Genomic DNA, 57,671 nt, shown 5'->3' with positions numbered 1-57,671 from the left:
CCTCATGGACAGCTGGAGCGCCTCCGAGCAGAGCGCCCACCAGGGCCAGGACTACACCAAGATCCGGCTGGCCGGGACGACCTTCCGCGGCCACCCGGCTGTGGTCTGGGAGTACACCTTCACCCTCAGGGGCACCCCCTGGCACGCACGGCTGCTGGGCTTCGACGCCGGCGGCAAGTCGTACCAGATCAACACCTGGTACCGGCCGGCGGTCGAAGCCCAGGCCGTACGGATCTACGAGAGGGTGAAGGAGAGCTTCACCCTGCTGTGAGGCGGCCGTGAGGATCGGCTCAGCCGACGGACACCTGGTCGGCGCTCTCGGCGGCCGTCCGGTCCGCCGGGCCCGCACGGCGGCCGGTCACCTTCTCCTTCACTACGGCGACGGCGACCACCGCCGCCGCGACCAGCAGCGAGAGCAGCACGGTGGTACGGCCGCTGCTCTCGCCCTCCGTGTCGGTCAGCATGTAGCCCAGCACGAACACGATCAGACCGGCCGTCGCCCAGGTCAGGTACGGGTACAGCCACATCTTCACGACGAGCTTCTCCGGCGCCTCGGCCTGGATGATCCTCCGCATGCGCAGCTGCGAGAAGCAGATGACGAGCCAGACGAACAGGGCCACCGCGCCGCTGGAGTTGACGAGGAAGAGGAAGACGGAGTCCGGGAACTTGTAGTTGAAGAAGACGGCGACGAACCCGAACAGCACGGACGCGAGGATCGCGGCCATCGGCACCCCGCGGGCGGTGGTCCGCGCGAACGCCTTCGGGGCGTCGCCCCGCTGCCCGAGCGAGAAGGCCATCCGGGAGGCCGTGTACAGGCCGGAGTTGAGACAGGACAACACGGACGTCAGCACGATGACGTTCATGATCTGGCCGGCGTGCGCGATGCCGAGGGAGTCGAGGGCGGCGACGTACGAGCCCTTCTCCTTGATGGTCGGGTCGTTCCACGGCAGCAGGGAGACGACGATGAGGATCGAGCCGAGGTAGAAGACGCCGATCCGCCAGATGATGCTGTTCGTGGACTTGGTGACCGCGCGCTGCGGGTCCTCCGACTCACCGGCGGCCAGGGTGGCGATCTCGCTGCCCATGAAGGAGAACACGACGAGCAGGACGCCGGTGAGGATGGCGCCGGGCCCGTGCGGCAGGAAACCGCCGTGGCCGGTGAGGTTGGAGAAGCCCGCCTTGTCGGTGTCCGCGCCGGGCAGCACACCCAGCACCGCCAGCAGGCCGACCACGATGAACGCGCCGATCGCGACGACCTTGATGCCGGCGAACCAGAACTCGAACTCGCCGTAGGAGCCGACGGAGACCAGGTTGGTGGCGGTGAGCACCGCCATCACGATGAGCGCCCAGCCCCACTGCGGTACGGCCGGGATCCAGCCTTCCAGGATCGTGGCGCCGGCGGTGGCCTCGACCGCCAGCACCACCACCCAGAAGAACCAGTACAGCCAGCCGATGGAGAACCCGGCCCAGCGGCCGAGCGCGCGGTCGGCGTGCGCGGAGAACGATCCGGAGGTGGGGTTCGCCGCGGACATCTCGCCGAGCATCCGCATCACCAGCACCACGAGCGTGCCGACGAGCGCGTACGAGAGCAGGATGCCGGGGCCTGCGGTGGCGATGCCGGTACTGGAGCCGACGAAGAGGCCGGCGCCGATGACACCGCCGATGGCGATCATCGACAGATGCCGGTTCTTGAGTCCTGCCTGAAGGCCGTCTCGGCGGCCGTCCTGGGGACCGTTGCCATTCATGGGGGGAATTCCTTTGCGCCGGGTGAGCGGGCTCTCGCACGAGCGGCGTACGAGTCGGTCCAGTGAAACGGAGGTGGACTGATTCCTGAACCTTTGAATCCGGATCGTTACTTGAGGTTTTCCTGAGGTTCTGTAGTGTTACTCACCATTCCCGGGATGCTTTCGGGTATGCCGCCCCGCCCCTGCCGTGCGGTCACGCCCATGTCACACTCGTCCCATGCGCGTGTATCTCGGCTCCGACCATGCGGGCTTCGAACTCAAGAACCACCTCGTCGAGTGGCTGAAGGCGGCGGGCCACGACCCCGTGGACTGCGGCCCCCACATCTACGACGCCGACGACGACTACCCGCCCTTCTGCCTCCGCGCGGCCGAGCGGACGGCCGCCGACCCCGCCTCCCTCGGCATCGTGATCGGCGGCTCCGGCAACGGTGAGCAGATCGCCGCGAACAAGGTGAAGGGTGTGCGGGCGGCGCTCGCCTGGAGCGAGGAGACGGCGTCGCTGGGCCGACAGCACAACAACGCGAACGTCGTCGCGGTGGGTGCGCGCATGCACACGCAGGACGAGGCGACGAAGTTCGTCGAGACCTTCCTGAACACGCCGTTCTCCGAGGGCGAGCGCCACATCCGCCGCATCGAGATGCTGTCCGCGTACGAGACGACGGGCGACCTCCCCCCGGTCCCGGCGCACCACCCCCAGCCGTAGCCTTCGCTCCCCCACCCACCCGACTCGGTTGCCCGAGAAACGAGGCGGGAGCCGACCGGCAGCCGGCAGTCGCCCGTCCGCGGGCACGCGGGGGCTGATCGCGCAGTTCCCCGCGCCCCTGACAGGGCACAGCCGCCCGCGAAGCCGACAGGGTCCCGCTTCCTGACGGGGCACTGCCGCCCGCGAAGCCGACAGGGTCCCGCTTCCTGACGGGGCACTGCCGCCGGTCGACCCGGTACGGTCCCGGTCGCTGACGGGGTGCTGCCGCCGGCGAAGCCGGTACGCTCCCGCGCTTCCTGGTCGGGTGTTGCTGCCGGTGGAGTTGGCACGGTCCCGGTCCTAGACGGGGTGTTGCTGCTGGTGGAGCTGGCACGGTCCCGCTTCCTGGTGGGGTGTTGCTGCTGGTGGAGCTGGCACGGTCCCGCTTCCTGGTGGGGTGTTGCTGCCGGCGAAGCCGGTACGCTCCCGCGCTTCCTGGTCGGGTGTTGCTGCTGGTGGAGCGGGTACGGTCCCTGGTGGGGTGTTGCTGCTGGTGGAGTCGGCGCGGTCCTGTGCGGCTTGCGGGGGGCTGGGGTGCGGGGCGGGGGTTTTCGGTTCTTCGACGTTCATCTCTCCACCGAGCGAGTCGGGTGGGTGGGTGGGAAAGGAATCACGTCAGTGCCAGAGGGGCACACGATTCATCGGCTCGCGCTGGACTACCGCCGGCTCGCCGGGCCCGTGCGGGTGAGCAGCCCGCAGGGCAAGTTCTCCGACGCCGCGGAGCTGATCGACGGCGCCCCCCTCACCCGCACCGAGGCCCACGGCAAGCACCTCTTCCTCGGCTTCCGCGACAGCGACTGGGTCCACATCCACCTCGGCCTCTTCGGCAAGGTCGCCTTCGGTGACGCCCCCGCGCCCCCGGCCACCGACACCGTCCGCCTCCGCCTGGCGAACCCCACCGCCTACGTCGACCTGCGCGGTCCCACCACCTGCGCCCTGATCACCGACGCCGAGAAGGCCGCCGTACACGCCCGCCTCGGCCCGGACCCGCTCCGCGCCGACGCCGACCCGGACGCGGCGTACCGCAGGATCTCCCGCAGCCGCACGACCGTCGCCGCCCTGCTGATGGACCAGAAGGTCATCGCCGGGGTCGGGAACGTCTACCGCGCCGAGGTCCTGTTCCGGCACGGGATCGACCCGTACCGCGCGGGCAGGGACATCACCCCCGCCGAGTGGGACGCCGTCTGGGCCGACCTCGTCGGGCTCATGCACGAGGGCGTCCGCAACAACCGCATCGACACCGTCCGCCCCGAGCACACCCCGGAGGCGATGGGCCGCCCGCCGCGCGTCGACGACCACGGCGGCGAGGTGTACGTCTACCGCCGGGCCACCCTGCCCTGCCACCTGTGCGGCACCGGGATCCGCACCGCCGGCCTCGCCGCCCGCAACCTCTTCTGGTGCCCCACCTGCCAGAAACGCTGAGCGCGCGCTAGAAGCCGTGCGGCAGCCACGGCACCACCGGTGACCCGAACGCCGCCGACGCCTCCGCCAGCGCCCCCGGCCGCAGTTCGCCCACCCGCCCGGCCCGCGCCAGCGACAGCAGGGACACGCCGCCGAGGTACGCCGCCCCCAACTCCCGTACCGACAGTGCCAGCTCGGCCGTGTCCGTCGTACGCTCGCAGGACGCCCCCTTGGCGTCCCCGGTCAGCCGCCAACGCCCCGCGTTCCAGGGGCAGAAGGCGTCCGCCACCTCCAGCACCACGTCCACCGGCGCCTGGTAGGTCCGCGCCGCGAGCGCCGCACCGACGTCGACGAGACGCACGTACCCCATGTCCCGCACCCGCGTCAGACAGCGCCGGATGTCGGAGACCTGGTACTGCCAGGCGTCGTCGACCGGCCGCCCCCGCACCGTCAGCGTCGTCATCAGGTCGATGCCGAACAGGAACCGCCACAGCGCCGCGTCGCTCGCCGGGTCGAGCGCGGCGAGGTCCTCCAGCGTCACCGTGCCGTCGTGCCCGCTCGGCGACCAGCCCATCTTCGTACGGAACCGGGCGTACCCGGTGACCTTCCCGTCCCGCTCGGCGACCACGCACTGCAGCGCCGACGCCCCGCCCCGCTCGCTCTCCGGGTCCAGCAGCCCTGCCCGCTCCCAGCCGGGCTGCCGGGCCAGCATCCCGGGCCGCAGCGGCACCAGCTCCGCGTAGACGGCCTCGCACGCGCCGAGCACCTCGGCCGGGTCGGCGTACCGCAGCCGTACGTCACCGGTGCCGGCCGGGACGTCCAGCGTCACCCGGCTCGTGTCGATCTCGGCGTGCAGATGGGAGGTCGCGGCGCCGTACCCGAAGCGGCCGTAGATCGCCGGCTCGGAGGCGGTCAGCGCGGCCAGCGGCTCGCCCCACTCCCGTACGTCGTCGAGCTGACGGCGCATCATCGACGTCAGCACCCCGCGCCGCCGGTGCGTGGCGGCCACGCTCACCATGGTGATCCCCGCGGTGGGCAGCAGCGCGCCGCCCGGCACGGTCATCCGGAACCGGAACGCCCCCGCCGTCCCGACCAGTTCGGACCCGTCCCAGACGGCCAGCGAGCGCTCGTACTCGGTGAGGGACCGGTCCAGGTCGCGCTCCTCGGCCGGCGCCGGACCCGCGCCGAAGGCCCGCACCAGGTGGTCCCACCAGCCGTCGAACCCCTCGGGACGCAGCACCTTCAACTCGGTCGCCATACGCCATGACTACCAGGGCATTGCAGGACGAGCCAGCGAATTTCTCCCGGACGGCGACGCGGGGCCTTCCGGTGAAGTTCACTGTGAAGTCGCACCCGAAGGTGAGCCTCGGACGGGGGACAAGTGGGACCTCCCGTGCCAAGCAGCTGGTCCGATGGATAGGGTCCCGAACTAATGGCAGTAGACCGAGAGCGGCGCGCGAAGGCCGACACCCTCCCGGCCCGGTGGAAAGTGCAGTGGCACCGGGTCCGCGTCGGCGTGCGCAGAAGCGCCGTGGACTACTTCCGTGGCGACGGCTCCGACTGGATCGCCCTGATCGGACTGTTCCTGACCGTCCCGGTCCTCGCGGCCATGACCCTCGCCAACTCGGTCTGGTTCTCCCCGGCCGCGCTGGTCCTGCCGATCATCGCGGGCGGCCTGCTGCTGCGGCCGGCGAGCCTGCTCGGCCTGTACGCGGCGGCTGCCACCGCCCTGATCGTGGAATCGGTACGGCTCGGCCCCTACACCGAGGGCCCCTCCCGGGTCACGCCGGGCGTGGTCCTGGTCGTCGCCGCCTGTGGTTTCTTCGGTCTGCTCACCGCCCAGTTCCGCAGCCGGGTCGGCGTGCCCTGGCGGCGCGGCGGCACCATGCTCTTCGACCTGCGCGAACGCATCCGGGTCCAGAGCAAGCTGCCGAAGCTGCCGCCGGGCTGGCACCGCGAGATGGCCCTGCGGCCGGCCGGCGGGCAGTCCTTCTCCGGCGACTTCGTGGTCGCGGCCCGTACGAACAACGGCCGCACGATGGAGGTCGTCCTCACGGACGTCTCCGGCAAGGGCATGGACGCGGCGTCCAGGGCGCTGCTGCTCTCCGGTGCCTTCGGGGGCCTGCTCGGCTCCCTGCCGCCGCACGCGTTCCTCCCCGCCGCCAACGGCTACCTGCTCCGCCAGGACTGGGACGAGGGCTTCGCGACCTCCATACACCTGGTCCTGGACCTCGACTCCGGCGACTACGAGCTGTACTCCGCGGGCCACCCGCCCGGCCTCCAGCTCAGCGCCGGCAGCGGCCGCTGGGAGGAGAAGGCCGCCGAGGGCCCTCTCCTCGGGGTGTACGACGGTGCCCAGTTCGACTCCGTCAAGGGGTCCCTGCGCCCCGGCGACGTCCTCATGATCTTCACGGACGGCCTGGTGGAGACGGCCGACCGTGACATCGTCGAAGGCATGGACCGTCTCACGGGGGAGGCCGACCGCTACGTCGCCGGCGGCTTCCACGGTGCCGCCTGGCACCTGATCGAGGCGGTGGCGAAGGACGTCAACGACGACAGGGCACTGCTGCTGATCTGCCGGGAGGCGGCGAGGTGACGCGGACCGGGCCGCGCCCGCGGACCGTCGGCGGCTGCCGGCGCGCGGGGGCCGGCCGCGCAGTTCCTCCCCCAGCCTTCGGCCGGGGGAGGGCACCCTGGAAGCGCCGGTAAGCGTCCCCACCTCACCCCGGCCACGAGATACTCGCACCGTGACCCCGACCCCGCTCTCCCTCGCCGACGTCGAGAGACTCGCCCGAGACGCCCACGCGGCGCAGACCGACAAGGCCGGGCGGCCCTACGCCGAGCACCTCGCCGCCGTGGCCGACGGCGTCCGCGCTCGCGGCGGCGACCCGGACCAGATCGCCGCCGCCTGGCTGCACGACGCCGTCGAGGACCACGCCCTCAGCGAGGAGTGGCTGGACACGGCCGCCCTGAGCCCACGCACGAAGGCGGTCGTGCGCGCCCTCACCAAGCACCCCGGCGAGTCCCCGGAGTCGTACGCCCGGCGCGTCCTTGCCACCCCCGGCGCCCTCCTCGTCAAGGAGGCCGACCTCGCGCACAACGCCGACCCCGGCCGGCTCGCCGTACTGGACGAGGCCACCAGGAAACGGCTCACCGAGAAGTACGCCCGGATGCGCGCCCTCCTCGGCCTCCCCGCCTAGGAGCCCTCACGCGCCGGCCATCTCCCGGCTGCGCGGCTCCCGCTCCCGGGCCGTCTCCGCCGCGTCCCGCCGGAACGCCCAGTCCATCCGCGGCTCCATGGAGAACCGGAACGCCCGCCGCACCGGCGAGGTGCACAGCAGCGTCACGCACCCGCCCGCGAGCGCCGTGACGAGGATCTCGCCGGCCGGTCCGTGCAGCCACCGCGGGTCGAACCAGCCCGCGTGGACGCCGTACTTCACGACGAAGCCGTGCAGGAGGTAGCCGTACAGCGTGCCCGCGCCCAGCGCCGTGAACCACGTGCGCCGGCCCGGCACCCAGGAGAAGAAGCCCGCTGTCAGCACCATCGAGCAGCCGAACATGGCGAGCACCATCACCGGCCCGCACCACCACGGCGCGCCGAGCTCCTGCGCGGAGTCCCGGTGGTAGAACCACGCGGTGTTCATCCGCGGTACCGACCACCAGGCGAACGCCAGCGCGAGGGCGAAGACCGGCACCGCGGCGATCCGCACCGGCCACCGGCGCACCAGCCGGAAGTGCTCGGGCCGCAGGCACAGGCCGAGCACGAAGTACGGCAGGAACTGCAGCACCCGCTGGAGGTCGAGGTCGTCACCGATGCTCGGGGACACGGACGCCAGCATCGCGATGCCGAAGGCGACCGGAACGGGATGCCGGACCGCCCTCCACAGGGGCGTGGTCAGGCGCCAGACGAACAGCGCGCACAGGAACCAGGTCAGGTACCAGGGGTCGAGCAGGCTGATGTCCTGGCCGGAGTCGCCGACCACGAAGCGCTGGAAGAGCGAGTAGGCCGTCTCGAACAGGACATAGGGGACGACGACTCCGGTGACCAGCCGCTTCAGCCGGTCCGGGCGCATGTCGAAGTTCCGGGAGAAGTAGCCGGAGACGATGATGAACGCCGGCATGTGGAAGGCGTACACGACGCAGTACGCCGCCTCCAGGACGCGGCTGTCGCCCTTCAGCGGCTCCCATGAGTGACCCATCGCGACGAGCACGATCGCCAGGTACTTGGCGTTGTCGAAGAACGCGTCGCGCTGTCTGCCCGCCGGTGGCCGGGCGGGGGGACGTGGTGTTCGGTTCTGGCCGGGGGACGTGGCGGCGGCAAACATCTGAGGCACCCTAGCGTCGCCTGTGGGATTCCGTAAAACCGCCGATGCGTTTCCTGGTAATCGGCGGGAACCGATTCTTGATCGCCTCGGGATTCGCCGGGGCCGATGCCTGTACCTATGCAGTTCCATGCGGCACTTACACCTGAGATGTCCGTATTCATCCATACTAATTGGTGCATAACGAACGCGGGTCGCCGCATCTTGCCGTGCCTGTGTCAATAATTCGAATTGGCTGCGCGCGAGTTGTGTGGACACGGAAACCATGTCTGTCAATTGCCGTGGATCCGTGGGCGGGTGGGGCCTCGAATTGCCGAGCGGGCAGTTGTCGGTGCGCGGTGAGTTGTCGACGTTGTGTCACGAACCGCATAGTGCGGCCGGGTTGGTGGCACGATGGATCTGGCGGGGTGCGGGGCCGTACCCCAGGCCGGAGAGCGGACCGACCGAGGGTGTGATCAGTTGTGGCCATTTCACTGTCTGTGGTGTTGCTGTTGGCGATCATCCTTGTGGTGCTGATGAGAGGGGGGAACATCAAGGCGGGCCCCGCGATCGTCGCCGTCCTGTTCGGCTTCTTCCTCGCGTCGACCGGGATGGCCCCCTCCATCCAGCGCTTCCTCGACTCGCTGGCGCAGACCATAAACTCGATCAACTTCTGACCGCGGGAGCCGGCGTTCCTCCCCGCCGATCCGGCCCCGACAACGACTCAGGCCCGGGGCACCGGGCAAAACCACCGGTGACCTGGGCCTGAGCCATGCGGAGCGGGCGACGGGAATCGAACCCGCGTAGTCAGTTTGGAAGACTGAAGCTCTACCATTGAGCTACGCCCGCACAACACGCGCCGCAGGTCGGGGACCGCGGCACAGAAGGCATCGTAGCGGGTCGCCCGGCGCGTAGGCGAACGCGACGGGGCCGCGCGGACACGGCGGTGGCGCGACGGCGGCGCGGCGGTGGCCCGATGCCCGCGCGGGTGAACAAAGCGGCCGTCGCAGGCGGCCCGGGCATGTACCCTACGTGTCGCACCGAAACGGGGTGTGGCGCAGCTTGGTAGCGCGTCCGCTTTGGGAGCGGAAGGCCGTGGGTTCAAATCCCGCCACCCCGACCACCACCTGACGGCGTCCGTCTTGATCGCCTTTTGGGCCGCTGAGCCGCTGCGGTTACTATGCAAGCTGCGTGCCCGTGTGTCCTGGCCCCCTGTACGGCGGCCTGCGAACTCCTCCGGGCGGCGAAACTCCGCCGGGCCCCTCTGGCACCGGCAGAACCCGAGAAGTCAGCCACAAGGAGACCGAACCGTGAAGAGCGCCGTGGAGACCCTGAACCCGACCCGGGTTCGGCTCACTGTCGAGGTGCCCTTCGAGGAGCTCAAGGACAGCCTCGACGCGGCGTACAAGAAGATCAACCAGCAGGTCACGGTGAAGGGCTTCCGCAAGGGCAAGATCCCGGCCCGCGTCATCGACCAGCGGTTCGGCCGCGGAGCGGTGCTTGAGGAGGCCGTCAACGACGCGCTTCCGAAGTTCTACACCGAAGCGGTCAACGAGGCCGAGCTGAACCCGCTGGGCCAGCCCGAGGTCGACATCACCGAGCTGAAGGACGGCGAGACGCTGAACTTCACCGCCGAGGTCGACGTCCGCCCGGCCCTGGAGATCCCGGACTACTCCGGCATCGAGGTCGAGGTCGACGCCGTCGAGGTGACGGACGAGGACGTGGAGAAGTCCGTGGAGCAGCTCCGCGAGCGCTTCGCCTCCACCTCCCCGGTCGAGCGGGCCGCCGAGGACGGCGACGTCGTCACCATCGACCTGGAGGCCAAGGTCGACGGCGAGGTCCTGGAGGACGGCATCGCCAGCGGTGTCTCCTACACCATCGGCTCCGGCGAGCTGCTCGACGGCATCGACGACGCCGTGAAGGGCCTGGAGGCCGGTGGCGAGGCCACCTTCACCTCCGAGCTCAAGGGCGGCTCCGCGGCCGGCCGCGAGGCCGAGGTCACCGTCAAGGTGAGCCAGGTCGCCGCCCGCGAACTGCCCGAGCTGGACGACGAGTTCGCGCAGCTCGCCTCCGAGTTCGACACCCTCGACGAGCTCAAGGCCGACAGCCGCAAGCGCCTCGCCGACATGAAGACGTACGACCAGGCCACGCAGGCCCAGGAGCGCGTCCTGGAGAAGCTCCTGGAGCTCGTCGAGGTGCCCGTCCCCGAGAAGCTGCTCGAGGACGAGATCAACACCCGCAAGCACAACCTGGAGCACCACCAGCTCGGCCAGATGGGTCTCGACCTCGAGAAGTACCTCGAGATCCAGGGCAAGACCGCCGAGGAGTTCGAGGCCGAGACCAAGGAAGCCGCGGTCAAGGGCATCAAGACCCAGTTCGTCCTCGACGAGCTGGTCAAGGTCGAGAAGCTGAACGTCAACCAGGAGGAGCTCACCGAGCACCTCATGCGGCGCGCGGCCTCCTCCGGCATGTCCCCCGACCAGTTCGCCCAGGCCGTCGTCGAGGGCGGCCAGGTCCCGCTCCTGGTCGGCGAGGTCGCCCGCGGCAAGGCCCTGGCCGTCGTGGTCGAGGCCGCCACGGTGAAGGACACCAACGGCGAGATCGTCGACCTCGACGACGAGGACGAGGACGAGGCCGCGACGGAGGCCCCTGAGGCCGCCGCCGAGGCCGCCGACGCCCCCGCCGAGGAGAAGACCGAGGGCTGAGCCCCACGGCGCCCGTAACGGCACACAGGGGCCCCTGGGACCATCCCGGGGGCCCCTGTGGCATCTCCCTGGACTGCAGCGCGCCCCAAAGGTGCGCTGGGGGCACCCCCGGCCGAAGGCCGGGGGAGGAACTGCGCGAGCAACCACGACGCACCCGTACGCGCCCACGCACCCGTACGCGCCCACGCACCCGTACGCGCCCACGCACCCGTACGCGCCCACGCACCCCTACGCGCCCACACCCGCACCGCCACGGCGCGTTGCCGTCGGCCCACCGGCGCAGCCGCTACGCCCCCGGCGAACAGCCCTGTTACCGGGATTCCCCGAAGGGACCATCGCGTTAGGGTCCATGAGTACGAGGGCAAGGGGACCGGAGTCCGGCAGGACTGCAGCCCCCGGCCAAGCCCCCGGCCAGGGAAACGTGAGACGGCCCAACGCCGTCGTACATGACGAGCAGGTGGATACGTGACGAATCTGATGCCCTCCGCCGCCGGCGAGCCTTCCATCGGTGGTGGCCTCGGTGACCAGGTCTACAACCGGCTGCTCGGCGAGCGGATCATCTTCCTGGGTCAGCAGGTGGACGACGACATCGCGAACAAGATCACCGCGCAGCTGTTGCTGCTCGCGGCCGATCCCGGCAAGGACATCTACCTCTACATCAACAGCCCCGGTGGCTCGGTGACCGCCGGCATGGCGATCTACGACACCATGCAGTACATCCCGAACGACGTGGTGACCATCGCGATGGGCATGGCGGCCTCGATGGGCCAGTTCCTGCTCACCGGCGGCGCCGCCGGCAAGCGCTTCGCGCTGCCGCACGCCGACATCATGATGCACCAGGGCTCCGCGGGCCTCGGCGGTACGGTCTCGGACATCAAGATCCAGGCCGAGTACCTGCTGCGCACCAAGAAGCGCATGTCCGAGCTGACCGCGCAGCACTCCGGCCAGACCGTCGAGGCGATCATCCGCGACGGCGACCGCGACCGCTGGTTCACCCCGGAAGAGGCCAAGGAGTACGGTCTCATTGACGAGATCATCACGCATGCCTCCGGTGTTCCGGGAGGCGGTGGCACCGGCGCCTGAGACCAGGCCCGGCCACGCCACGCTCCGCCGAGACTCCAGCCCCCCGAACGCCACCAGGACGGTGAACACCCTCATGAGCAACATCCCCGGCACGGCTGACGCCCGCTACGACGGGCCCCGGCCCGACGCCCGCTACGTCATCCCGCGCTTCGTCGAGCGCACCTCCCAGGGCATCCGCGAGTACGACCCGTACGCGAAGCTCTTCGAGGAGCGCGTGATCTTCCTCGGCGTCCAGATCGACGACGCCTCCGCCAACGACGTCATGGCGCAGCTGCTGTGCCTGGAGTCGATGGACCCGGACCGGGACATCTCGATCTACATCAACAGCCCCGGCGGCGACATGACCGCCCTCACGGCGATCTACGACACGATGCAGTTCGTGAAGCCCGACATCCAGACGGTCTGCATGGGCCAGGCGGCCTCCGCCGCGGCCATCCTGCTGGCCGCAGGCACGCCCGGCAAGCGCATGGCGCTGCCGAACTCCCGCGTGCTGATCCACCAGCCGGCCGGTTCCACCGGCCGTGGCCAGCTCTCCGACCTGGAGATCATCGCCAAGGAGTTCACGCGCATGCGTGACCAGCTGGAGACCATGCTGGCCAAGCACTCCAACCGGCCGATCGAGCAGGTCCGCGAGGACATCGAGCGCGACAAGATCCTCACGGCCGAGGAAGCGCTCGACTACGGCATCGTGGACCAGATCATCTCCACCCGGAAGATGAACAACACCGACGTCCGCTGACGCAGGCCGTCGGCAGAGAATGTGTTCTCTGCCGCTCTTGGCACGGTTCGACCGCGCGCACCGCACGGTGCACGTCAAAGTGAACCGTGCCAAGGGGGGCCCGTACGAGGGGCCCGGCAAGGTACCGTCGACATAAGGCAGCACCAGGAGCCGCTGGATTCGAGAGAGTCCAGGCGTCTCCCAGGCGAAGGGGAAGCACACCGTGGCACGCATCGGTGACGGCGGCGATCTGCTCAAGTGCTCGTTCTGCGGCAAGAGCCAGAAGCAGGTCAAGAAGCTCATCGCAGGGCCCGGTGTGTACATCTGCGACGAGTGCATCGATCTCTGCAACGAGATCATCGAGGAGGAGCTCGCCGAGACGAGCGAGGTGCGTTGGGAGGAACTCCCCAAGCCCCGTGAGATCTACGAGTTCCTGGAGGGCTACGTGGTGGGCCAGGAGCCCGCCAAGAAGGCCCTCTCGGTCGCGGTGTACAACCACTACAAGCGCGTTCAGGCGGGGGAGAACGGCGGCGCCCAGGGCCGCGACGACGCCATCGAGTTGGCGAAGTCCAACATCCTCCTGCTGGGCCCCACCGGCTCCGGCAAGACGCTCCTCGCGCAGACCCTGGCCCGCATGCTGAACGTCCCGTTCGCGATCGCCGACGCCACCGCGCTGACGGAGGCCGGCTACGTGGGCGAGGACGTGGAGAACATCCTCCTCAAGCTGATCCAGGCCGCCGACTACGACGTCAAGAAGGCCGAGACCGGGATCATCTACATCGACGAGATCGACAAGGTCGCGCGGAAGAGTGAAAATCCGTCGATCACGCGGGACGTCTCCGGCGAGGGCGTGCAGCAGGCCCTGCTGAAGATCCTGGAGGGCACCACGGCGTCGGTCCCGCCGCAGGGCGGCCGCAAGCACCCGCACCAGGAGTTCATCCAGATCGACACGACGAACGTACTGTTCATCGTGGGCGGTGCGTTCGCCGGCCTGGAGAAGATCATCGAGTCCCGGGCGGGCGCCAAGGGCATCGGCTTCGGCGCTACCATCCGCTCCAAGCGCGAACTGCAGTCCAAGGACCAGTTCGAGGACGTCATGCCCGAGGACCTGGTCAAGTTCGGCATGATCCCGGAGTTCATCGGCCGGCTCCCCGTCATCACGAGCGTGCACAACCTCGACCGGGAAGCCCTCCTCCAGATCCTGATCGAGCCGCGCAACGCGCTGGTCAAGCAGTACCAGCGCCTCTTCGAACTCGACGGCGTGGAGCTGGACTTCGAGCGCGAGGCCCTGGAGGCCATCGCCGACCAGGCGATCCTCCGCCAGACCGGCGCCCGCGGCCTGCGCGCCATCATGGAAGAGGTCCTCATGTCGGTGATGTACGAGGTCCCGTCCCGCAAGGACGTGGCCCGCGTCGTCATCACCGCCGACGTCGTCCACTCCAACGTCAACCCGACCCTGATCCCGCGCGACGCGCGCGGGCGGGGCGCGGGGGAGCAGAAGTCGGCGTAACCCCCGTACGGCGAACGACGGAAGGGGCCCCGGTCGAGTGTGACCGGGGCCCCTTCCGTCGTCGTACGCCGGGCCTGCGCCGCGCCTGCGCCGCGCCTGCGCCGGGCCTGCGCCGGAGCAGGCCCGGAGCCCGGCGTGGAGTCGCTAGAGCTTGACGCGGACGTCGTTCCGCAGTTTGGCCGTGGTCTCCGCGTTGCCCGAGATCAGGCTGTCGTCGCTCCCCGACAGATTCGCGTAGCTGAACGCCGTGACGAGGGCGACCGTGCTGTGGTCGCCCCAGATGCACATGGGCGTCTTGAGTGTCGTCGGCTCGCCGGCGGAGGCACCGGAACTGTTGTCGATCTGCACCAGCTGGCACTTCATGATGCCGTTGGCGAAGCCCGCGGGGCTGACCGTCTCGGGGCTCCCGACCAGCTTGCTCTTGTCCGTCGAACCGCTCTTCTCGGACTCGGACTTGACCTTGGCGAACATGGCGTCGACGACGGCCTCCGGGTCGTCGATCGTCCCGTACACCCCGGCGAAGGAGAGGCTCTTCGTCGTCAGACCCGAGCCGCTCCCGTATCCGGCGCTGACGGACTTCGGGTTCTTCACGCCCATCTTCTCGAAGTCCGAGACGTCCGAGTCGGTCAGCCCGCCCGAGCTGTCGGCGCTGTCCGACTTCTTGTACGTCCCGTCGACGACCGTCGCGGGCGTCGTCAGCTTGTGCGCGCCGTCGTCCTTGATGCCGTCGCCGGCGCGGCCCCCGGCGAGCACGAAGTACGCGCCCACCGCGACGGCGGCGACCACCGCCACCGCCCCGACGATCAGCCCCGTCCTCTTCTTCCCGCCCCCCGGAACCGGCGGCTGCGGAACGCCGTACGGGGGCTGGCCGTACGGGGGCTGCTGGCCGTACGGATTCGGCTGCGGGGGAACGCCCTGCTGCGGTTGGCCGTAGCCCGGCTGCGGCGGCTGCTGCCCGTAGGGCCCCGGCTGCGGCGGGGCCCCCGGGGGAGCCTGCTGCGGATAGCCGTAGCCGGGCTGCGGCGCCTGCGGCGGCCCGCCGTACGGACCCGGCTGCTGCCCGTACGGTCCCGGCTGCTGGGGCGGCGGCGCGCCGTACGGGCCCGGCTGGTTGTAGCTCATCTCTGGGTTCCCCTCCAGATGCTTATGTGTTCCTGACATCCTGGCGCAGGCACGGGGGACCCATGGCGCGGGGGTGCCCACCGTTACGGAACAAACGCGTTTCGGGACAGCCCTGAGACACCTCTAAACTGGGCCGCGTGACCGAGAATCCTCAGCAGCAGCCCACAGCGCCCAGCACCGAACTGCCGACCCAGTACGCGCCGGCCGACGTAGAGGGGCCGCTGTACGAGCGCTGGGTAGAGCGCGGTTACTTCGCGGCCGACGCCAAGAGCGACAAGCCCGCGTACACCATCGTCATCCCGCCGCCCAACGTCACCGGCTCCCTGCACCTTGGCCACGCCTTCCAGCACACGCTGATGGACGCGCTGACCCGCCGCAAGCGCATGCAGGGCTTCGAGTCGCTGTGGCTGCCCGGCATGGACCACGCCGGCATCGCCACCCAGAACAAGGTCGAGCAGCAGCTCGCCGAGGAGGGCAAGTCCCGCCACGACCTGGGCCGCGAGGAGTTCGTCGAGCGGGTCTGGCAGTGGAAGGAAGAGTACGGCGGCAAGATCCTCGGCCAGATGCGCCGCCTCGGCGACGGCGTCGACTGGGACCGCGAGCGCTTCACCATGGACGAGGGCCTGTCCAAGGCCGTCCAGACCATCTTCAAGAAGCTCTACGACGACGAGCTGATCTACCGCGCCGAGCGCATCATCAACTGGTGCCCGCGCTGCCTGACGGCCATCTCGGACATCGAGGTGGAGTACCAGGAGGACGACGGCGAGCTGGTCTCCATCAAGTACGGCGAGGGCGACGAGACGCTGGTCGTCGCCACCACCCGTGCGGAGACGATGCTCGGCGACACCGCGGTCGCCGTCCACCCGGAGGACGAGCGGTACAGGCACCTCGTCGGCAAGCGCATCAAGCTCCCGCTGACGGACCGTACGATCCCCGTCGTCGCCGACACGCACGTCGACCCCGAGTTCGGCACGGGTGCCGTCAAGGTCACCCCGGCCCACGACCCGAACGACTTCGCGATCGGCCAGCGGCACGGCCTGGAGTCCATCACCGTCATGGACGAGCGGGCGGTCATCACCGTCCACGGCCCGTTCCAGGGCCTGGACCGCTTCGAGGCGCGTTCCGCGATCGTCGCGGCGCTGCGCTCGCAGGGCCGGATCGTCGCCGAGAAGCGGCCCTACGTCCACAGCGTCGGCCACTGCTCGCGCTGCAAGACCACCATCGAGCCGCGGCTGTCCATGCAGTGGTGGGTCAAGGTCGGCCCGCTGGCGAAGGCCGCCGGTGACGCGGTCCGCGACGGCCGGGTGAAGATCCACCCCGAGGACATGTCGAAGCGGTACTTCGACTGGGTCGACAACATGCACGACTGGTGCATCTCGCGCCAGCTGTGGTGGGGCCACCGCATCCCGGTCTGGTACGGCCCCGCCGGCGAGGTCGTCTGCGTCGGCCCCGACGAGCAGCCGCCCGGCACCGAGGCGGAGGGCTGGAAGCAGGACACCGACGTCCTCGACACCTGGTTCTCGTCCGGCCTGTGGCCCTTCTCCACCCTCGGCTGGCCCGAACAGACCGCGGACCTGCGCAAGTTCTACCCGACCGACGTCCTGCTCACCGGCCACGACATCATCTTCTTCTGGGTCGCCCGGATGATGATGTTCGGCCTCAACGCCATGGACGGCGAGGTCCCCTTCCGGACCATCGCGCTGACCGGTCTGGTCCGTGACGAGCGCGGCAAGAAGATGTCGAAGTCCTTCGGCAACGTCGTCGACCCGCTGGACTGGATGGACAAGTACGGCTCCGACGCCGTCCGTTTCACCCTGGCCCGCGGCGCCAACCCCGGCACTGACGTCCCGATCGGCGAGGACTGGGTCCAGGCCTCCCGCAACTTCGCCAACAAGATCTGGAACGCGACCCGCTTCGCCCTGATGAACGGCGCCACCGTCGAGGGCCCGCTCCCGGACCCGGCCGAGATGTCGGCGACGGACCGCTGGATCCTCTCCCGCCTGGGCGAGACGGTCGCCGAAGTCGACGCGTTCTACGACGACTTCCAGTTCGCCAAGCTGTCCGACTCCCTCTTCCACTTCGCGTGGGACGAGGTCTTCGACTGGTACGTCGAGCTGTCCAAGACGACGTTCCAGGCGGGCGGCCGCAGCGCCGAGGTCTCCCGGCGCGTCCTGGGCGAGGTCCTGGACGTGACCCTGAAGCTGCTGCACCCGGTCGTCCCCTTCGTCACGGACACCCTGTGGACGACGCTGACCGGCGGCGAGTCGGTCGTCATCGCCGACTGGCCGGCCGACAGCGGCTTCCGGGACGAGGCGGCCGAGCGGGAGATCGAGACCCTCCAGTCGGTCATCACCGAGGTCCGCCGCTTCCGTGCCGACCAGGGCCTGCAGCCCGGCCAGCGGGTCCCGGCCCGCCTCACCCTCGACGGCACGGCCCTCGTCCCGCACGAGGCGGCCATCCGCCAGCTGCTGCGCCTGCAGCCCGAGGGCGACGCCTTCGCGGCGACGGCGACGCTCCCGGTGGCCGGCGCCACGGTCGCCCTCGACCTCTCCGGCACCATCGACGTGGCCGCCGAGCGCAAGCGCCTCGCGAAGGACCTCGCGGCCGCCGAGAAGGAGAAGGCACAGGCGACGGGCAAGCTCGGCAACGAGGCGTTCCTGGCGAAGGCCCCGGACAACGTGGTGGAGAAGATCCGCACCCGGCTCGCCAAGGCCGAGGAGGACATCGCCCGCATCCAGGCCCAGCTGGACCGCCTCCCGGAGGCGTAGCCCAGGCGCGTTCCCCGCAGGCGTCCGGCGGTCCCCTCCCACGGGGCCGCCGGACGCCACAAAGCGCCGACCAGCCACCGCCCTACAATCCAGAAGTAGGAACATGACCGTAATGTTCCTTTTTGGTGCCATGCGGTGGAGGGAACGCCCACATGCAGCACAGGGGCCGAACGAGAACACCTCCGCGCCGGGGACTGGTCCCCCTGGCGGCGGGCGCGGGCGGCCTGCTCGCCGTGCTCATCGGCCTCGTCTTCCTGATGCTGGTCCTGGCGATCGCCGACGCCCAGCACTCCCTGCTCTCCGCGCGCAGCGGCCGGCCCGCCCTGACCCAGGTCGGCATGGTCCAGGGCGCCCTCTTCGACATGGAGGGCGGCCAGCGCAGCTACGTCATCACCCGCGAGGACACGTTCCTCGAACCCTGGCGGGTCGCCCGGGCCGCGTTCCCCGCGCAGGCACAGCGGCTCGTGGACGTCAGCACGTCCCCCGCCCAGCGGCAGCTCGCCCAGCAGATCCAGCGGTCCGGCCAGTCCTTCGTCGACGACTACTCGGTCCCGCTCGTGGCCGAGGCCCGGCGCGGCGATCCCGACGCGAGCAGCACGGCACGGACCATGGAGGGCAAGCAGCGGCTCGACGCACTCCGGTCCCAGTTCTCCCACTACGTCCGCGCCGAGCGCGCCGCGATCAACCAGCGCGAGAGCGCGCTGGAGGCCCGGATGCGCATGCTCACGATCTCCGCCTCGGTCGGCGTCGGCGCGGCGGTCCTCCTGATCGTCGCCTACGGCGCCTATGTGACCCGGGTGATCGTCTGGCCGGTGCGCAGGATGGCCGGCTTCGCGACCCGGCTCGCCGCCGGGGACATGGCCGCCCGGGTGCCGCCGTCCGGCCGCCGCGAGATCGGGCAGCTGGAGACGGCGTTCAACACCATGGCGAGCTCGCTGGAGAAGAGCCACCGGCGCCTGCGGCTGCTCTACGACGCCGGCACCGCCGTCGGCAACACCCTGGACGTGGGGCGGACCGCCGACGAGCTGGTGCGGGTGGCCGTCCCGCGCTTCGCCGACTTCGTCACCGTCGACCTGGAGGAGTCCGTCCTGCACGGCGGCGAGCCGACGGCCGCCGAGACCGTCCTGCGGCGCGTCGCCCGGGGCGGTGTCCGCGACGACTCCCCGCTGGATTCCACCGGTGCCCTGATCGCCGTGGACCCGCCGCCCGGCGCCACCCGCCACACCGCCGCCGCCCCGGCCCTCATGGCCGACCTCCGGGTCACCCGTACCGCGAGCTTTCCCGACGCGCGGCGCACCGAACAGCTCCTCGACTACGGCATGCGCTCGCTGATCACCGCACCGCTGTCGGCCCAGGGCGTCCTGATGGGGGTGATCGTCTTCTGGCGCACCCGGGACTCCCCGCCGTTCGAGGAGGACGACCTGTCCGACGCCGAGGAACTCGCCGCGAAGGCCGCCACCGCCATCGACAACGCGCGCCGCTACGCCAGGGAGCGCGAGACCGCGCTGGCACTGCAGCGCAGCCTGCTCCCGCACGGCCTGCCGGACTGCCCGAGCGTCGACTTCGCCTACCGCTACCTGCCCACCGGCACCCGGGCCGGCGTCGGCGGCGACTGGCTCGACGTGATCCCGTTGTCGGGCACCCGGGTGGCCCTGGTCGTCGGTGACGTCGTCGGCCACGGCATCCAGGCCTCCGCCACCATGGGCCGGCTGCGCACGGCGGTCCGCACCCTCGCGGACGTCGACCTGCCCCCCGACGAACTCCTCACCCACCTCGACGACCTGGTCCTGCACCTCGACGACGGCGCCGGGGAACAGGCCGGCGAGGTGGGTTCGACCTGCCTGTACGCCGTCTACGACCCGGTCTCGCGGCACTGCTCGCTGGCCAGCGCGGGCCACCCGCTGCCCTTCGTGATCACCCCCCAGGGGTCGGTGGAGCCGGCGCCCGGCCAGGCCGGCCCGCCGCTCGGGCTCGGCGGGCTGGCGTTCGAGACCACCGACCTGGACCTCGCCGAGGGCTCCGTCCTCGCCCTGTTCAGCAACGGCCTGGTGCTCTCCCGCAGCCTGGACATGGGCCACGGCCTGGACCGGCTGCGCCGCGCGCTCATCCCGGCCGGGGAGGGGGAGTCGCTGGAGGCGGCCTGCGACCGGGTGGTGGCCACGCTGCGCACCGCCGAACCCGCCGACGACGTCGCCCTGCTGCTCGCCCGCACCCGCGCCCTGCCCTGTGACCAGGTCGCCGCCTGGGAGGTGGCCGCCGATCCCGAGCAGGTGGCGGGGGCCCGGACCCTGGCCACCGGCCAGCTCGCCGCCTGGAAGCTGGACGAGCTGTCCTTCACCACCGAACTGGTGGTCAGCGAGCTCGTCACGAACGCCGTCCGCTACGGCGGCGACCCGATCCAGCTGCGGCTCATCCGCGACACCACGATGCTGATCTGCGAGGTCTCCGACGGCAGCAGCACCGCCCCGCACCTGCGGCGGGCCCGGGTCTTCGACGAGGGCGGCCGCGGCCTGCTGCTGGTGGCCCAGCTCACCCAGCGGTGGGGGACCAGGCAGACCTCCGCGGGCAAGACGATCTGGTGCGAGCAGGCGCTGCCGGTGCCCGACGCGTCGACGCGCGCGCCGGGCTCCGTAGACTGGTGCCGTGAGTGATCTGCCCCCGCGCGACCCCCATGAGAGCTTCGACGGCGACTTCGAGGACGGCTCCGAGGACGGCTTCGACGAGATCGTCGCGGCCGAGACGGAACGCGACCCCGATCTCGCGGTGATCGAGGCAGGCAGCCGGACCCTGCGCACCGGGGGCGGCCCGCAGCAGGCCGACGTCCCGGGCCGCCCCGAGGACCCCGAGGTCGACCGGGCCCTGCGCGAGGTGGAGGCGGAGCTCGCCACCCGCTGGGGCGAGACCAAGCTGGAGCCTTCGGTCACCAGGATCGCCGCCCTCATGGACGTGCTGGGCGAGCCGCAGCGCTCGTACCCCTCGATCCACATCACCGGCACCAACGGCAAGACCTCCACCGCCCGCATGATCGAGGCCCTGCTCGGCGCCTTCGAACTCCGTACCGGCCGCTACACCAGCCCGCACGTGCAGTCGATCACCGAGCGCATCAGCCTCGACGGCGCCCCGGTCTCCGCCGAGCGGTTCATCGAGACGTACAGCGACATCAAGCCCTACGTCGAGATGGTCGACGCGCAGCAGGAGTATCGACTCTCCTTCTTCGAGGTCCTCACCGCCATGGCGTACGCGGCGTTCGCGGACGCCCCCGTGGACGTCGCCGTCGTCGAGGTCGGCATGGGCGGCTCCTGGGACGCCACGAACGTCATCGACGGGGACGTGGCCGTCGTCACCCCCATCGACCTCGACCACACCGACCGGCTCGGGGAGACCACCGCCGAGATCGCCGGCGAGAAGTCCGGCATCATCAAGCAGGACGCCACCGTGATCCTGGCCCAGCAGCCGGTCGACGCGGCGCAGGTGCTCCTCAAGAAGGCCGTCGAGGTGGACGCCACCGTCGCCCGTGAGGGCCTCGAGTTCGGCGTCGTCGCCCGCCAGGTCGCCGTCGGCGGCCAGCTGCTCACGCTGCGCGGCCTCGGTGGCGAGTACGACGAGGTCTACCTCCCGCTGCACGGCCCCTACCAGGCCCACAACGCGGCCGTCGCGCTGGCGGCGGTGGAGGCGTTCTTCGGCGTCGGCGCCCAGCGTCCCGAGCGCCTCGACATCGACACGGTCCGCAAGGCCTTCGCGGCGGTCTCCTCCCCGGGCCGTCTCGAAGTCGTACGGCGCTCTCCCACCGTCGTCCTCGACGCCGCCCACAACCCGGCCGGCGCCCGCGCCACCGCCGAGGCCGTCGGCGAGGCCTTCGACTTCAGCCGGCTGATCGGCGTGGTCGGGGCCAGCGGCGACAAGAACGTCCGCGGCCTGCTGGAGGCCTTCGAGCCGATCTTCGCCGAGGTCGTGGTCACCCAGAACTCCAGCCACCGCGCGATGGACGCGGACGAGCTGGCCGCGATCGCCGTCGAGGTGTTCGGCGAGGACCGCGTCCAGGTCGAGCCACGGCTTCCCGACGCCCTGGAGGCCGCGATCACGCTGGCCGAGGAGGAGGGCGAGTTCGCGGGCGGCGGCGTCCTGGTCACCGGCTCCGTCATCACCGTCGGCGAGGCCCGACTGCTCCTCGGGAGGGCCTGACCATGCGCACGCTCTGTTCCTCGACCCTGATCGGCGAGTTCTTCGTCATCGGCTTCGCCGCCCTGGTCGCCATGAAGGACCCCGGCCTCTCCACCTCCACGGTGTGGCTGGTCAGCGGCATCGCCATGTTCCTGTGCCTGGCCCTGTGCGGCGTCATCACCCGCCCCGGCGGCGTCGCCCTCGGCTGGACCCTGCAGATCGCCCTGGTCGCGTCCGGGGTCTACGTCCCGACCATGTACTTCATGGGCGCGATCTTCGCGGGCCTGTGGTGGGCCTCCGTCCACTACGGAAGGAAGATCGACGAGGCCAAGGCCCGTTTCGCGGCCCACCCCACGCAGAACACCCCGACGGGCGCCTGAGCGCCCGGCAACAGCCGACACCGCGCCTCAGCCGTCCGGCCGCACGGTCCCGCATGCCGGTCAGCACCCCACCCCGTCCCGTCGGGCGTGCAGGTACGAACACCGGCCTGCACCACGACTCGGCCCGTCCGGTGCCCGACAGGTGAAGCGGGCGCTTCTTGCCCCTCGGCCCGTCGGGTGTGTGAAGGCGAAGGCCGGCCGGTTGCACGGATCGGCCCGTCGGGCGTTCGAGGACGAGGCCGTTCGGGCCGAAGCGGGGGGCCGGGGGCGGCGGCCCCCGGGAGCGGCCGCCCCACCGACCCGCACACTGTGTAACGGTCGCTCAGACCAGCCCTGTAGCCTCTCCTCACCGCACCCGGCCAGTACCGAAGGAGCCCTCCCGTGACCCAGCGCACCCTCGTCCTGCTCAAGCCCGACGCCGTTCGTCGGGGCCTGACCGGCGAGATCATCAGCCGTATCGAGCGCAAGGCCGGCTGGCAGATCACCGCGCTGGAGCTGCGCACCCTGGAGCGCGCCACGCTGGAGCAGCACTACGCCGAGCACGTCGGCAAGCCGTTCTACGAGCCGCTGGTCGAGTTCATGTCCGCCGGCCCGTCGGTCGCCCTGATCGTCGAGGGCGAGCGGGTCATCGAGGGCATCCGCGCCCTGGCCGGCCCCACCGACCCGATCGCCGCCGCGCCCGGCTCCATCCGCGGCGACTTCGGTGTGATCGTCCGCGAGAACCTGATCCACGCGTCCGACTCCGAGGAGTCCGCCGAGCGCGAGGTCAAGATCTTCTTCCCCGGCCGCGCCTAGGGACCGTCAGGGCCCCGCAAAGGCCCGTACGGAGTTTTCGTGGAAGTTCTTGACGAGGCGTCAGTCCACTGAGCCGCACGATCCGGGACGGCCGAACGATTTCGGTCGTCCCTCGGCATATGCGTGCCGATCGGGGGAACGAGTGGCCCCGTCGGACCGTCTCCACAAGCGAGGCGGCCGTACACGTGCTGACAATGGCGAAGACCCTCGCGCAGTGTTCGTGCAGGCGCGTCTACCATGGAAGCCTTCACGTCACAGCACCCACTTCGCCGACCTGAAATGCCCTCAAAAGCTCCCGGGAAGGCCAGACGAATCCTGATGGGGAACTCAATGTCGTTCATCGGCCGTGACATGGCTGTCGACCTCGGGACCGCCAACACGCTGGTGTACGTCAGGGGTCGCGGGATCGTACTCAACGAGCCGTCCGTTGTCGCGATCAATACGAACACCGGTGGAATTCTCGCGGTCGGCGCGGAGGCGAAGAAGATGATCGGGCGCACGCCCGGCAACATCGTCGCCGTGCGGCCGTTGAAGGACGGCGTGATCGCCGACTTCGAGATCACCGAGCGGATGCTCCGCTACTTCATCCTCAAGATCCACAAGCGCCGGTACCTCGCGCGGCCGCGCGTGGTCGTGTGCGTGCCCTCCGGCATCACCGGTGTCGAGCGCCGCGCCGTCATCGAGGCGTCCTCGCAGGCCGGTGCCCGCCAGGTGCACATCATCGAGGAGCCCATGGCCGCTGCCATCGGCTCCGGCCTGCCGGTCCACGAGGCCACCGGCAACATGGTGGTGGACATCGGCGGCGGTACCACGGAGGTCGCGGTCATCTCGCTCGGCGGCATCGTCACCGCCCAGTCCATCCGCGTCGCGGGCGACGAACTGGACAACGCGATCATCCAGCACATCAAGAAGGAGTACTCGCTCCTCCTCGGTGAGCGGACGGCCGAGCAGATCAAGATCACGATCGGTTCGGCGTACGAGCTCGACTCCGACGAACACACCGAGATCCGCGGCCGGGACCTGGTCTCCGGCCTGCCCAAGACCGTCGTCATCTCGGCCGCCGAGGTCCGCAAGGCGATCGAGGAGCCGGTCAACGCGATCGTCGACGCCGTCAAGACCACCCTCGACAAGTGCCCGCCGGAGCTGTCCGGCGACATCATGGACAGGGGAATCGTTCTGACCGGCGGCGGAGCCCTGCTGCGCGGTCTGGACGAGCGGCTGCGCCGGGAGACCGGCATGCCGATCCACATCGCCGAGGACCCGCTGGACAGCGTGGCGCTCGGCTCCGGCAAGTGCGTCGAGGAGTTCGAGGCGCTCCAGCAGGTCCTGGACGCCCAGCCGCGCAGATGACACAACTCTTCGATTCCGCCGTACGAGATGATCTCCTCTCGTGCGGCGGATCGTTGATATGGAGGCATAGGCTCGCACAGAGCGACTTCCCCCCCCCCACAAGCCTCCGCGCCCCCCCCACATGCCCCACCTGCTTCACAAGCTTCCGAAATCAAGCTCCGCAAGTTCCTATCGAGGAAGGCACGGCCGCCGCACGTGAGGGACACGAAAGAGAGCCGGCTGCTCCTGGTGCTGCTGATCGCCATCGCGTTCGCGCTGATCACGGTGGACATCCGAGGTGGCAGGAACTCCCCGGTCGACGGTGCCCGGCAGGCCGCGGCCGCGGCCTTCGGCCCGATCGAGAACGGCATGTCGACGGTGGTGGACCCGGTCGGGAACGCCGTCTCCGCCGTCCGCGACTCCGGCGGCCGGCACGACCGGCTCGCCCGGCTGGAGAAGCAGAACGCGACCCTCAAGGCGAAGCTCGGCAGCGACGACCGCAACCGCAGCCGCCTCACCCAGCTGGAGAAGATGTTCAACGTCGCGGCCGAGGGCCAGTACGGCATCAAGGGCGCCCAGGTCATCGCCATAGGGTCGGCGCAGGGCTTCTCCTGGACCGTCACCATCGACGTCGGCTACAACGACGGCATCAGGCGGGACATGACCGTCCTCAACGGCAGCGGCCTGGTCGGGCGCGTGACCACCGTCGGCCCCGACGCCTCCACCGTGCTGCTCGCCAACGACCCCGACTTCACCGTCGGCACCCGTATGGAGGGCAGCGACGAACTCGGTTTCGCCTCCGGACAGGGCGACCGCCCGCTGCGCGTCGAACTCCTCGACAGCAAGGCCGAGGTGAAGAAGGGCGACCGGCTCGTCACCTTCGGCTCCCAGGGCGACAAGCCGTTCGTGCCCGGCGTCCCGGTCGGCACGGTCACCCGCGTCGACCCGTCCAACGGCGGCCTGACCCGCACCCTGTACGTCACGCCGTTCGTGTCCTTCACCAAGCTCGACATCGTCGGCGTGGTCGTCCAGGCACCGAAGAAGGACCCGCGTGACGAGGTGCTCCCGGCCAAGCCGAAACCGACCCCGACCCCGACGGTGACCGTCACGGTCACCCCCTCCGCGGACGCGAGCACCAACGCGTCCGACACCACCGGCGAGCAGCAGTAGGAGCTGAATCCCCCATGCGTGTCAACCGGATCCTGCTCTCCGCCGCCCTGGTCGTCGTCGCGCTGGTGATCCAGGTGAGCGTCCTCGCCCGCCTGCACCTGCCCGGCGCCGTCCCCGACCTCATGCTGCTCACCGTCCTCGGCCTCGCCATGGTCTACGGCCATGTGGGCGGCGCCCTCGTCGGCTTCGGCGCCGGACTCCTCGCCGACCTCGCCCCGCCCGCCGACCACGCGGCCGGCCGCTACGCCCTGGTGCTGTGCGTCGTCGGCTACTTCGCCGGCCTCATCAAGCCGGAGAACGGCCGCCTGAAGTCCGCGACCGGCCCGATGCTCGTCGTGGTCGCCGCCGCCGTCGGCTCCACCCTGCTGTACGCCGGCGTCGGCGCCCTCGTCGGCGACACCGCCGCCCGGCACGTCGGCATGACCAGCCTGCTGGTCACGGCCGCCCTGTACGACCTGCTGCTCGCCCCGTTCGTGGTCCCCGGCGTCATGGCCGTGGCCCGCCGCGCCGACCACGACCCGCTCACCGAGGCCAACTCCGGCGGCAAGGCGGGCGACATCTCCTCCGGCTGGATCTCCTCCGGCACCGGCATGCGCATCGGCGGCCAGCGCGGCGGCCTCGGCGCCCTCAAGGCCAGGGCCCGCACCCGCAATGTCCGCGTCGGCCGCATCAAGGGGGTCAAGCGCCTGTGAACGCGGGTGAGTTCACTCGAACGGGTGCACGGGGGCGGCACGCGGTCTCACAGCTGGATCGTTCATCATGCGTACGCGCACGCACATTTGTGCCGGGAGAGGGGGAGACAGCCCAGTGACCAACATTCCCGAGACAGGTCGGACCCCACGGGTCCAGATCCGTCTCGTCGTCATCCAGATCCTCGTCCTCTCCCTGCTCGGCACCCTCGGCGGCCGCCTGTGGTACCTGCAGATCCGGGAGGGCTCCGCGTACCAGAAGGAGGCCTCCGGCAACCACGTCCAGCAGGTCGTCGACCCCGCCGTGCGCGGCTCGATCCTGGACGCCCGCGGAGTCCCCCTCGCGGACAACGAGACCCGGCTGGTGGTCTCCGCCTCCCGCACCGACCTGCTCAAGCAGAAGGACGACGGCAAGGCGGTCCTGACCAAGCTCGCGGGCGTCCTCGGGATGAGCCCCACGGACGTCCTGCAGAAGGTCCGCCTCTGCGACGCCAAGACCCCCCAGCCCTGCTGGAACGGCTCGCCGTACCAGCCGATCCCGATCACCGACGAGGCCACCGCCAAGCAGGCCCTGCAGATCCGCGAGCGCTCCGAGGACTTCCCCGGCATCACCGCCGAGCCCGAGGCCGTCCGCCGCTACGCGAGCCCCGGCAAGTCGAACACCGCCCAGGTGCTCGGCTACCTCTCCCCGGTCACCGACGACGAGATCCAGCAGGCCAAGGACACCTCCTCCCCGTACCTGCGCTCCGACCAGGTAGGCCGGTCCGGCCTGGAGCGCGAGTACGACAAGGAACTGCGCGGCAAGGCCGGCGTCACCCGCTACGAGGTCGACAACCTCGGCCGCGTCATCGGCAAGGCCAAGGCCGACGCCGCCGAGCCCGGCTCCAACCTGGTCACCAGCATCGACTCCCGCGTCCAGCGGGTCGCCGAGTACCAGCTGGACAAGGCGATGAAGGCCGCCCGCCAGCAGTACGACAGCATCACCCACGAGAACTACAAGGCCGACTCCGGCGCCGTCGTCGTGATGGAGGCCAAGACCGGCCGGATCGTCGCCATGGCCTCCGCCCCGACCTACGACCCGAACGTGTGGGTCGGCGGCATCTCCGCCAAGGACTACAAGGCCCTCACCGGCAAGAACTCCGACTACCCGCTGCTCAACAGGGCCATACAGGGTCAGGCGGCCCCCGGTTCGACGTTCAAGGTGGTCTCCACCGCCGCCGCGGTCAACGCCGGCTACGCCTGGGACGGCGGCTACCCCTGCACCAGCTCGTACTCGGTCGGCGGCCAGGTCTTCAAGAACTTCGAGGGCGAGAACTTCGGTGACATCTCGCTGGGCCGCGCCCTCGAGGTCTCCTGCGACACCGTCTTCTACGGCCTCGCCGACCGCGAGTGGAAGAGGGACGGCGGCATCAACCCCAAGCCGGGTGAGCCGAAGGACTACTTCTTCAAGACCGCCCACCAGTTCGGCCTCGGCAAGGAGACCGGCATCGACCTGCCCAACGAGGTCACCGGCCGCGTCCCCGACCGCCAGTGGAAGGTCGACTACTGGAAGGCCAACAAGGACGCCTGGTGCAAGTCCGGGAAGAAGGACGGCACCTACGTCGAGAAGATCGAGTACGAGAACTGCCTCGAAGGCAACAAGATGCGCGAGGGCGACGAGATCAACTACTCCATCGGCCAGGGCGACACCCTCGTCACGCCGATACAGGAGGCGATGATCTACGGCGCCGTGGCCAACGGCGGCACCGAGTACCGGCCGACCATCGGCAAGGCGGTCATCAGCGCCGACGGCAGGACCGTCCAGGAGATCAAGCCCAAGGTGGTCCGCAAGCTGCCGGTCACCCAGGCCACCCTGAAGGGCATGGACGAGGCCTTCGCGGGCGTCATCACCCGCGGTACCGCGGCCTGGAAGTTCGGCGGCTGGCCGCAGGACAAGATCGCCCTGCACGGCAAGACCGGTACCGCCGAGGTCTACGGCAAGCAGACCACGTCCTGGCTCGCCACCTACAGCAAGGACTACACGGTCATCATGACCATCTCCCAGGCCGGTACCGGTTCCGGTGCCTCCGGTGAGGCGGTCCGCAACATCTACAGCGCGCTGTACGGCGTGGCGGCCGACGGCTCCATCGACAAGAACAAGGCGCTGCTCTACACCCCGCAGAAGGGCCTGCCGAAGGTCCGCACGGACGGCACGATCGACTCCCCGAAGGTCTCCAAGGACCCCGGGAAGGACTTCGAGGTCTACTCCAAGCAGGGCGACAAGAAGACCGACGGCGGGCAGACCCCCGGCGCCACCACGGCCTCCCCGTCCTCGGGCAACCGAGACACCCGCAGACGAGCCCGCAGGCGGGGAAGCCGGAGGATGCTCACATGACCGGCGTCAACAGCTTCTCCGTCTCCGGGTACGGCCCGGCGCGGGCCGGCTGGACCCGGATCTTCGCCCGGGACTCGCTGACCCGCCGCCTGGACTGGCCGATGCTGCTGGCCGCGGTCGCCCTGTCCCTGCTCGGTTCGGTGCTGGTCTACTCGGCCACCCGCAACCGCACCGAGATCAACCAGGGCGACCAGTACTACTTCCTGGTCCGGCACCTGATGAACACCGGCATCGGGCTCGCCCTGATGATCGCCACCATCTGGGTCGGCCACCGCCAGCTCCGCAATGCCGTGCCGATCCTCTACGGCCTCTCCCTGGTGGGCATCCTCGCGGTGCTCACCCCGCTGGGCGCCACCATCAACGGCAGCCGCAACTGGATCGTCTTCGGCGGCGGCTTCTCGCTGCAGCCCGCCGAGTTCGTGAAGATCACGATCATCCTGGGCATGGCGATGATACTGGCGGCGCGGGTCGACGCCGGTGACAAGAAGTACCCCGACCACCGCACCGTCCTGCAGTCCCTCGGCCTGGCCGCGGTCCCGATCCTGATCGTGCTGCTCATGCCCGACCTCGGCACGGTCCTGGTCATGGTGACGATCATCCTCGGGGTGCTGCTCGCCTCCGGCGCCTCCAACCGCTGGGTCTTCGGCCTGCTCACCGCCGGCGTGGTCGGCTGCATCGCCATCTGGCAGCTGCACATCCTGGACGAGTACCAGATCGCCCGCTTCGCCGCCTTCGCCAACCCGAGTCTCGACCCGGCCGGCGTCGGTTACAACACCAACCAGGCCAGGATCGCGATCGGTTCCGGCGGCCTGACCGGCGCGGGCCTGTTCCACGGCTCGCAGACCACCGGCCAGTTCGTCCCCGAGCAGCAGACCGACTTCGTCTTCACGGTCGCGGGGGAGGAGCTGGGCTTCGTCGGCGCGGGCCTGATCATCGTGCTCCTCGGGGTCATCCTGTGGCGCGCCTGCCGCATCGCCCGCGAGGCGACCGAGCTGTACGGCACGATCGTCGCGGCCGGGATCGTGGCGTGGTTCGCGTTCCAGGCGTTCGAGAACATCGGCATGACCCTCGGCATCATGCCGGTCACCGGCCTGCCACTGCCGTTCGTGTCGTACGGCGGTTCGTCGATGTTCGCGGTGTGGGTGGCGGTGGGGCTGCTGCAGTCGATCAGGGCGCAGCGGCCGATGTCGGCGTAGCGGCCGATGTCGGCGCAGCGTCGGCGTCTCGGCCGATGCCGGGTAGCGCCCATGCCTCGGCCGACGTCGGCATAGACGTCCGCGCCCGGGGAACTCAGGGAGGTGAACAGGCCGAACCGGTCTGTTCACCTCCCGTACTTATTGGGTCTTCCTCTGATTTACCCGCTTTGGCCTCTGCCTCCGCGGCGGCCCGACCACTAGATTCAACTCATGGCGGACACGAAGCGCGAAATCGAGCGCAAGTACGAATCCGAAGACAGTGGCCTGCCCGACCTGACCGGCGTCGCCGGAGTGGCGAACGTCGTCGACAAGGGCACCGCCGACCTCGACGCGACCTACCACGACACCTCCGACCTGCGCCTGGCCTCGGCCAAGGTCACCCTGCGCCGCCGCAGCGGAGGCAGCGACGCCGGCTGGCACCTCAAACTCCCCGTCGCCCCCGGCGTCCGGGACGAGATCCACGCCCCCCTCTCCGACACGCTCCCCGACGAACTCGCCGCCCTCGCCCGCTCCCGGGTGCGCGAGGGCCAACTGGTCCCGGTGGTCCGGCTGCGCACCACCCGGGACGTCCGCCACCTCGTCGACGCCGACGGCGCCCTGCTCGCCGAGGTCAGCGTGGACCGCGTCCGGGCCGACCGGCTCTTCGGCGGCGACGGCAAGGCGGAGTGGACCGAGATCGAGGTGGAACTCGCCGACGGCGGTGACCCCGCCTTCCTCGACAAGGTGGAGAAACGGTTGGGCAAGGCGGGCGTCCGCCCCTCCGAGTCCCCGTCGAAGCTCGCCCGCGCCCTGGCCGAGACGAAGGGCGCTAAGCCCCGCCCGCCCAGGACCGGCTCCGCCGCGCCCGTCACCGCGGGCGACCACGTCATGGCCTACGTCCGCGCCCAGCGCGACGCGATCGTCGAGCTCGACCCCGCCGTCCGCCTGGACACCGAGGAGGGCGTGCACGACATGCGGGTCGCCACCCGCCGGCTGCGCAGCACCTTCCGCACCTTCGGCAAGGTCCTCGACCGGCAGGTCACCGACCCCGTCGCCGACGAGCTGAAATGGCTGGCCGGCGAACTGGGCGTGGGCCGCGACCAGGAGGTCCTGGCCGAACGCCTCATGTCGGCCCTCGCCGACGTACCCCCCGCCCTCGTCCACGGCCCCGTCCACGACCGTATCCAGCACTGGGCCGAGGCGAGCGAACGCGGCTCCCGCAGCCGGCTCCTCGGAGTCCTCGACTCGGCCCGCTACCTGGCGCTCCTCGACACCCTGGACGCGCTGACCGCCGACCCGCCCCTGCTGAAGGCCGCCGCAGGCGACCCCGAGCAGGTCCTCACCAAGGCCGTGCACAAGGACTTCGCCAAGGTCACCGACCTCATCGAGACGGCCATGGCCGAGCCCCCCGGCCACGACCGCGACCTCGGCCTGCACGAGGCCCGCAAGAAGGCCAAGCGCACCCGTTACGCCGCCGAGGCCGCCCACCCCGCCCTCGGCAGACCGGCCAAGACCATGGTCAAGTCCATGAAGTCCCTGCAGACCCTGCTCGGCGAACACCAGGACAGCGTCATGGCCCGCGAGACCCTGCGCGAGCTGTCCGCGGTGGCCCACGCCGCCGGGGAGAGCGCGTTCACCTACGGGCTGCTCCACGGCCGCGAGGAACAGCGGGCGTCGGCGGTCGAGGCGGAGGCGCCCGGGGCCTGGGCGGACATCAAGGCCGGGGCGCCCGTGTGATCCGGGCGTACGGGGGAGCCCTCCGACCGGGTTACGCTTGATGGTCACCCTTCCCGGCCACCGGCCGGAGGGCGCCCCCCCAGCCACCTCACAAAGGTCCGCGAGATGCCTGCCGAAGCCGCCGCCCAGGTCGCTGAGTCCGTGTTCCCGCAGCTCGAAGCTCTGCTCCCGCACGTGCAGAAGCCGATCCAGTACGTCGGCGGAGAGCTGAACTCCACGGTCAAGCCCTGGGAGACCTGCGACGTCCGCTGGGCGCTCATGTACCCGGACGCCTACGAGGTCGGCCTGCCCAACCAGGGCGTCATGATCCTCTACGAGGTCCTCAACGAGCAGGAGGGCGTCCTCGCCGAGCGCACCTACAGCGTGTGGCCGGACCTGGAGGCGCTGATGCGCGAGCACCGCGTCCCCCAGTTCACCGTGGACAGCCACCGCCCGGTGAAGGCCTTCGACGTGTTCGGCCTGTCCTTCTCCACCGAGCTGGGCTACACGAACATGCTCACCGCCCTGGACCTGGCCGGCATCCCCCTGGAGTCCAGGGAGCGCACCCTCGACGACCCGATCGTCCTCGCGGGCGGCCACGCGGCCTTCAACCCCGAACCGATCGCGGACTTCATCGACGCGGCCATCATCGGCGACGGCGAGCAGGCCGTCCTCGACATGACGAGGATCATCCGCGACTGGAAGGCGGAGGGCCGCCCCGGCGGCCGCGAGGAGGTCCTCCTCCGCCTCGCGAAGACCGGCTCCGTCTACATCCCGGCCTTCTACGACGTCGAGTACCTCCCCGACGGCCGGATCGCCCGCGTGGTCCCGAACAGGTCGGGCGTCCCCTGGCGCGTCTCCAAGCACACCGTCATGGACCTCGACGAGTGGCCCTACCCCAAGCAGCCCCTCGTCCCGCTCGCCGAGACGGTCCACGAGCGCATGTCCGTCGAGATCTTCCGCGGCTGCACCCGCGGCTGCCGCTTCTGCCAGGCCGGCATGATCACCCGCCCGGTCCGCGAGCGCTCCATCACCGGCATCGGCGAGATGGTCGACAAGGGCCTCAAGGCCACCGGCTTCGAAGAGGTCGGCCTCCTCTCCCTCTCCTCCGCGGACCACTCGGAGATCGGCGACATCGCCAAGGGCCTGGCCGACCGCTACGAGGAGGACAAGATCGGCCTGTCCCTCCCCTCCACCCGCGTCGACGCCTTCAACATCGACCTGGCCAACGAACTGACCCGCAACGGCCGCCGCTCCGGCCTCACCTTCGCCCCCGAGGGCGGCTCGGAACGCATCCGCAAGGTCATCAACAAGATGGTCTCCGAGGACGACCTCATCCGCACCGTCTCGACGGCCTACGGCAACGGCTGGCGCCAGGTGAAGCTGTACTTCATGTGCGGCCTGCCCACCGAGACCGACGACGACGTCCTCCAGATCGCCGACATGGCGACCAAGGTCATCGCCAAGGGCCGCGAGGTCTCCCGCTCCAACGACATCCGCTGCACCGTCTCCATCGGCGGCTTCGTCCCCAAGCCCCACACCCCCTTCCAGTGGGCCCCGCAGCTCTCCGCCGAGGAGACGGACGCCCGCCTGGAGAAGCTTCGCGACAAGATCCGCGGCGACAAGAAGTACGGCCGCTCGATCGGCTTCCGCTACCACGACGGCAAGCCCGGCATCGTCGAGGGCCTCCTCTCCCGCGGCGACCGCCGCATCGGCGCCGTCATCCGCGCCGTCTACGAGGACGGCGGCCGCTTCGACGGCTGGCGCGAGCACTTCTCCTACGACCGCTGGATGGCCTGCGCCGACAAGGCCCTCGCCCCCCTCGGCGTCGACGTCGACTGGTACACCACCCGCGAGCGCACCTACGAGGAGGTCCTCCCCTGGGACCACCTCGACTCGGGCCTCGACAAGGACTGGCTCTGGGAGGACTGGCAGGACGCCCTCGACGAGACGGAGGTCGAGGACTGCCGCTGGACTCCCTGCTTCGACTGCGGGGTGTGCCCGCAGATGGACACCAGCATCCAGATCGGCCCGACCGGCAAGAAGCTGCTGCCGCTGACGGTCAAGAACGCAGGTCAGGCGCCTGCTTCGAGTGGTCACACGCACTGACGTGAGCGAGGCATTCGATCGGGTGATGGAGGCGCTGGCCGGGGTGAGCGAGGAGGAGGTGACGGCTGCGCCGGCTGCGGTCGGCGCTTCGCGTCCTCGCCCGTCTGCGCTGCTGGCGCCCTGTCGGACCCCGCTGCCAAGCCCACGCTGCCGGACCTAGTGGTACCTCGGGCATCCATTCGGTGGTGGAGTGGACGTGCCACGGGGTTCCGCGCGGCGGGAGGGCCTTCTGAGCCCCCTCCCTGGTCCGGGAAGGGGCTCAGTGTTGTCCGGTGACTGCCGATCGTCGGCTCGATCGAGCTAGTCGAAGAACTGGAGCAGTTCGGCGTTGACCTCGTCGGCGTGTGTCCGGCACAGGCCGTGGTCAGCGCCCTCGATGGCCACGTACTTGCTTCCCGAGATGAGTTCGTGGGAGCGCGGGCCGCATGCCTCGATCGGCAGGACATGGTCGGCGGTGCCGTGCAGGACTGGCACCGGGATGTCGATCTTGGGTAGATCGGCGCGGAAGCCGGTGTGCCAAGTGGCCACGCAGGCGATGGTTCCGGTGGGCGAGGCTCCGGCCGCGGTGTTCCAGGCGTCCTGGACGGCCTCGGTGCTGATCCGGGAGCCGAGCGTCTCATCGAGGTTGAAGAAGTTCTTGTTCCACTCGGTGAAGTACGCCAGCCGGTCCGCGGTGAGCGCCGCCGCGATCTCGTCGAAGACCTCCTGGGGTACCCCTTGGGGTGTTTCAGGTGTCTTGAGCAGGTACGGTGGCACCCCGGAGATGATCGCGGCCCGCCGTACCCGGTCGGATCCGTAGGTGCCCAGATAGCGGGCGATCTCGCCGCCGCCCACCCATGGAGTGCCCGGCGATGTCGATGTCGCGCAGGTCCAGGGCGGCCAGGAGCTTGTCCAGGTCGGCGGCGAAGGTGTCGTAGTCCTAGCCGGTGGTGGGCCGGCTCGAGCGGCCGAAGCCGCGTCGGTCGTAGGTGATGACCCGGCGCCCGGCTGCCAGCAGGGCGCGTTCCTGGCGTTCCCAGGCCCGGCCGCTGAGCGGAAAGCCGTGGATGAGTACGACGGGCCTGCCCGGCCCGTGGTCTTCGTAGTACAGCTCGATCGGCGCGGAGTTCTCCTGGCCGACGGTCACGAAAGGCATGGCGTCTCTTTCGAAGTCGCTGCGGTGGGGTTCGCTTCCCGCGGTGGTGCGGAAGGGGACGGTCACGCGGGCACGACGTAGGGGAAGCGGTCGGTCCGCAGGTGTTGGGCGACAGCCGGCTTGAGCCCGGACGGTACGGCCGTGTTGGTCACGAGGGACAGCATCGTCTCGGGCGCGTTGTCGGCCAGGGTGCGGCCGTTGCGGGTGGCGAAGCCGTACGTGGCGGGGGTTCCGACGACGTAGGGCAGCACATCTGGGAACAGCTGCCGGGCTACGGTTTTGCCGTAGCCGTCCGGGTCGGCGCAGGTCCCGGTGGCTGCTACGACGGCGGCGACCTGGCCGGCGATGAGCTCGCCGGTGGCATCGAGGTCCTCGGAGGGATGCCGGGTGTTGGCGGGGTTGGTGAAGTCGGTGTCGCCGGGCCAGAAGATCGGCCACATCATCGGGTGCCCGCCGCGGTTGATCTGCCGCCATCCGCCGGCGTCGGTGGCCAGCTTGGTCGTGCACCACACGCCGGTGCGGGCCCCGGGTCGCAGCTGCGGGTGGTCGTGGGACACCTCGAGCACGATCGATTCCACGGTGGTGTCGGTGAAGCTGTTCTGTGCCTCCTGTGGGCGCCATTCCGACAGGTCGACCGCCGTTCCCTTCGCCACCGCTCCGTTGACGACGGCCAGCAGGGACAGGTCGATGTAGAACGAGTCGGAGATGCGCCCGGCCCAGATGCGGGTGCCGTCCGCGGCGGCCGTCTCACCGGTGCGGCCCTCCAGCAGCAGGTCTCCGTCGGCGGAGTCTTCGCGCGCGTCGTCCCCGGTCAGGATGTGCAGCTGCAGGGTTTGCCTGTCGTCCGGGTCGGGTTCGCCGAAGGAGACCCGGTAGGTCAGGGTCTCGAAGTCGGCGCCGTCGAAATGAACTTTGAATTCGTAGCGTGCCTCAGGGTGGAACCCGGGCTGGGCGTAGACGCCGGTGATGTCGGAGTTGACGTCCATGACGAACACCGTGCTGTTCTCGCCGGGGAAGACGTAGAGGTCGTCGATGAACAGTTGGCCGTTCTGGGCCGCCAGCGGAGTGTCGAGATGGTGAGACATGGTGGGTCCTTACTGCTCTCGGTCTCGCTTCGGGGGTCTGGAGGGTGCGGGCGGATCCGCGTGCCCTGCACCGTCCGGGTACGGGGTCGTGAACCGGCTGCGAGTCGTCGTCCTCGTTGGCTCGGGGCGCTCTCGCGTGAGCGGCGTCCACCTGAACCGTCGTGCAGGCTTGATCAGAGCCGTCTGCCGTCGCACGTCCGCTCTCGATGGCGCAATTCGGCCCTGAGTGACATGTGCGTGCCGTTCCCGCGGGGGCGGCGGAACCCATGACAATCACTGTGCCGAACCTGCCTGGAGATCGCGACATTTTGAACTTGTCGGTCGTTTTTCCGGACGGCTTCATCCTTGCCGGGTGGGCGGCGGCCCGGTACTGCCCAATCGAGAATCTCCTCATAATCTGTGGTTATGACTCAGTCGCCTCCCGACCTCGGCAGTCTTCAGTTGCTGACATTGGTGGCCGAGCTCGGCAGCCTCGGTCAGGCCGCCGAGCGGCTGGGGATCAGCCAGCCCGCCGCGAGTAAACGCCTGACCCTGCTCGAGCGGCGCCTGGGGCTGCCGCTGGTGAACCGCGACACCCGCGGCTCAGTGCTGACCACCGAGGGCAAGGCGGTGTGCCAATGGTCGGGGCGGGTGCTGGCCGAAGTGGACTCGCTGATGGTGGGCGTCGCGGCGCTGCGCGGTGACCGCGCCATCGATCTGCGCCTGGCCTCCAGCATGACGCTGGCCGAACACTTCGTACCGCGCTGGATCGGCGCGCTGCAGCGGCGCACGCCCGATATCTACGTCAGCCTCAAAGTGACCAATTCCGAACAGGTCGTCGCGCTCGTCGCAAGCGGTCAGATCAGCCTGGGGTTCATCGAGACGCCCGCAGTGCCTGCCGGGCTCAGCTCATGCCAGGTGGGCACCGACCGGCTGGTTGTCGTGGTCGCCCCGCAGCATCCCTGGGCACGACGGCGGGAGCCGGTGGATCTGGCCGAGCTGGCCCAAACCCGGCTCATCGTCCGCGAGGCAGGTTCAGGCACGCGCGAGACGCTCGAGCGTGTACTCGTCGGCGCGGGCGTCAAGCCGGTCAGACCCCTGATGGTGTTGGACGCCAATGCCGCCATGCGCAGCGCCGTGGCCGAAGGCGCCGGTCCGGCGGTGCTCAGCGCGGTCACTGTCCAGGATGACCTGGCTGAGGGGCGCATAGTGGAGGTCCCGGTGGCGGGGGCAGATCTGCACCGGCGGCTTCGCGCAGTGTGGCCGAAGGGCCGCCCCTTGGCCGGCGCGGTCGAGGAACTGCTTCGGATCGCGGTATGCACCCGCCCCGAGGAGTGATCACGCCTTGATTCATCTGCGAGAGCCCGTGGGGACGGCCCTTGAAGCGCTCTGTGTGGTTCACGGGCTGTGCTGTGCGGTCGCCATGAACAACATGGCTGCGATACAGCAACGAAGGGCGAACGCATCCTGTTGGTCTTCCAAGAGGACCGTCGGCATGACGAAGAGCAGGTACAAGGAGTTCAGCTCCTGCTGAATCCACCAGTCGAGCGCCATCAGAGCGGCGACCAGCACGGCTGACTCACCGATTGTTGTCGTGGTACCTGCTCACCCTGGATGCCGCCAACAGGATTATCAGGCCGAACTGCTGGGTCGTCTTCCCCGACGAATTCCCGCTTACCGGCTCTCCGCAGACGTTTTCCGGCCCGCACGATGCCCGGGCCTGGCTCACCGCCGAACACACCAATCTCGTCACGGCGATCGTCCATGCCTCGGAGCACGGGCCCGCACCCTTCGCCTGGCACCTGGCTCACGCGCTGCGAGGAAACTTCTATCCCCACCGATTGGACGGGGGCGCGCTTGCCGCCAGCCAAGCGGGACTGCGCGCAGCCGAAGCACACGACCATCCGCTCGGACGGGGAATGCGCCACATATCTCTCGGCTTCGCGGCATGGGACTTGGGGGATCTGAATGCGGCGCTGGAGGAGCTCAACTCGGCGAAGATCCAGTTCGAGCGGATCGGCTACCAGCGGGGGCTTGCGGCCGCCTGGAACGACTCCGCGGAGGCCTGCACCAGATCCGGCCGGATCAGGGAGGCGTTCCCTCACGCCTCCGCCGCCCTGACATTCCACACGGATTACGCTCCGAGCCGTGTGGTGCATCATGCCAACCTCGCCGAGATCTTGCGAATACAGGGAGACTACTCGGCGTCCAGGCAGCATGCCGAGGAAGCGCTGGGTCTCGCGGCTCAGAACGGCACTCCTCAGACAGAGGCTGTGGCCAAGCTCGAGGCAGGCTTGACGCACCTGGCCATGGGCGAAATGGAGACGGCGGAGACACTGCTGTCCCAAGGCAGGGCCGCGGCCGAGCTCGTCGGGTCCCAGAACAACCTCTACGACGCCATGTCGGCCATGACTGTCCTCTCGGTTCGTGCCGGGCGCGTTGCCGACGCGCTCTATTGGATCGAGCCGCTGCACGATCTGCTGGATCTGGGGGTGCCTGGCTTCGCACCGGAGGATCTCGCGGAAGCGGCGATCGTAGAGACGTACCTGGCTGCGAACCGACTTGACCGTGCACTCGATTTCGGTGCCGCCGCGCTGGCCCGCCGTGTTGCCGCGGGTCACGGTCTGACGGTCATGCGTCTGCGCGTGGCTCTGGGACGCGTACACGCGGCTGCAGGCGACCCCACGACCGCTCGATTGCTCTGGGAGGCCGCGCTCCCGCACACCATCGAGGAATCCCTCCCCGAACGCACTGATGTCGAGGGTCTGCCGGCGACGCTGGAGCACTGCGCCTGACAGCGGCCACCAGCTGGCCTTTGCCTTCTGATCTCCTTGCCGCCCGAACGAGGATGGCCGTGCGGCGGCAGGCGGCCAGGTGGGTGGCGGCGACCTGGTTGTATCGAGCGGCTGCGGACGACCGCGTGGACCTCACGTCGGTGTGGGTGTGTTCTGAAGGCGTGCGAGGAGCGTGCCTTGACCACGAGTTCCACGTCGAGACGGGGCGAGGGGGTGGAACGGCGAGGGGGTGGAACAGGGCCCTCCCCCTGGATGTGGAGCGGTTGGTGTCTGCCCGCAGATGGACGCCAGCATCCAGATCGGCCCGACCGGCAAGAAGCTGCTGCCGCTGACGGTCAAGAACGGGGCGTCGGCGTCGGGCGGGCACGCGCACTGAGGTCGTCGTACGGGGCGGGCTCAGCCGGAGCCCGGGCCGTAGAGGGCGGCGATGTGCTCGGACGTCGCCCAACGGCTGTAGGTCGGGGACTTGGGCCAGCCCCCGGGTGAGTCCTGCCACTCCTCCTGGCGTCCGTACGGGAGGAGATCGATCAGGGCGAAGCTGTGGCTGAGCTGCTCGGTGCCCCGGCCGTCGGTGTGCCAGGTGCGGTAGACGGTGTCGCCGTCGCGCAGGAACACGTTGACCGCGAACCCGCCGTCGGGCGGTGCGCCGACGTCCGACCCGAACGGGCTGCCGGCGGTCGAGTACCACGTCATCCGGTTGCCGACCCGGCGCCGGTAGGCCAGTGCCTCTTCGATCGGGCCCTGGGTGACGACGACGAATCGGGCGTCGTAGGCGTCCAGGAACTCCAGGCGGGTGTACTGCGAGGTGAACCCCGTGCAGCCCGGGCACTGCCATTCCTTCCCGGCGAACCACATGTGGTGGTAGACGATCAGCTGCCTCCTGCCCTCGAAGACGTCCGCCAGCCGGACGGGGCCGTCCTCGCCCTCGAGCGTGTAGTCGGGCATCTCGACCATGGGCAGCCGGCGGCGCTCGGCGGCGATGGCGTCGAGCTCCCGTGTCGCGGCCTTCTCCCGGGCCCGCAGTGCCTGGAGCCGCTGCTCCCAGGCCGCGGCGTCGACGACGGGCGGTAGCGCGAGGTCGGTCATGGTGTCCTCCCGGATCTCGTGGACGGCTTCGGCTGTACGAGGACAGACCGCCGCGGACCCGCGAACTCATCGGCGGGCCTGTGGACGCGCCGGCGGCGGCCGGGGGCGCGTGCGCCAGCTTGTGGTGGTGGCGCAGGAACGTGTCGGCGGCCCTGCGGTGGGCGGCGACGCCGTAGGGCCACCGGTCCTCGCCCAGCAGACGCAGGTTCTCCTCGAACGGCTTGCTGAACCAGGGCGTCACGAGGTCGCCCCGAGCGAAGAGAGGCCGGGCGGAGATCGTCGCCGCGCGCTGGTTGTTCGTGCGGCGGGCTCCCGGTCCGGTTCCGGGCCGGGGGGCTCGCCGATCTCCGCGGGGGCGCGCGGGGCGTCCACCGGGCGCGATCCGACCGGGCCCAAGTGATGCGTGCGCCGCCGCGGGATCCCTCAAGTGGGTTCGTCCGGCCACCGATGGAGTGGGCAGGAGTGACGAGTCGGGGAAAGGGCTGGTCCTGTGACGTCAGTTTCGGTGCCGCGGCCGCCGGGTGCGGACTTCGGGACGGTGGCCGTCGCCGTCGAGGATCTGCGGGCCGGCCGGCCCGTGATCGTGGTGGACGACGCGGACCGTGAGAACGAGGGCGATCTCGTCCTGGCGGCCCAGTTCGCGACGGCCGAGGCGGTCGGCTTCTTCGTACGCCGGACCAGCGGTCTGATCTGCGTGCCCATGGCGCCGGAGATCGCCGACCGGCTGGAGCTGCCGCTGATGGTTCCGGCCGCCTGCGGCCCCGAGGCCACCGCGTACACCGTCTCCGTGGACGCGGTCGGTGTCGGCTCCGGGATCTCCGCCGCGGACCGGGCGCTGACCGTCCGCACCCTGGCCGAACCCGGCTGCCGTCCGGACGCGCTGATCCGGCCCGGACACGTGTTCCCGCTGCGGGCCAGGGCCGGAGGGATCGCGGAACGGCGCGGGCACACCGAGGCGAGTGTCGACCTCATGCGCCTCGCGGGACTGCACCCGGTCGCCGTGCTCAGCGAGATCTGCGAGGACGACGGCTCCGTCACCCGGTCCGACCGGCTGCGGGCGTTCGCCGGCGAGTACGGGCTGACCCTGCTGTCGGTCGACCAGCTGTCGGCGGCGCTGCCGCTGCGTCCGGACACGAGCACGGTGTGACGCAGGTGCGACCGGCGACGATCTTCGACCTGGACGACACGCTGATCGACAGCGGTGCGCAGTGGTCCCGGGTGTGCGCGGCCTTCGCCGCCCGGCACGGGCACCGCTGGCAGGCCGCCGACGAGGCCGCGCTGCACGGCAACGGCGGCTGGGCGTCGTACGTCGCCGGGCTGTGCGGCGGCGCCGTGAGCGGCGCCGAGGTGGCGGAGGCCTGCACCACCGCGATGGTCGGAGCCTGCGCCGAGGGGCGGGTGCGGGCACTGCCCGGGGCCGTGGAACTGGTTCTCGAAGCGGGACGGCACGGGCCCGTGGGCGTGGCGACCGCAAGCCCCCGGCGTTTCGTGCTGGCGGTCCTCGCGGAACTGGGCCTCCGCCCGGAGCTGAGCGCCGTGGTGTGCGGGGAGGACGTGCTGCGGGTCAAGCCCGCGCCGGACCCCTATCTGCGTGCGGCGGCAGCCGTCGGCGTCCCGCCGTCGGGGTGCGTGGCCGTCGAGGACTCCCCGAACGGCATCCGCTCGGCGGCGGCCGCCGGCATGACCGTTCTCGCCGTCCCCCGCCGGGGTACGCGGCTGCCGGTCGACGTCAGCCGCCTGTCCGCGGCGCAGGCGGGCAGCGCGGCCGGCGCCCTGCCCGTGCTGAGACGGCTGCTCGCATCCCGCTCCCTGGTCCGCGAGGAGGCTTTCGGGGCGGGCGCTCGGCCTTGAGCGGCACGGGCCGTCCGGCGGGGCCGGGGGCGTGCCGGTGAGCCCGGATGCCGTTCCGCCGGGTGGGTGACAGACTGGGGTTCCCGTTCGCCGGGATACGGTCCGGCATCTCGTCGGCACCACCGCGCACCCCGCGCCTCGGGGGGCTACCGGTAACGGCCGGCAGGGCCCGCTGCGTGGGCGGTGCCGGCGGACGTGGAGGCGGTCATGGCCGGCGGGTCGAGCGGAACGCACGGAGAACTGGCCGGGCAGACGGTCGTCGTGGTCGGCGGCAGCGGCGGCATCGGCCTGGAGACGGCGCGGCAGGTGCGGGCGGCCGGCGGCGAGGTGGTGCTGACGGCACGCAACGAGGAGCGCCTGCAACGGGCCGCCGACGAACTGCACCCGCTCAGCACGGCCGCGTTCGACGCCCAGGACACCGCATACCTGGAGCGCTTCCTCGGGGAACTGCCCGGGCGGGTCGACCACGTGCTGGTGACGGCGGGCAGCCCGTCGTACACCCCGCTCGGCGAACTCGATCTGACCGCCGCGGCCCGGGACTTCGGCGCGCGGATCGCCATGCTGCTGGCGGTGGCGAGGGCGGGCCGGGAGAAGGTCGGACCCGGGGGAACGCTGCTGTTCGTCGGCGGCACGGGCGGCCGGCGGCCCGCGCCCGGGATGGCCGTCGTGGGCGCGGTCACCGCGGCGCTGCCGGCGCTCGTCGCCAGCCTGGCGCTGGAGGTCGCCCCGGTCCGGGTCAATCTCATCGCGGCCGGGTTCGTGGACACCCCGCTGTCCGCCGCCCTGCTCGGCGACCGACTGGAGGCGCGGCGCGAGGAGTTGCGCAGGACGCTGCCCATCGGCCGGGTGGTCGGCCCGTCGGACGTCGCCGCGCTCGCCGTGCACATCATGGTCAACGGCGCCCTCACCGGCGCCACTTACGACATCGACGGCGGTCAGCAACTGCTCGCCCACTGACCGCCCGTCCGCGCCCGCATCCGCATTGCCCCTACGAGACGGGAGGCGCAACTCATGGACATGAAACTGGAGGTCGTCGTGGTGCCGGTGGCCGACGTCGACCGGGCCAAGGACTTCTACACCACGCTGGGCTGGCGGCTCGACGCGGACGTCGCCGGCGACGGGGGCTTCCGGGTGGTGCAGGTGACCCCGCCGGGCTCCCCGGCGTCGGTCATCTTCGGCTCCTCGGTCACCGACCAGGCTCCGGGCTCGGCCCAGGGCCTGCACCTGATCGTCGACGACATCAAGACCGCCCACGACGAACTGGCCCAGCAGGGCGCCCACCCGAGCGACGTGTTCCACGACGCCGGCGGCGTCTTCCACCACGCCGGCTCCGACGCCCGGGTGCCCGGCCCCGACGGCAGCTACGGTTCCTTCCTGTCGTTCAGCGACCCGGACGGCAACGGCTGGCTCCTCCAGGAGGTCACCGCCCGGCTCCCGGGACGGCTCGACCCCGCGGCCACCACGTTCTCCTCGGCCGACGACCTGGCGGCCGCGCTGCGGCGGGCCGAGGCGGCGCACGGCGAGCACGAGGCCCGCACCGGCAGCAGGGACCCGGACTGGCCGGACTGGTACGCGCGGTTCCTGGTGAGCGAGCAGGCCGGGACCGAACCGCCCACGTGAACCGGCCGAAGCCGTCCCCGCCTCTCCGACCTGCTGTGATGTGTCCCACGGGCCCTTGTCCACACCCGGAGGGCTTACCTAAATTCGGTTATATGTCCGACAAAGATGCGTCCCGTCCCACCGAGCCGGTCGAGTTCTCCGTCGACCTCACCGGTCATGAGCTGACCCGCCGCGCCCATGTCATGGCGGCCCTCGGCGACGACTGGGACCCCGTCGAGACGGTGCGGGGCGAGGAGGAGGCGTACGACATGCTGTACTCCGGCCTCGACCCGGAACAGCAGCGGCTGTACGACACCCTTCTCGCGGCCGGCGTCCTTCCGCGCCGCGGGGCCGGCGAACGTCCCGGCGACGGCGGCGACGCCCGCACCGCCTGATCCTCACCCGCCAGGGGTGACCACGTCCCCGGCGGCCGGCGCGACCATGGTGGGCCGGTAGGCATGACCGCCGGGCGCCGACGAAACCGTGACACGACCGCCATGGAAGCCGCGCCCGGCCCGGCCGCACAATCGGTGAAAACCGAACACCGGCGAAAAGAACGACGGAACGCGGGCGGACCACGGGGGAGTCGGCGGACATGGAACTGGAACTTGGTTACGACCTGCTGGGCAGACGGCTGCGCAGCATCGGCGAGGTCGAGATCGGCTACGGCCGGTGGGGCGGCCGGCCGCGCACGCTCGGGCCGCACCCGCTGGAGTACGACCTGCTGGGCAGCCGGCTGCGCCGGATCGGCGACGTCGAGATCGGCTACGGCCGCCTGGGCGGCGTCCCCAGGACGTTCGGGACCTGGGACGTCGAGTGCGCCGCCTGGTCCGGGATCCCACGGCGGATCGGGCCGTACCCGATCGACCACCCGCGGCTCAGCGGCCGGGTGCGCGGGGTCGGCCCGCTCTCTGTGGAGTACGACCTGCTGGGCGGGCGGCCCCGCCGCGTCGTCCTGCCCGCCGGTCTGCGGGCCCTTCCCGACGACCTCCTGCGCGTCCTCTTCCTGGTGCTGTTCCTGCAGACCGAACGCAGCAAGAAATCGTCGTCCGCCGCGTAGCGGAAACCGGCGAAGGCCCGCCGGACGGTTCCGGCGGGCCTTCGGGGTGTCTGCGGGTCAGACGGCGGCCGCGTACTTCGGGTTGACGCCGTACTGGTTCTCCTCCGGCTTGCCGTCGGAGGCGAGCCACACGAGCACGAAGATCCAGCCGACCAGCGGGATGATGCCGACCAGGATCGCCCAGCCGGAGCGGCCGGTGTCGTGCAGCCGGCGGACCGCGACGCCGAGGCTGGGCAGGAAGACCGCGAGGTCGTAGATCGCCGCGAGGGCGGAGAAGTGGATGGCCGCGCCGACGGCGACGAGCACGATCGCGATGATCACGTTGATCAGCGTGAACATCCAGTATTCCTGCCTGCGGGCGCGTCCGCTGAACACCACGTACTTCTTCAGGACGTCCAGGTACCAGTTCATTACTCGTCCCCCCGGGGATCAAGGCTTGATTGTCCGCACAGCAAATCAAGCCGGGATGGCCGGTTCCATTCATATTGGCGTGCGCGGGTCAACCGTTACCTTCTCGCTGCCGTTCGGTGATCAAGGGCGACCGAACGCATCCGCGCGGTACGCGATAACGTCCCTCCGGCCATGGACATGCAGAATCGGCCGCAGCGGCCGCCACAGTCACGGCCACAGTCGCGGCCGCCGTCGCAGCACCCCGAGGGATGCCTGGTCGTCGCGATCAGAATCCCCGTGCGGATCTTCGTCTTCCTGGTCGTGCTGCCGGTACGCCTGCTCTGGGACGCGTTCGCCGCGACCGCACGGTTCCTGTGGCGGTACGTCCTCGCGCCGGTGGGACGCGCGGCCGGCCTGGTCCTCCACGCGCTCCTCGTCGTCCCCCTGGTCTGGCTGTACCGCCACCTGCTCACCCCCCTCGGCCACGCCCTGCGGTGGTTCCACGCGCGCGTGCTCACCCCGATCGGCCACGCGCTCGTACGGCTCCTCACGCCAGTCGTGAAAATCCTTGAACAGGTGCTCGGGATGCTCGGCACCGCCCTGTACCGGATCGCGCGCGTCCTCCTCGTCCTGCCCGCCCTCGCCGTGTGGCGCTGGCTCCTCGTCCTGCCCGCCCTCGCGCTGTGGCGCTGGATCCTCGCCCCGGCCGGCCGAGTCCTCGGCATCGTCCTGCGCGAGACCGGGGAGGCACTCGGCCATGCCTGGCGGGCCGCCGGGTACGTCGCACGTGCCGTCGGACGGGTGATCGGGACCCTCTTCCGGTGGATCTTCCTGACGCCCGCGCGATGGATGTACCGGACCGTCCTCACCCCGGTCGGGCACGTCGTCCGCGACCTGGTCCTGCACCCGGTGGCCGAGGCCGCACGCGCGATCGGCCGTGCCGTCCGCCAGGCCCGCGCCGACCTCCGCCGCGCCCTCTTCGGCGAGCCGCGGCCGCCCGCGCCCGTGAACCGCCGGGAACCCACGGGCCGCGACACACGTACTCTTGATGAGTAGCAGTGCACAGCCGTACGGCCCCGGCGGTACGGCCCCGCACGACCACGCACAAGAACGCACGAGAACCACGAAGGACTGACGACACTGGGCAAGCGACAGCCCGAAGGCCCGCCGCCCGCTCCCGCGGTGCAGCGCATCCGACTGCGCTACACCAAGCGCGGCCGCCTCCGGTTCACCAGCCACCGTGACTTCCAGCGCGCCTTCGAGCGTGCGCTGCGCCGCGCCGAGGTGCCCATGGCGTACTCGGCGGGGTTCACACCGCACCCGAAGGTGTCGTACGCCAATGCCGCACCCACCGGCACGGGCAGCGAGGCCGAGTACCTGGAGATCGCGCTCACCGCACCCCGCGACCCGGAGCGGCTGCGCGCCCTCCTCGACGAGTCCCTGCCCGACGGGCTCGACATCGTCGACGCGGTCGAGGCGCACACGTCCGGACTGGCCGACCGGCTCACCGCCTCCGTGTGGGAGCTGCGGCTGACCGGCCAGGACCCGGCGGAGGCCGAGAAGGCCGTCGCCGCGTTCAACGCCGTCGAGTCCGTCGAGGTCCAGCGCACCACCAAGAACGGCGTCCGCACCTTCGACGCCCGCCCCGCCGTCGTACGACTTGAAACACAGAGTGAAACGGCTGATAGGCCGACCGACCAGCCCTGTGCGATACTGCGGCTGGTTGTTCGGCACGTGACGCCTGCCGTACGACCCGACGACGTCCTGTCCGGTCTCCGCGCCGTGGCCGACCTGGCGCCGCCGGTCCCCGCAGCGGTGACCAGGCTGGCGCAGGGGCTGCTCGATGAAGAGACCGGCACGGTGACCGACCCGCTCGCGCCCGACCGCGAGGCAGCGGAGGCCCTCTCGAAGGCCGAACCGACTGCCGCCGCGACGGCGCCGGCGTAAGGAAGGTCCCGCGAAGGACGGACGTCGTAGCGCCGCCCTCGTACTCGGGAGCCACCTGGGTCGGGCAGCGCACCGACCAGAAGACTTTCGCCAGGCCGTCCGCGACAAGGCGTACGGAACCGGCGAGACAGGACACAGAAAGCTCCTGTGCGGCGCCCGCGCCCCACACGGCGGCACCGCGCATCGCGCGAGCCGTGGACGTCACCGGCGGTCGCTCGAACCGATCGACGCCGGACCAGGCGCGGCGCCCGGGAGCCTGACGGGAGAAACGCCCGCATGCTCGAACCGACCGAGCCCACCGAGGGCTCCGAACTGAACACCCCCAGCGACACCCTGCCGCCGCGCAGGCGTCGCCGTGCCGCGTCCCGCCCCGCGGGACCGCCCGCCGGGACCGAGGCCGTGGCCGAGACCACCGTGCCGGCCATACCGGCCGCCGAGGGCGACACCCTCGAATCCGCCGCGGACGCGACGGGCGAGGTCACAGAAGAGGCCACGGAGACCGCTGACACCGTCGAGGCCGCCGAGGAGGCCGCGCCCGCTCCGCGGACGCGCCGCCGTGCGACCCGCCGGGCCTCCGCACCCGCCGGAGCCCCCGCCGAGGCGGCGGAGGCCGCGGAGACCGTCGTGGCCGCTGCCGCTGCCGTCACCGAGCCCGCCGAGAGCCCGGCCGCGGTCGAGTCCGCCGCCGACGGCGTCGAGGAGGCCGCGCCCGCTCCGCGGACGCGCCGCCGTGCCACCCGCCGGGTCTCCGCACCCACCGCCGACCCCGCCGAGGCGGGCGAGGAGGCCACGGCCGTCGCCGCCGAGGCCGTCACCGAAACCGCCTCCGAGGCGCCTGAGGCCGTCGAGGCTCCCGAGGAGACCGCCTCCGTCCCCCGTACCCGCCGTCGCGCCACCCGCAGGGTGTCCGCGCCCGCCGGTGCGCCCGAGGCCGCCGCCGAGGCGCCGCAGGCCGTGGCCACCGAGACCCCGGCCACCGAGGTCGTCGAGGTGGCCGAGGCTGTCGAGGCCGAGACGCCGCGCCGCAGGCGGCGCGTCGTCCGGCAGGCCGCCACCGGCTTCTCCGAGCCCGCCGCACGGGCCGACGCCGAGGAGGAGCCGCAGCGCCGCCCCGCCCGGCCCGCCGTCGCCGTCTTCCAGGCGCCCGTGTTCACCGAGCCGAAGTTCCAGACCCCCGAGCGCGCCGCCGCCGAGGCCGCCGCCTTCGCCGCGGGCACCGGCGAACCCGAGGAGCCCGCGGCCGCCCCGGCCGCCGCCGCACCCTCCGCTCCCGCGGCCGCCGCCGCATCCGCCGGTACGGCGTTCGCCGCCGAGCCGACCGAGCAGGCCGAGGCCGGCTCGCGCCGTCGGCGCCGCCGCCGGGGCGCCGCCGAGGAGGCCCCGGTCACCGAGACCGCCGCCGAGGACGAGACCGACGAGCCGGAGGAGTCCGCCGAGGACCTCGCCGACGGCGACGGCGAGGACGAGGCCGAGGAGTCCGGCTCCCGCCGGCGCCGCCGTCGCGGTGGCCGGCGCCGCCGCCGCGGTGACGCCGCCGACGGCGAGGGCGCCGACGACGGCACCGACGAGGTCGCCGCCGAGCAGGCCGAGCAGGATGCCGAGGACACCGCCGAGCAGGAGGAAGAGGACGACGAGGAAGGCCACGACGAGGCCGGCCTGTCCTCCTCCAGCAGCCGCCGTCGCAGGCGCCGCCGCCGGCGTGCCGGGGACACCCCCGACACCGAGCCCGGCGACGGCGACCCGGAGCGCACGGTCGTCAAGGTCCGCGAGCCCCGCAAGCCCTCCGAGCCGTCCGACGAGGTCCAGTCCATCAAGGGCTCGACCCGCCTGGAGGCCAAGAAGCAGCGCCGCCGCGAGGGCCGCGAGCAGGGCCGCCGCCGCGTCCCGATCATCACCGAGGCCGAGTTCCTCGCCCGCCGCGAGGCCGTCGAACGCGTGATGGTCGTACGCCAGCACGGCGACCGCACCCAGATCGGCGTCCTGGAGGACGGCGTGCTCGTCGAGCACTACGTCAACAAGGAGCAGTCGACCTCGTACGTCGGCAACGTCTACCTGGGCAAGGTCCAGAACGTGCTGCCGTCGATGGAGGCCGCCTTCATCGACATCGGCAAGGGCCGCAACGCCGTCCTCTACGCCGGCGAGGTCAACTTCGAGGCGCTCGGCATGGCCAACGGCCCGCGCCGCATCGAGGCCGCCCTGAAGTCCGGCCAGTCCGTGCTCGTCCAGGTCACGAAGGACCCGATCGGCCACAAGGGCGCCCGCCTCACCAGCCAGGTCTCCCTCCCCGGCCGTTACCTCGTGTACGTCCCCGAGGGCTCGATGACCGGCATCAGCCGCAAGCTGCCCGACACCGAGCGCGCCCGGCTGAAGACCATCCTCAAGAAGATCGTCCCCGAGGACGCGGGCGTCATCGTGCGCACCGCCGCCGAGGGCGCCAGCGAGGACGAACTGCGCCGCGACGTCGAACGCCTCCAGTCGCAGTGGGAGGACATCCAGAAGAAGTCGAAGAACGGCGGCAGCTCGAATGCGCCGTCGCTGCTGTACGGCGAGCCCGACATGACCGTCCGGGTCGTCCGCGACATCTTCAACGAGGACTTCTCCAAGGTCGTCGTCAGCGGTGACGAGGCCTGGGAGACCGTCCACGGCTACGTCTCGCACGTCGCGCCCGACCTCGCCGAACGGCTGTCGAAGTGGACCTCCGAGGTCGACGTCTTCGCCACCTACCGGATCGACGAGCAGCTGTCCAAGGCGCTGGACCGCAAGGTCTGGCTGCCCAGCGGCGGTTCGCTGGTCATCGACCGGACCGAGGCGATGGTCGTCGTCGACGTCAACACCGGCAAGTTCACCGGCCAGGGCGGCAACCTCGAAGAGACGGTGACCCGCAACAACCTGGAGGCGGCCGAGGAGATCGTCCGCCAGCTCCGGCTGCGCGACCTCGGCGGCATCATCGTCATCGACTTCATCGACATGGTCCTGGAGTCCAACCGGGACCTGGTGCTGCGGCGCCTGCTCGAGTGCCTCGGGCGGGACCGTACGAAGCACCAGGTCGCCGAGGTGACCTCGCTGGGGCTCGTCCAGATGACCCGCAAGCGCGTCGGACAGGGCCTCCTGGAGTCCTTCTCCGAGACCTGCGTGCACTGCAACGGCCGGGGCGTCATCGTCCACATGGAGCAGCCCAGCTCCGGTGGCGGCGGTGGCGGCGGCAAGCGCAGGAAGCGCGGACGCGGCGGCGACGGGCACGACCACGACCACGACGTGCACGAGACGCACGAGACCCACGAGGTCGTGGCCGACGGGGCCGTCGAGCACGCCGAGGCCGTCCACGCCGTCGAGACGGCGGCGGAGGTCGCCGCCGAGGCCGCCGGGCCCGTCGCACTGCCCGCGCCCGACTTCGCGCCCGACGAGGAGCTGTACAGCAGCGTCGCCGAGGCGGAGGCCGCGGCCGGCCGCGGCCGTAGCCGCCGCCGCGCGAGCCGCAGGGCCTCGGCCCCGGCCGGCGCGCCCAGGGGCCGCACGGCACGCACCGGCACCGAGTCCCCGGCCGCCGAGGCCGGGGCGCCGACCGCGCAGGACGTACCGGCCGCCGTCGAGGCGGAGCGTCCGGTGGTGCCGGAGCCGGCCGCCGCGGCGCACGCCGAACCGGTCGCCGCGGAGGACCCGGTGATCGAGGCCCCGCAGGCCCCGGCCGCCGAGGAGGCCGCACCCACGGGCCGTACGCGTCGGCGCGCCACCCGGAAGGTGTCGGCACCCGCCGGCTCCCCGGCCGGTGCCGAGGCGACCGTGGTCACGGTCGTCGCCGAGAGCGCCCCGGTCGCGGAGACCGTCGCCGAGGCGGTGACGGAGTCCGTCGCCGCTCCGGCCGCGGAGCCCGCGGCCGCAGCCGCCGAGAGCGCCGCTCCGGCCCGCCCACGCCGCCGTGCGGTGCGCAAGGCCACCGCGCCGACCGCGTCCGAGGAAGCGGCCGTCGTGGTCGTGCCCTCGGCCGAGACGCCGGCTGCGGAAGAGGCCCCCGCCGGGGCCGCTGAGGCCGCGGAGTCCGTCCAGGAGGGCGTCGAGGAGGCAGTTCCGGCCAAGAAGACGGCCCGCAAGACGGCCGCCAAGAAGACCGCTGCCAAGAAGACGGCCGCCAAGAAGACCGCTGCCAAGAAGACGGCAGCGAAGAAGACGACGGCCAAGAAGGCGGCCAAGACCGCCAAGACGGCCGCCGCCAAGTCGACCGCGAAGAAGACCACCACGGTCACCACCGCCTCCGACGAGAGCTGACGGCCACGGCCCACGTAGCGACGAACGGCTCCCGGTCCCAGGACCGGGAGCCGTTCGCATGTGCACCTCCCCTTGCACAGCGTGACCGTCCGGACGGGAACGGTAGCCGGGACGCCGGGATGCCGGGTAAGAAAATCCTCACCCGCCCCCCGGTTCACAGGGAACACCCGGTAAATTGACGGGAAAGGTTACGCACCTGCCTGTCAACGAGTAACTTCGCCGGGAACCCGAACAGCGGAATCACGACGAAAGGCCGCTTGAGTGAACCGTCATGAACTGTTGCGTGGACTGCACCATGTCTATCGCCCGCGCAACTATCTGGAAATCGGCGTCAATGACGGTCGTAGCCTGGCGCTTTCACGTGTCGCGTCCGTGGCGATCGACCCGGCCTTCAAGGTGGTGACGTCGATCAGCTGCGACGTCCACCTGGTCCAGTCGACCAGTGACGACTTCTTCGCCCGCAAGGACCCTCTGGTGCACCTGCGGCGGGGCCGCAACCCCTTCCGCGCCCTCGCCCGCCGCGACCCGCTCGGCGTGCTCGGCGGCGATCCCACGCTGGAACTGTCCTTCATCGACGGCATGCATCTCTTCGAGTACGCACTGCGCGACTTCATGAACGTCGAACGCCACTCGAACTGGTCGAGCGTGATCGTCCTGGACGACATGCTGCCCCGCGACGTGGACGAGGCGGCACGCGACCGGCACACCAAGTACTGGACCGGCGACGTCTACAAGCTGGTCACGGTCCTGCGGAAGTACCGCCCCGACCTGGTCGTCCTCGAGATCGACACCGCCCCGACCGGTGTCGCCGTCGTCTTCGGCGCCGATCCGCAGAACACGGTCCTCAAGGAGGCGTACGACGACATCCTCAAGGAGTACGTCACCCCGGACCCGCAGACGGTCCCCGACGAGGTGCTGGTGCGCAAACACGCCGCACGCCCGGAGGCGCTGCTCGCGGCCGACTTCTGGCCCGCCCTGATCCGGGCCCGGAACCTGCGCCGCCCACGCGCCGGCTTCGAGCGGCTGCGCGGGCAGATCGCGGCCCTGGGCGGCTGACCGGCAGCACGACAAGCACGAGGGGCCTCGCGGAAGATCCGCGAGGCCCCTCGTCGTACCGGTCTCAGGCGCGCAGCTCCGCCAGGTAGGCCTGGCACGCCTCGTACGACGGCAGCAGACCCTCGGCCTCGGCGACGGCGAGGGACGGCGCGGCGGCGTCCTTCTCGGACAGCACCGGGGCCAGGTCCGACGGCCACTCGATGCCCAGCTCCGGGTCGAGCGGGTGGATGCCGTGCTCGCGCTGCGGGGCGTACCCCTCGGAGCACAGGTACACCACGGTGGCGTCGTCGGTCAGCGCCATGAAGGCGTGCCCGAGACCCTCGGAGAGGTAGACCGAGTGGTGGTCCACGTCGTCCAGCCGTACGGCCTCCCACTGCTTGTACGTGGGCGAGCCGGTACGGATGTCGACGATGACGTCCAGCACCGCACCCCGCACGCACTTGACGTACTTGGCCTGGCTGGGCGGCACGTCGGCGAAGTGGATGCCGCGCAGGGTGCCGCGGCTGGAGACCGAGCAGTTGGCCTGCGCCAGGTTCAGGCGGTGACCCGTGGCCTCCTCGAAGTCCGCTCCCCTGAACCACTCGTGGAAGCTCCCGCGGGCGTCCGGAAAGACCTTCGGTTCGTGGATCCAGGCGCCGGCGATGCCGAGCTCCCGCATGTCGATCACATCCTTGTCGTGGTGCGTGTCCGTGGTGGGTCCGGCGGTCAGCCGGTCAGCTTCGCCGCCAGGCCGCGCAGCTTCCTGCGGGCCGGTGCGGGCAGCCTGCGCACGACCGGACCGCCCACGGCGCGCAGCCGCCGCCGCAGGGCCGCCTTGCGGCGCTTGGCCAGCGTCGTGCGCACCAGTTCGGCATCCACCTCGGGCAGGGTGTCGTCGAGCCGCAGCCGCCCGTTGCCGCGGACCGTCACGGTGCCCAGCGGCAGGGCCGGGGCCTTCTCGCCGTCCAGCCGGGCCGCCAGGTTCCAGCGGCCCGCGGGCACCGACCCCGCGCGCGCGGGAACGGCGATGTGGGCGCGGCCGGCCACGTTGCGGATCTCGGCGGACACCACGTGCGTACGGTCGCCGTCCCCGGAGCTGAGCACCAGCTCGGTCCTGGCCGGCGCGGTCTTCGGACGGGTGAACACGTCCAGGCGCAGCTCCGGGCGGTTGCCCGGCATCCGCTGCACGGGGCGGTCCTCCAGGTACGGCGCCAGCTTCTTGCTGCGGCGCGCGACGTCCAGGGTGAGGTTGCCGTGCGGGTCGGTGAAGTACGGGATGACCGGACGGGCGGGGGAGCCGAGCAGCGCGGGACGCAGCTCCGTCTCCACACCGGCGACGCGGTCGGCACCGAGCCGGGCCTTGCGGACCAGGCCGAGGCCCCGGACGCTGACCCAGATGTCCCAGAAGCCCTTGGAGACCGGGCCGCGCCCCTTCACGCCCTGGGGGCTGACCACGCCGCTGCCGCGCAGGACGACCTCGCAGGCGCCGTCGCCGAGGTCCTCGACGTGCGAGGTGAACTCGGCCGCGCACGGCCACTCGACGGCCGTCTCGCGGTTGCGCAGCGACATCTCGGCCCTGAACTGGTCCATCTCGTCCGTGACGTCGACCAGCTCACCGGCCTCCAGCACGTCCTCGACCAGCTCCGGGTGCAGGTAGAAGCGGCCGTCGCGACGCAGCAGGCGGACCGGTTCGGCGTCGTCGCCGTGCACCAGCCGGGCGCTGAGGGTGACGGCCAGCTTGCCGTCGGGCCGCCACTCGGCCGTCTCCAGCCGGGTCGCGCCCTTGACGGAGGTCCCGAAGCGGGCGAAGCGCACCAGGCCGTCGCCGTCGCCGCGGCCCAGCAGCGTCGAGCGGACGCGGGTGAGGCCGCCGAGCCCGTCGCGCACGCCCTCGCCCATGTACTCCTCGGCCAGCGGCTGCACGGCCTCCAGCATCTCGCCCAGATAGGCCTCGTCGTACTTGAGGACGCTGGGCTCGCTGAGCCGGCCGAGCATCTCCACCCGGTAGAAACGGCGCAGCAGCAGGTCGCGGAAGTCACCGGGCTCGGTGTTCGCCATGACGACGTCGAGCACCTCACGGAGGTTCCCGTAGTAACCCGACGGGATGATGCGCGCGGAACCCGCGTTCTGGCCGTCGTCGCGCTTCGAGTAGTAGTAGCAGGTGTAGCTGCCGAGGATGGAGACGACCTTCGCGGGGAAGTACGCCTCCATCATGTACAGCTGGTCCTCCAGGCGCCGCTTGCCCTCGGGATAGGCGATCCCGTTCTCGCGCAGGAACTCCGTGCGGAACATCTTGTGCGGCGTGAGGCTGTCGTACAGCGGCGCGTCGTGGATGGTGCACTTCTCCCGATCCACCTTGAAGACGCCGTGCGGTACACCCCGGAAATTGCTGGCCACCTTGCCGATGACGATGTCGGAGCCGTTGCGGTGCCCCATCTCGTACAGCCGGCGCAGAGCGTCGGAGGCGAGGTAGTCGTCCTGGTCGACGAACTGGACGTACTCGCCCTTCGCCTCGCCCACGCCGATGTTCCTCGGCTTGCCGGGCCAGCCGGAGTTCGGTATGTGGATCACCCGGAAATGCGGATGCTGCTCGGCGAGGGCGTCCAGCTCCGCGGGGCTCTCGTCGGTCGAACCGTCGTCGACGAACAGGACCTCGAACTCGTTCGCGGGAAGCGTCTGCCTCAACAGGGAGTCGATGCAGGGTTGGATGTACTTACCCGGGTTGTACACCGGGATGATGACGCTCACCTTGATCGACATCTCTGTTACCTGGCTCCAGTTTTGGGATGCAGACTGCGACATTAATGATCCGTGTACAGCCGGTGATCAACTGATGCACGAGTGGAGGTCACAGGGTAACCGCAGCCGCTTCCCAGGAGCGACCGGGTCGGCGGCAGCACCGGCCGCGCCGACCGGCACGAGCCCGGTTTGACCGCCTCCGCGCGGCCCCGTAACCTTGACCGTCGGCGTGTCCATGGATATGAGGACGTGCCACATCCCCGTAAACCTCTTCCTCCGGAGCACACCCTGTTCCCGGAGAGGCCGCCCGCGTTCGCCGGACGGCTGGACTGCGGGGGTGCCGTTCCCGAGCGAGAGAGTGAGATCCGCGTGTACGCCATCGTGCGCAGCGGTGGCCGCCAGCACAAGGTTGCTGTCGGTGACATCGTCGAGGTTGACAAGATTTCCACCGCCAAGGTTGGCGACACGGTCGAGCTCTCGACCCTGCTCGTTGTCGACGGCGACGCTGTGACCAGCGACCCGTGGGTCCTGGCCGGCATCAAGGTCCAGGCCGAGGTCGTGGACCACCACAAGGGCGTCAAGATCGACATCCTTCGCTACAAGAACAAGACCGGCTACCGCCGTCGTCAGGGCCACCGCCAGCAGTACACGGCGATCAAGGTCACTGAGATCCCCGCGGCTGCGAAGTAAGGGACTGAGGAGAGATGGCACACAAGAAGGGCGCATCGTCCACCCGTAACGGTCGTGACTCCAACGCGCAGCGCCTCGGCGTCAAGCGCTTCGGCGGTCAGGTCGTCAACGCGGGCGAGATCCTGGTCCGTCAGCGCGGCACCCACTTCCACCCGGGTGCGGGCGTCGGCCGCGGCGGCGACGACACGCTGTTCGCGCTGCTGCCCGGTGCGGTGGAGTTCGGCACCCACCGTGGCCGCAAGGTCGTGAACATCGTTCCGGTCGCCTGAGCCCGAGTCTCAAGGCCCAGACCGAACGTTTCGCGAGGCGGACCTCACTTCCCGATCGGGAAGGCGGGTCCGCCTTTCGCGTGTTGACATTGGCAGTACCCGTACGCCCCCAGCCTTCGGCCGGGGGGACCCCCAGGAGGCACAGCACCATGACCACCTTCGTGGACCGCGTCGAGCTGCACATCGCCGCGGGTAACGGAGGCCACGGCTGCGCCTCCGTTCACCGGGAGAAGTTCAAGCCGCTCGGCGGCCCGGACGGCGGCAACGGCGGCCGTGGCGGCGACGTCACCCTGACCGTCGACCAGTCGGTGACGACCCTCCTCGACTACCACCACTCGCCGCACCGCAAGGCCACCAACGGCAAGCCCGGCGAGGGCGGCAACCGGGCCGGCAAGGACGGCCAGGACCTCGTCCTGCCGGTCCCCGACGGCACCGTCGTGCTCGACAAGGCCGGCAACGTCCTCGCCGACCTCGTCGGCCACGGCACCTCCTACGTCGCCGCCCAGGGCGGCCGCGGCGGCCTCGGCAACGCGGCCCTCGCCAGCGCCCGCCGCAAGGCCCCCGGCTTCGCGCTGCTCGGTGAGCCCGGCGACCTCGACGACATCGTCCTCGAACTCAAGACCGTCGCGGACGTGGCACTGGTCGGCTACCCGAGCGCCGGCAAGTCCTCGCTGATCTCCGTGCTCTCCGCCGCCAAGCCGAAGATCGCCGACTACCCGTTCACCACCCTGGTCCCCAACCTGGGCGTGGTGACCGCCGGTTCCACCGTCTACACCATCGCCGACGTGCCCGGCCTCATCCCCGGCGCCAGCCAGGGCCGCGGCCTCGGCCTGGAGTTCCTGCGCCACGTCGAGCGGTGCAGCGTCCTCGTCCACGTCCTCGACACCGCGACCCTGGAGTCCGAGCGCGACCCCGTCTCCGACCTCGACGTCATCGAGGAGGAGCTCAAGCAGTACGGCGGCCTCGGCGACCGGCCCCGCATCGTCGTCCTCAACAAGATCGACGTGCCCGACGGCAAGGACCTCGCCGAAATGGTCCGCCCCGACCTGGAGGCCCGCGGCTACCGCGTCTTCGAGGTGTCCGCGGTCGCTCACCTCGGCCTGCGCGAGCTGACGTTCGCACTCGGCGACCTGGTCGCCAAGGCCCGCGCCGCCAAGCCGCAGGAGGAGGCGACCCGGATCGTCATCCGGCCCAAGGCCGTCGACGACGCCGGCTTCACCGTCACCCAGGAGGACGACGGCCTCTTCCGGGTGCGCGGCGAGAAGCCCGAACGCTGGGTCCGCCAGACCGACTTCAACAACGACGAGGCCGTCGGCTACCTCGCCGACCGCCTCAACCGCCTCGGCGTGGAAGAGCGGCTGATGAAGGCGGGCGCCCGGGCCGGCGACGGCGTCGCCATCGGCCCCGAGGACAACGCCGTGGTCTTCGACTGGGAGCCGTCCATGATGTCCGGCGCCGAGATGCTCGGCCGCCGCGGCGAGGACCACCGCTTCGAGGAACAGCGCCCCGCCGTGCAGCGCCGCCGCGACCGGGAGGCGGAACGCGACGAGTCCCTGCGGGAGTACGGCGACTTCGACCCGTTCGAGTAGCACCGCCGCCTCCCCGCTCCCCGGGGAGCACCGGCCGACCCACCACCGGACCCGGGGGGGGGGGGGGGGGCCGGCGCGCCGGCCGCGGGGGGGGTGATTGGGGGGGGGGACGACAAGAGGGGGGGGGGGCGAGACGGAGAAGGGGGGGGGGGCGGGGGGGTGGGAC

General features: G+C 70.8%; 47 protein-coding genes, 2 tRNA genes and 1 pseudogene (1 of these 50 running past the window's edge). 38 read left to right on the top strand and 12 right to left on the bottom strand.

Annotation, left to right across the window (positions count from 1 at the left end):
- A protein-coding gene (locus AB0472_RS02520; RefSeq protein WP_366352648.1) for a protein kinase crosses the window boundary here: on the top strand, positions 1–271 show its 3' portion. Its footprint begins 1,436 nt before the window's first position; only the last 271 of its 1,707 coding nucleotides appear in the window; the start codon falls outside the window, past its left edge; its stop codon occupies positions 269–271.
- A 19-nt stretch (positions 272–290) separates the two neighbouring features.
- Here the strand turns inward: AB0472_RS02520 and AB0472_RS02515 are convergent, their stop codons facing one another.
- Positions 291–1,745 (bottom strand): amino acid permease, encoded by a 1,455-nt coding sequence (locus tag AB0472_RS02515; RefSeq protein ID WP_366352646.1) that lies wholly within the window; start codon positions 1,743–1,745, stop codon positions 291–293.
- Positions 1,746–1,962: 217 nt separating this feature from the next.
- Here AB0472_RS02515 and AB0472_RS02510 point away from each other — a divergent pair, with 217 nt between their 5' ends.
- Both AB0472_RS02510 and AB0472_RS02505 read left to right on the top strand, forming a co-directional pair.
- Positions 1,963–2,448 (top strand): ribose-5-phosphate isomerase, encoded by a 486-nt coding sequence (locus AB0472_RS02510; RefSeq protein WP_366352644.1) that lies wholly within the window; start codon positions 1,963–1,965, stop codon positions 2,446–2,448.
- Between the two features lie 657 nt (positions 2,449–3,105).
- A complete protein-coding gene (locus AB0472_RS02505; protein WP_366352643.1) occupies positions 3,106–3,909 on the top strand; it encodes a DNA-formamidopyrimidine glycosylase family protein in 804 nt (267 codons plus the stop codon).
- Between the two features lie 7 nt (positions 3,910–3,916).
- Here the strand turns inward: AB0472_RS02505 and AB0472_RS02500 are convergent, their stop codons facing one another.
- Positions 3,917–5,146 carry a GNAT family N-acetyltransferase gene (locus AB0472_RS02500; protein WP_366352641.1) on the bottom strand — a complete coding sequence of 410 codons (1,230 nt, stop codon included), beginning with the start codon at positions 5,144–5,146 and terminating at the stop codon, positions 3,917–3,919.
- Positions 5,147–5,320: 174 nt separating this feature from the next.
- Between AB0472_RS02500 and AB0472_RS02495 the strand changes: the two genes are divergently transcribed.
- Together AB0472_RS02495 and AB0472_RS02490 are read left to right on the top strand one after the other, a co-directional pair.
- On the top strand, positions 5,321–6,484 hold the full coding sequence (locus AB0472_RS02495; RefSeq protein WP_366352639.1) for a PP2C family protein-serine/threonine phosphatase: 1,164 nt from the start codon (positions 5,321–5,323) through the stop codon (positions 6,482–6,484).
- A 151-nt stretch (positions 6,485–6,635) separates the two neighbouring features.
- Positions 6,636–7,088 (top strand): HD domain-containing protein, encoded by a 453-nt coding sequence (locus tag AB0472_RS02490; protein ID WP_366352637.1) that lies wholly within the window; start codon positions 6,636–6,638, stop codon positions 7,086–7,088.
- 6 nt (positions 7,089–7,094) lie between these two features.
- On the opposite strand, the gene AB0472_RS02485 is transcribed toward AB0472_RS02490, so the two are convergent.
- Positions 7,095–8,213, bottom strand: coding sequence for an acyltransferase family protein (locus AB0472_RS02485; protein WP_366352635.1), 1,119 nt, complete (start codon positions 8,211–8,213; stop codon positions 7,095–7,097).
- 458 nt (positions 8,214–8,671) lie between these two features.
- Here AB0472_RS02485 and AB0472_RS02480 point away from each other — a divergent pair, with 458 nt between their 5' ends.
- Positions 8,672–8,866, top strand: coding sequence for a hypothetical protein (locus AB0472_RS02480; RefSeq protein ID WP_217549461.1), 195 nt, complete (start codon positions 8,672–8,674; stop codon positions 8,864–8,866).
- A gap of 101 nt (positions 8,867–8,967) precedes the next feature.
- On the opposite strand, the gene AB0472_RS02475 is transcribed toward AB0472_RS02480, so the two are convergent.
- Positions 8,968–9,038 (bottom strand) — tRNA-Gly (locus AB0472_RS02475).
- Positions 9,039–9,235: 197 nt separating this feature from the next.
- Between AB0472_RS02475 and AB0472_RS02470 the strand changes: the two genes are divergently transcribed.
- The 5 genes from AB0472_RS02470 (at position 9,236) to clpX (ending at position 14,205) form a co-directional block, all read left to right on the top strand.
- A tRNA-Pro gene (locus AB0472_RS02470) sits at positions 9,236–9,312 on the top strand.
- A 187-nt stretch (positions 9,313–9,499) separates the two neighbouring features.
- Positions 9,500–10,894, top strand: coding sequence for a trigger factor (gene tig / locus AB0472_RS02465; protein WP_366352634.1), 1,395 nt, complete (start codon positions 9,500–9,502; stop codon positions 10,892–10,894).
- 477 nt (positions 10,895–11,371) lie between these two features.
- Positions 11,372–11,977: an ATP-dependent Clp protease proteolytic subunit gene (locus tag AB0472_RS02460; protein WP_093503033.1), complete on the top strand. Its 606-nt coding sequence runs from the start codon at positions 11,372–11,374 to the stop codon at positions 11,975–11,977.
- 73 nt (positions 11,978–12,050) lie between these two features.
- On the top strand, positions 12,051–12,716 hold the full coding sequence (locus tag AB0472_RS02455; RefSeq protein ID WP_366352632.1) for an ATP-dependent Clp protease proteolytic subunit: 666 nt from the start codon (positions 12,051–12,053) through the stop codon (positions 12,714–12,716).
- Between the two features lie 202 nt (positions 12,717–12,918).
- On the top strand, positions 12,919–14,205 hold the full coding sequence (gene clpX, locus AB0472_RS02450) for an ATP-dependent Clp protease ATP-binding subunit ClpX (RefSeq protein ID WP_093503035.1): 1,287 nt from the start codon (positions 12,919–12,921) through the stop codon (positions 14,203–14,205).
- A gap of 144 nt (positions 14,206–14,349) precedes the next feature.
- Here clpX and AB0472_RS02445 read toward each other — a convergent pair whose 3' ends face one another.
- Positions 14,350–15,327: a hypothetical protein gene (locus tag AB0472_RS02445; protein WP_366352630.1), complete on the bottom strand. Its 978-nt coding sequence runs from the start codon at positions 15,325–15,327 to the stop codon at positions 14,350–14,352.
- A gap of 137 nt (positions 15,328–15,464) precedes the next feature.
- Between AB0472_RS02445 and AB0472_RS02440 the strand changes: the two genes are divergently transcribed.
- The 12 genes from AB0472_RS02440 (at position 15,465) to AB0472_RS02385 (ending at position 33,993) form a co-directional block, all read left to right on the top strand.
- Entirely contained in the window at positions 15,465–18,095 is a 2,631-nt protein-coding gene (locus tag AB0472_RS02440) for a valine--tRNA ligase (RefSeq protein ID WP_366352628.1), read from the top strand.
- 152 nt (positions 18,096–18,247) lie between these two features.
- Positions 18,248–20,746 carry a SpoIIE family protein phosphatase gene (locus AB0472_RS02435; protein WP_366352627.1) on the top strand — a complete coding sequence of 833 codons (2,499 nt, stop codon included), beginning with the start codon at positions 18,248–18,250 and terminating at the stop codon, positions 20,744–20,746.
- Between the two features lie 73 nt (positions 20,747–20,819).
- On the top strand, positions 20,820–22,277 hold the full coding sequence (locus AB0472_RS02430; RefSeq protein ID WP_366352717.1) for a folylpolyglutamate synthase/dihydrofolate synthase family protein: 1,458 nt from the start codon (positions 20,820–20,822) through the stop codon (positions 22,275–22,277).
- A 2-nt stretch (positions 22,278–22,279) separates the two neighbouring features.
- Positions 22,280–22,636, top strand: coding sequence for a DUF4233 domain-containing protein (locus AB0472_RS02425; protein ID WP_366352625.1), 357 nt, complete (start codon positions 22,280–22,282; stop codon positions 22,634–22,636).
- 381 nt (positions 22,637–23,017) lie between these two features.
- Positions 23,018–23,431, top strand: a complete 414-nt coding sequence (gene ndk / locus AB0472_RS02420; RefSeq protein WP_093503045.1) for a nucleoside-diphosphate kinase — start codon at positions 23,018–23,020, stop codon at positions 23,429–23,431.
- Between the two features lie 330 nt (positions 23,432–23,761).
- Complete coding sequence (locus tag AB0472_RS02415) at positions 23,762–24,781, top strand: rod shape-determining protein (RefSeq protein WP_046734341.1); 1,020 nt, start codon at positions 23,762–23,764, stop codon at positions 24,779–24,781.
- A 195-nt stretch (positions 24,782–24,976) separates the two neighbouring features.
- On the top strand, positions 24,977–25,930 hold the full coding sequence (gene mreC, locus AB0472_RS02410) for a rod shape-determining protein MreC (protein ID WP_366352622.1): 954 nt from the start codon (positions 24,977–24,979) through the stop codon (positions 25,928–25,930).
- Positions 25,931–25,944: 14 nt separating this feature from the next.
- On the top strand, positions 25,945–26,622 hold the full coding sequence (mreD, locus tag AB0472_RS02405) for a rod shape-determining protein MreD (protein WP_366352620.1): 678 nt from the start codon (positions 25,945–25,947) through the stop codon (positions 26,620–26,622).
- A gap of 115 nt (positions 26,623–26,737) precedes the next feature.
- Positions 26,738–28,993 carry a penicillin-binding protein 2 gene (gene mrdA / locus AB0472_RS02400; RefSeq protein WP_366352618.1) on the top strand — a complete coding sequence of 752 codons (2,256 nt, stop codon included), beginning with the start codon at positions 26,738–26,740 and terminating at the stop codon, positions 28,991–28,993.
- Positions 28,990–30,189 (top strand): rod shape-determining protein RodA, encoded by a 1,200-nt coding sequence (gene rodA, locus AB0472_RS02395; protein WP_366352616.1) that lies wholly within the window; start codon positions 28,990–28,992, stop codon positions 30,187–30,189. Before mrdA ends, rodA begins: the two co-directional genes overlap by 4 nt.
- A 210-nt stretch (positions 30,190–30,399) precedes the next feature.
- Complete coding sequence (locus tag AB0472_RS02390; RefSeq protein WP_366352614.1) at positions 30,400–31,905, top strand: CYTH and CHAD domain-containing protein; 1,506 nt, start codon at positions 30,400–30,402, stop codon at positions 31,903–31,905.
- Positions 31,906–32,010: 105 nt separating this feature from the next.
- Positions 32,011–33,993, top strand: a complete 1,983-nt coding sequence (locus tag AB0472_RS02385; protein WP_366352612.1) for a TIGR03960 family B12-binding radical SAM protein — start codon at positions 32,011–32,013, stop codon at positions 33,991–33,993.
- A 300-nt stretch (positions 33,994–34,293) separates the two neighbouring features.
- Here the strand turns inward: AB0472_RS02385 and AB0472_RS02380 are convergent.
- Both AB0472_RS02380 and AB0472_RS02375 read right to left on the bottom strand, forming a co-directional pair.
- Positions 34,294–35,128: pseudogene (locus tag AB0472_RS02380) on the bottom strand (alpha/beta hydrolase).
- Between the two features lie 62 nt (positions 35,129–35,190).
- Positions 35,191–36,213, bottom strand: a complete 1,023-nt coding sequence (locus AB0472_RS02375; protein WP_366352610.1) for a DUF4331 family protein — start codon at positions 36,211–36,213, stop codon at positions 35,191–35,193.
- A 405-nt stretch (positions 36,214–36,618) separates the two neighbouring features.
- Between AB0472_RS02375 and AB0472_RS02370 the strand changes: the two genes are divergently transcribed.
- Entirely contained in the window at positions 36,619–37,530 is a 912-nt protein-coding gene (locus AB0472_RS02370) for a LysR family transcriptional regulator (RefSeq protein ID WP_366352608.1), read from the top strand.
- A gap of 60 nt (positions 37,531–37,590) precedes the next feature.
- Here AB0472_RS02370 and AB0472_RS02365 read toward each other — a convergent pair whose 3' ends face one another.
- Positions 37,591–37,764, bottom strand: a complete 174-nt coding sequence (locus AB0472_RS02365; RefSeq protein ID WP_366352606.1) for a hypothetical protein — start codon at positions 37,762–37,764, stop codon at positions 37,591–37,593.
- 17 nt (positions 37,765–37,781) lie between these two features.
- Here AB0472_RS02365 and AB0472_RS02360 point away from each other — a divergent pair, with 17 nt between their 5' ends.
- Positions 37,782–38,987 (top strand): tetratricopeptide repeat protein, encoded by a 1,206-nt coding sequence (locus AB0472_RS02360; protein ID WP_366352604.1) that lies wholly within the window; start codon positions 37,782–37,784, stop codon positions 38,985–38,987.
- Between the two features lie 396 nt (positions 38,988–39,383).
- On the opposite strand, the gene AB0472_RS02355 is transcribed toward AB0472_RS02360, so the two are convergent.
- Positions 39,384–40,073: a DUF899 family protein gene (locus tag AB0472_RS02355; RefSeq protein WP_366352603.1), complete on the bottom strand. Its 690-nt coding sequence runs from the start codon at positions 40,071–40,073 to the stop codon at positions 39,384–39,386.
- 490 nt (positions 40,074–40,563) lie between these two features.
- Between AB0472_RS02355 and ribB the strand changes: the two genes are divergently transcribed.
- The 6 genes from ribB to AB0472_RS02325 all read left to right on the top strand — a co-directional run bounded on the left by ribB (position 40,564) and on the right by AB0472_RS02325 (position 44,583).
- Positions 40,564–41,220 (top strand): 3,4-dihydroxy-2-butanone-4-phosphate synthase, encoded by a 657-nt coding sequence (gene ribB / locus AB0472_RS02350; protein ID WP_366352601.1) that lies wholly within the window; start codon positions 40,564–40,566, stop codon positions 41,218–41,220.
- Complete coding sequence (locus AB0472_RS02345) at positions 41,217–41,924, top strand: HAD family phosphatase (protein ID WP_366352599.1); 708 nt, start codon at positions 41,217–41,219, stop codon at positions 41,922–41,924. The genes ribB and AB0472_RS02345 overlap by 4 nt, the downstream gene beginning before the upstream one ends.
- A 207-nt stretch (positions 41,925–42,131) precedes the next feature.
- A complete protein-coding gene (locus AB0472_RS02340; protein ID WP_366352598.1) occupies positions 42,132–42,881 on the top strand; it encodes an SDR family oxidoreductase in 750 nt (249 codons plus the stop codon).
- A 54-nt stretch (positions 42,882–42,935) separates the two neighbouring features.
- Positions 42,936–43,544, top strand: coding sequence for a VOC family protein (locus AB0472_RS02335; RefSeq protein WP_366352596.1), 609 nt, complete (start codon positions 42,936–42,938; stop codon positions 43,542–43,544).
- Between the two features lie 92 nt (positions 43,545–43,636).
- Positions 43,637–43,918 (top strand): DUF6400 family protein, encoded by a 282-nt coding sequence (locus tag AB0472_RS02330; protein ID WP_366352594.1) that lies wholly within the window; start codon positions 43,637–43,639, stop codon positions 43,916–43,918.
- Between the two features lie 200 nt (positions 43,919–44,118).
- Positions 44,119–44,583 carry a hypothetical protein gene (locus AB0472_RS02325; RefSeq protein ID WP_366352592.1) on the top strand — a complete coding sequence of 155 codons (465 nt, stop codon included), beginning with the start codon at positions 44,119–44,121 and terminating at the stop codon, positions 44,581–44,583.
- 57 nt (positions 44,584–44,640) lie between these two features.
- Here the strand turns inward: AB0472_RS02325 and AB0472_RS02320 are convergent, their stop codons facing one another.
- Complete coding sequence (locus AB0472_RS02320; RefSeq protein ID WP_366352590.1) at positions 44,641–44,994, bottom strand: DUF805 domain-containing protein; 354 nt, start codon at positions 44,992–44,994, stop codon at positions 44,641–44,643.
- A 171-nt stretch (positions 44,995–45,165) separates the two neighbouring features.
- Here AB0472_RS02320 and AB0472_RS02315 point away from each other — a divergent pair, with 171 nt between their 5' ends.
- From AB0472_RS02315 to AB0472_RS02300, 4 genes are all read left to right on the top strand, one after another.
- Positions 45,166–46,029, top strand: coding sequence for a hypothetical protein (locus AB0472_RS02315; RefSeq protein WP_366352589.1), 864 nt, complete (start codon positions 45,166–45,168; stop codon positions 46,027–46,029).
- A gap of 126 nt (positions 46,030–46,155) precedes the next feature.
- Positions 46,156–46,920, top strand: a complete 765-nt coding sequence (locus AB0472_RS02310) for a TIGR03936 family radical SAM-associated protein (protein ID WP_366352587.1) — start codon at positions 46,156–46,158, stop codon at positions 46,918–46,920.
- Positions 46,921–47,196: 276 nt separating this feature from the next.
- Entirely contained in the window at positions 47,197–51,183 is a 3,987-nt protein-coding gene (locus tag AB0472_RS02305; RefSeq protein ID WP_366352585.1) for an Rne/Rng family ribonuclease, read from the top strand.
- Between the two features lie 261 nt (positions 51,184–51,444).
- The gene (locus AB0472_RS02300; RefSeq protein ID WP_366352583.1) at positions 51,445–52,239 is read left to right on the top strand and encodes a class I SAM-dependent methyltransferase; all 795 of its coding nucleotides are present in this window, start codon (positions 51,445–51,447) and stop codon (positions 52,237–52,239) included.
- A 64-nt stretch (positions 52,240–52,303) separates the two neighbouring features.
- Here the strand turns inward: AB0472_RS02300 and rfbC are convergent, their stop codons facing one another.
- On the bottom strand, positions 52,304–52,897 hold the full coding sequence (rfbC, locus tag AB0472_RS02295; RefSeq protein ID WP_366352582.1) for a dTDP-4-dehydrorhamnose 3,5-epimerase: 594 nt from the start codon (positions 52,895–52,897) through the stop codon (positions 52,304–52,306).
- Positions 52,898–52,944: 47 nt separating this feature from the next.
- Positions 52,945–54,978 (bottom strand): glycosyltransferase family 2 protein, encoded by a 2,034-nt coding sequence (locus AB0472_RS02290; protein ID WP_366352580.1) that lies wholly within the window; start codon positions 54,976–54,978, stop codon positions 52,945–52,947.
- Between the two features lie 348 nt (positions 54,979–55,326).
- Here AB0472_RS02290 and rplU point away from each other — a divergent pair, with 348 nt between their 5' ends.
- The 3 genes from rplU to obgE all read left to right on the top strand — a co-directional run bounded on the left by rplU (position 55,327) and on the right by obgE (position 57,505).
- Positions 55,327–55,647 (top strand): 50S ribosomal protein L21, encoded by a 321-nt coding sequence (gene rplU / locus AB0472_RS02285; protein WP_007381993.1) that lies wholly within the window; start codon positions 55,327–55,329, stop codon positions 55,645–55,647.
- A gap of 14 nt (positions 55,648–55,661) precedes the next feature.
- On the top strand, positions 55,662–55,916 hold the full coding sequence (gene rpmA / locus AB0472_RS02280) for a 50S ribosomal protein L27 (protein ID WP_030779398.1): 255 nt from the start codon (positions 55,662–55,664) through the stop codon (positions 55,914–55,916).
- 149 nt (positions 55,917–56,065) lie between these two features.
- Complete coding sequence (gene obgE / locus AB0472_RS02275; protein ID WP_366352578.1) at positions 56,066–57,505, top strand: GTPase ObgE; 1,440 nt, start codon at positions 56,066–56,068, stop codon at positions 57,503–57,505.
- The last annotated feature ends 166 nt before the right edge of the window (positions 57,506–57,671 follow it).

This window comes from Streptomyces sp. NPDC086777 (assembly GCF_040702065.1).
In the GTDB taxonomy this organism is placed as follows: domain Bacteria; phylum Actinomycetota; class Actinomycetes; order Streptomycetales; family Streptomycetaceae; genus Streptomyces.
Note: the sequence above shows the minus strand (reverse complement) of the source record. Positions and strands in the feature narration are given on the sequence as shown.

Bases quoted from the DNA above. Each gene is read 5' to 3' on its own strand.
- AB0472_RS02510 (WP_366352644.1), top strand. From the start codon at position 1,963: ATGCGCGTGTATCTCGGCTCCGACCATGCGGGCTTCGAACTCAAGAAC.
- AB0472_RS02370 (WP_366352608.1), top strand. From the start codon at position 36,619: ATGACTCAGTCGCCTCCCGACCTCGGCAGTCTTCAGTTGCTGACATTG.
- AB0472_RS02320 (WP_366352590.1), bottom strand. From the start codon at position 44,994: ATGAACTGGTACCTGGACGTCCTGAAGAAGTACGTGGTGTTCAGCGGA.
- AB0472_RS02325 (WP_366352592.1), top strand. From the start codon at position 44,119: ATGGAACTGGAACTTGGTTACGACCTGCTGGGCAGACGGCTGCGCAGC.
- AB0472_RS02305 (WP_366352585.1), top strand. From the start codon at position 47,197: ATGCTCGAACCGACCGAGCCCACCGAGGGCTCCGAACTGAACACCCCC.
- rpmA (WP_030779398.1), top strand. From the start codon at position 55,662: ATGGCACACAAGAAGGGCGCATCGTCCACCCGTAACGGTCGTGACTCC.
- AB0472_RS02330 (WP_366352594.1), top strand. From the start codon at position 43,637: ATGTCCGACAAAGATGCGTCCCGTCCCACCGAGCCGGTCGAGTTCTCC.
- rodA (WP_366352616.1), top strand. From the start codon at position 28,990: ATGACCGGCGTCAACAGCTTCTCCGTCTCCGGGTACGGCCCGGCGCGG.
- AB0472_RS02390 (WP_366352614.1), top strand. From the start codon at position 30,400: ATGGCGGACACGAAGCGCGAAATCGAGCGCAAGTACGAATCCGAAGAC.
- AB0472_RS02495 (WP_366352639.1), top strand. From the start codon at position 5,321: ATGGCAGTAGACCGAGAGCGGCGCGCGAAGGCCGACACCCTCCCGGCC.
- AB0472_RS02375 (WP_366352610.1), bottom strand. From the start codon at position 36,213: ATGTCTCACCATCTCGACACTCCGCTGGCGGCCCAGAACGGCCAACTG.
- AB0472_RS02500 (WP_366352641.1), bottom strand. From the start codon at position 5,146: ATGGCGACCGAGTTGAAGGTGCTGCGTCCCGAGGGGTTCGACGGCTGG.
- AB0472_RS02445 (WP_366352630.1), bottom strand. From the start codon at position 15,327: ATGAGCTACAACCAGCCGGGCCCGTACGGCGCGCCGCCGCCCCAGCAG.
- AB0472_RS02385 (WP_366352612.1), top strand. From the start codon at position 32,011: ATGCCTGCCGAAGCCGCCGCCCAGGTCGCTGAGTCCGTGTTCCCGCAG.
- obgE (WP_366352578.1), top strand. From the start codon at position 56,066: ATGACCACCTTCGTGGACCGCGTCGAGCTGCACATCGCCGCGGGTAAC.
- AB0472_RS02425 (WP_366352625.1), top strand. From the start codon at position 22,280: ATGCGCACGCTCTGTTCCTCGACCCTGATCGGCGAGTTCTTCGTCATC.
- AB0472_RS02485 (WP_366352635.1), bottom strand. From the start codon at position 8,213: ATGTTTGCCGCCGCCACGTCCCCCGGCCAGAACCGAACACCACGTCCC.
- AB0472_RS02335 (WP_366352596.1), top strand. From the start codon at position 42,936: ATGGACATGAAACTGGAGGTCGTCGTGGTGCCGGTGGCCGACGTCGAC.
- AB0472_RS02515 (WP_366352646.1), bottom strand. From the start codon at position 1,745: ATGAATGGCAACGGTCCCCAGGACGGCCGCCGAGACGGCCTTCAGGCA.
- AB0472_RS02460 (WP_093503033.1), top strand. From the start codon at position 11,372: ATGCCCTCCGCCGCCGGCGAGCCTTCCATCGGTGGTGGCCTCGGTGAC.
- AB0472_RS02455 (WP_366352632.1), top strand. From the start codon at position 12,051: ATGAGCAACATCCCCGGCACGGCTGACGCCCGCTACGACGGGCCCCGG.
- AB0472_RS02415 (WP_046734341.1), top strand. From the start codon at position 23,762: ATGTCGTTCATCGGCCGTGACATGGCTGTCGACCTCGGGACCGCCAAC.
- AB0472_RS02315 (WP_366352589.1), top strand. From the start codon at position 45,166: ATGGACATGCAGAATCGGCCGCAGCGGCCGCCACAGTCACGGCCACAG.
- AB0472_RS02290 (WP_366352580.1), bottom strand. From the start codon at position 54,978: ATGTCGATCAAGGTGAGCGTCATCATCCCGGTGTACAACCCGGGTAAG.
- rfbC (WP_366352582.1), bottom strand. From the start codon at position 52,897: ATGCGGGAGCTCGGCATCGCCGGCGCCTGGATCCACGAACCGAAGGTC.
- AB0472_RS02340 (WP_366352598.1), top strand. From the start codon at position 42,132: ATGGCCGGCGGGTCGAGCGGAACGCACGGAGAACTGGCCGGGCAGACG.
- mreD (WP_366352620.1), top strand. From the start codon at position 25,945: ATGCGTGTCAACCGGATCCTGCTCTCCGCCGCCCTGGTCGTCGTCGCG.
- AB0472_RS02355 (WP_366352603.1), bottom strand. From the start codon at position 40,073: ATGACCGACCTCGCGCTACCGCCCGTCGTCGACGCCGCGGCCTGGGAG.
- AB0472_RS02435 (WP_366352627.1), top strand. From the start codon at position 18,248: ATGCAGCACAGGGGCCGAACGAGAACACCTCCGCGCCGGGGACTGGTC.